General features: G+C 76.4%; 37 protein-coding genes (1 of these 37 running past the window's edge). 14 read left to right on the top strand and 23 right to left on the bottom strand.

What is annotated here, in order from left to right:
* Nucleotides 1-524: the 5' portion of a helix-turn-helix domain-containing protein gene (locus tag D7294_RS22840; RefSeq protein WP_120682743.1), read on the bottom strand. It extends 325 nt beyond the left edge of the window; the window shows 524 of its 849 coding nt (coding positions 1-524); the start codon lies at nt 522-524; its stop codon lies off the left edge, out of view.
* Between the two features lie 151 nt (nt 525-675).
* Between D7294_RS22840 and D7294_RS22845 the strand changes: the two genes are divergently transcribed.
* The 3 genes from D7294_RS22845 to D7294_RS22855 all read left to right on the top strand — a co-directional run bounded on the left by D7294_RS22845 (nt 676) and on the right by D7294_RS22855 (nt 2,823).
* Nucleotides 676-1,113: an ATP-binding protein gene (locus D7294_RS22845; RefSeq protein WP_120682745.1), complete on the top strand. Its 438-nt coding sequence runs from the start codon at nt 676-678 to the stop codon at nt 1,111-1,113.
* Nucleotides 1,114-1,247: 134 nt separating this feature from the next.
* On the top strand, nt 1,248-1,859 hold the full coding sequence (locus tag D7294_RS22850) for a TetR family transcriptional regulator (protein WP_120682747.1): 612 nt from the start codon (nt 1,248-1,250) through the stop codon (nt 1,857-1,859).
* Between the two features lies 1 nt (nt 1,860).
* Entirely contained in the window at nt 1,861-2,823 is a 963-nt protein-coding gene (locus D7294_RS22855) for a hypothetical protein (RefSeq protein WP_120682749.1), read from the top strand.
* 161 nt (nt 2,824-2,984) lie between these two features.
* Here the strand turns inward: D7294_RS22855 and D7294_RS22860 are convergent, their stop codons facing one another.
* The 8 genes from D7294_RS22860 to D7294_RS22895 form a co-directional block, all read right to left on the bottom strand.
* Entirely contained in the window at nt 2,985-3,527 is a 543-nt protein-coding gene (locus D7294_RS22860; protein ID WP_120682751.1) for a GNAT family N-acetyltransferase, read from the bottom strand.
* 185 nt (nt 3,528-3,712) lie between these two features.
* Nucleotides 3,713-6,655 (bottom strand): hypothetical protein, encoded by a 2,943-nt coding sequence (locus D7294_RS22865; protein ID WP_147450898.1) that lies wholly within the window; start codon nt 6,653-6,655, stop codon nt 3,713-3,715.
* Complete coding sequence (locus D7294_RS22870; protein ID WP_120682755.1) at nt 6,652-8,550, bottom strand: HSP90 family protein; 1,899 nt, start codon at nt 8,548-8,550, stop codon at nt 6,652-6,654. The genes D7294_RS22865 and D7294_RS22870 overlap by 4 nt, the downstream gene beginning before the upstream one ends.
* Nucleotides 8,551-8,581: 31 nt before the next feature.
* Nucleotides 8,582-9,514 carry a hypothetical protein gene (locus tag D7294_RS22875; protein WP_241562562.1) on the bottom strand — a complete coding sequence of 311 codons (933 nt, stop codon included), beginning with the start codon at nt 9,512-9,514 and terminating at the stop codon, nt 8,582-8,584.
* A gap of 95 nt (nt 9,515-9,609) precedes the next feature.
* The gene (locus D7294_RS22880) at nt 9,610-11,730 is read right to left on the bottom strand and encodes a GMC family oxidoreductase (RefSeq protein WP_206619548.1); all 2,121 of its coding nucleotides are present in this window, start codon (nt 11,728-11,730) and stop codon (nt 9,610-9,612) included.
* A 291-nt stretch (nt 11,731-12,021) separates the two neighbouring features.
* Nucleotides 12,022-13,353, bottom strand: a complete 1,332-nt coding sequence (locus D7294_RS22885) for an SGNH/GDSL hydrolase family protein (RefSeq protein WP_241562563.1) — start codon at nt 13,351-13,353, stop codon at nt 12,022-12,024.
* A gap of 565 nt (nt 13,354-13,918) precedes the next feature.
* Nucleotides 13,919-15,055, bottom strand: coding sequence for a PucR family transcriptional regulator (locus D7294_RS22890; RefSeq protein WP_120682759.1), 1,137 nt, complete (start codon nt 15,053-15,055; stop codon nt 13,919-13,921).
* 76 nt (nt 15,056-15,131) lie between these two features.
* On the bottom strand, nt 15,132-16,427 hold the full coding sequence (locus tag D7294_RS22895; protein ID WP_120682761.1) for an amidohydrolase: 1,296 nt from the start codon (nt 16,425-16,427) through the stop codon (nt 15,132-15,134).
* Between the two features lie 341 nt (nt 16,428-16,768).
* Here D7294_RS22895 and D7294_RS22900 point away from each other — a divergent pair, with 341 nt between their 5' ends.
* Complete coding sequence (locus D7294_RS22900) at nt 16,769-18,061, top strand: right-handed parallel beta-helix repeat-containing protein (protein WP_120682762.1); 1,293 nt, start codon at nt 16,769-16,771, stop codon at nt 18,059-18,061.
* 99 nt (nt 18,062-18,160) lie between these two features.
* Nucleotides 18,161-19,051, top strand: a complete 891-nt coding sequence (locus D7294_RS22905) for a hypothetical protein (protein ID WP_241562564.1) — start codon at nt 18,161-18,163, stop codon at nt 19,049-19,051.
* Nucleotides 19,052-19,119: 68 nt separating this feature from the next.
* Here the strand turns inward: D7294_RS22905 and D7294_RS22910 are convergent, their stop codons facing one another.
* Together D7294_RS22910 and D7294_RS22915 are read right to left on the bottom strand one after the other, a co-directional pair.
* Nucleotides 19,120-20,397, bottom strand: coding sequence for an acyltransferase family protein (locus tag D7294_RS22910; protein ID WP_120682764.1), 1,278 nt, complete (start codon nt 20,395-20,397; stop codon nt 19,120-19,122).
* Nucleotides 20,398-20,437: 40 nt separating this feature from the next.
* Nucleotides 20,438-21,121: a TetR/AcrR family transcriptional regulator gene (locus tag D7294_RS22915; RefSeq protein ID WP_120682766.1), complete on the bottom strand. Its 684-nt coding sequence runs from the start codon at nt 21,119-21,121 to the stop codon at nt 20,438-20,440.
* Nucleotides 21,122-21,367: 246 nt separating this feature from the next.
* Here D7294_RS22915 and D7294_RS22920 point away from each other — a divergent pair, with 246 nt between their 5' ends.
* Entirely contained in the window at nt 21,368-22,195 is an 828-nt protein-coding gene (locus tag D7294_RS22920) for an SDR family oxidoreductase (RefSeq protein ID WP_241562565.1), read from the top strand.
* Nucleotides 22,196-22,216: 21 nt separating this feature from the next.
* Here the strand turns inward: D7294_RS22920 and D7294_RS22925 are convergent, their stop codons facing one another.
* The 3 genes from D7294_RS22925 to D7294_RS22940 form a co-directional block, all read right to left on the bottom strand.
* Nucleotides 22,217-24,892 carry a polysaccharide lyase family 8 super-sandwich domain-containing protein gene (locus tag D7294_RS22925; protein ID WP_120682768.1) on the bottom strand — a complete coding sequence of 892 codons (2,676 nt, stop codon included), beginning with the start codon at nt 24,890-24,892 and terminating at the stop codon, nt 22,217-22,219.
* A gap of 148 nt (nt 24,893-25,040) precedes the next feature.
* Entirely contained in the window at nt 25,041-26,549 is a 1,509-nt protein-coding gene (locus tag D7294_RS22930; protein WP_120682769.1) for a SulP family inorganic anion transporter, read from the bottom strand.
* Between the two features lie 703 nt (nt 26,550-27,252).
* Complete coding sequence (locus D7294_RS22940; RefSeq protein WP_120682773.1) at nt 27,253-27,609, bottom strand: hypothetical protein; 357 nt, start codon at nt 27,607-27,609, stop codon at nt 27,253-27,255.
* A gap of 397 nt (nt 27,610-28,006) precedes the next feature.
* Here D7294_RS22940 and D7294_RS22945 point away from each other — a divergent pair, with 397 nt between their 5' ends.
* Complete coding sequence (locus D7294_RS22945) at nt 28,007-28,186, top strand: ribbon-helix-helix domain-containing protein (RefSeq protein WP_120682775.1); 180 nt, start codon at nt 28,007-28,009, stop codon at nt 28,184-28,186.
* 1 nt (nt 28,187) lies between these two features.
* Nucleotides 28,188-28,559, top strand: a complete 372-nt coding sequence (locus D7294_RS22950) for a VOC family protein (protein WP_120682777.1) — start codon at nt 28,188-28,190, stop codon at nt 28,557-28,559.
* Between the two features lie 225 nt (nt 28,560-28,784).
* On the opposite strand, the gene D7294_RS22955 is transcribed toward D7294_RS22950, so the two are convergent.
* Nucleotides 28,785-29,240, bottom strand: coding sequence for a hypothetical protein (locus tag D7294_RS22955; protein WP_120682779.1), 456 nt, complete (start codon nt 29,238-29,240; stop codon nt 28,785-28,787).
* 501 nt (nt 29,241-29,741) lie between these two features.
* Between D7294_RS22955 and D7294_RS22960 the strand changes: the two genes are divergently transcribed.
* The 5 genes from D7294_RS22960 to D7294_RS22980 all read left to right on the top strand — a co-directional run bounded on the left by D7294_RS22960 (nt 29,742) and on the right by D7294_RS22980 (nt 33,820).
* On the top strand, nt 29,742-30,176 hold the full coding sequence (locus D7294_RS22960; protein ID WP_120682781.1) for a hypothetical protein: 435 nt from the start codon (nt 29,742-29,744) through the stop codon (nt 30,174-30,176).
* Nucleotides 30,173-30,925 carry a cysteine hydrolase family protein gene (locus D7294_RS22965; RefSeq protein ID WP_206619549.1) on the top strand — a complete coding sequence of 251 codons (753 nt, stop codon included), beginning with the start codon at nt 30,173-30,175 and terminating at the stop codon, nt 30,923-30,925. Before D7294_RS22960 ends, D7294_RS22965 begins: the two co-directional genes overlap by 4 nt.
* A 104-nt stretch (nt 30,926-31,029) precedes the next feature.
* Nucleotides 31,030-31,812 carry a GntR family transcriptional regulator gene (locus tag D7294_RS22970; protein ID WP_206619550.1) on the top strand — a complete coding sequence of 261 codons (783 nt, stop codon included), beginning with the start codon at nt 31,030-31,032 and terminating at the stop codon, nt 31,810-31,812.
* Between the two features lie 243 nt (nt 31,813-32,055).
* The gene (locus D7294_RS22975; protein ID WP_120682785.1) at nt 32,056-33,513 is read left to right on the top strand and encodes an amidase; all 1,458 of its coding nucleotides are present in this window, start codon (nt 32,056-32,058) and stop codon (nt 33,511-33,513) included.
* A gap of 76 nt (nt 33,514-33,589) precedes the next feature.
* Entirely contained in the window at nt 33,590-33,820 is a 231-nt protein-coding gene (locus D7294_RS22980) for a hypothetical protein (protein WP_120682787.1), read from the top strand.
* A gap of 89 nt (nt 33,821-33,909) precedes the next feature.
* On the opposite strand, the gene D7294_RS22985 is transcribed toward D7294_RS22980, so the two are convergent.
* The gene (locus tag D7294_RS22985) at nt 33,910-35,370 is read right to left on the bottom strand and encodes a DHA2 family efflux MFS transporter permease subunit (RefSeq protein ID WP_120682789.1); all 1,461 of its coding nucleotides are present in this window, start codon (nt 35,368-35,370) and stop codon (nt 33,910-33,912) included.
* Nucleotides 35,371-35,475: 105 nt separating this feature from the next.
* Here D7294_RS22985 and D7294_RS22990 point away from each other — a divergent pair, with 105 nt between their 5' ends.
* Nucleotides 35,476-36,210 (top strand): TetR/AcrR family transcriptional regulator, encoded by a 735-nt coding sequence (locus D7294_RS22990; protein ID WP_241562566.1) that lies wholly within the window; start codon nt 35,476-35,478, stop codon nt 36,208-36,210.
* Between the two features lie 94 nt (nt 36,211-36,304).
* On the opposite strand, the gene D7294_RS22995 is transcribed toward D7294_RS22990, so the two are convergent.
* The 7 genes from D7294_RS22995 to D7294_RS23025 all read right to left on the bottom strand — a co-directional run bounded on the left by D7294_RS22995 (nt 36,305) and on the right by D7294_RS23025 (nt 43,595).
* Complete coding sequence (locus D7294_RS22995; RefSeq protein WP_120682793.1) at nt 36,305-37,153, bottom strand: siderophore-interacting protein; 849 nt, start codon at nt 37,151-37,153, stop codon at nt 36,305-36,307.
* A gap of 111 nt (nt 37,154-37,264) precedes the next feature.
* Nucleotides 37,265-38,095 (bottom strand): cysteine hydrolase family protein, encoded by an 831-nt coding sequence (locus D7294_RS23000; RefSeq protein ID WP_241562567.1) that lies wholly within the window; start codon nt 38,093-38,095, stop codon nt 37,265-37,267.
* A complete protein-coding gene (locus D7294_RS23005) occupies nt 38,092-39,711 on the bottom strand; it encodes an amidase (protein ID WP_120682795.1) in 1,620 nt (539 codons plus the stop codon). Before D7294_RS23005 ends, D7294_RS23000 begins: the two co-directional genes overlap by 4 nt.
* Nucleotides 39,712-39,720: 9 nt before the next feature.
* Nucleotides 39,721-40,149, bottom strand: coding sequence for a cupin domain-containing protein (locus tag D7294_RS23010; protein WP_120682797.1), 429 nt, complete (start codon nt 40,147-40,149; stop codon nt 39,721-39,723).
* Entirely contained in the window at nt 40,146-40,949 is an 804-nt protein-coding gene (locus tag D7294_RS23015) for a creatininase family protein (protein WP_206619551.1), read from the bottom strand. Before D7294_RS23015 ends, D7294_RS23010 begins: the two co-directional genes overlap by 4 nt.
* A gap of 62 nt (nt 40,950-41,011) precedes the next feature.
* The gene (locus tag D7294_RS23020) at nt 41,012-42,412 is read right to left on the bottom strand and encodes an FAD-binding oxidoreductase (RefSeq protein ID WP_206619552.1); all 1,401 of its coding nucleotides are present in this window, start codon (nt 42,410-42,412) and stop codon (nt 41,012-41,014) included.
* Between the two features lie 7 nt (nt 42,413-42,419).
* Entirely contained in the window at nt 42,420-43,595 is a 1,176-nt protein-coding gene (locus D7294_RS23025) for an ABC transporter substrate-binding protein (RefSeq protein ID WP_120682799.1), read from the bottom strand.
* Between the last annotated feature and the right edge of the window lie 55 nt (nt 43,596-43,650).

Consider the following 43,650-nt stretch of genomic DNA (forward strand, 5'->3'; position numbering starts at 1 on the left):
GACTCCTCGACGATGAAGCTGAACGGAACGTCCGGCCGGTCGTGCAGCATCCCCTGTCGGCGCACTCGCGCGGCGATCTGTGCCTCCGACTGCTCTTCCGTCAGCAACGGAATGCCGTTGTCGAACACCGCCCGCGCGTATGCCTCGGACTGCAACAGGCCGGGGACCAGGCGGCATTCGTACGTGCACAGGCTGACCGCCAGCCGTTCGAGGCGGGCCCAGCGCCGGAACCAGGCGGCCAGCCCCGGCTCCCCGCGCGTCAGGTGGCAGGCGGCCTTGCGCAGGGCGCCGGTGTTGCCGAGGGCCTCTTCGGCGAGTTCCACGAAGGAGTCGTCGGGCATGCGGCGCCCCAACTCGACCGATTCGACGGTGTGTTTGGAGAACCTGACGAGTTCGCCGAACTCCGCGCGGCTGAGCCCGGCGTGTTCGCGCAGGGCCTGGACGACGGCCCCGAACGTCCGCAGACTGCCGGAGGGGCCCGGTTCCCGTTCCGCCGTGCCGCCGCACTGCTCGGCCGTCGTCATGGCCCTCCCGCCCTCCGCCGTCCCGGCTGAACCCGACGGGGCCAGCCTGGCGGACGGGGCGACGTACCGTCCACTCGGCGTGCGCGTACGCTGACGCAGCGTACGGGGCCGAACGCTGGCCGCGGCAACGGGGGATCGTCACCGTGGTCGCATGGACTCGGCCACCTTCCCGCACCCCACCGCCGTCCGGACGTTCGCGCAGCTGCTGTCGTCCACACGGCAGGGCGCCCGTCTCGCCCGCCTGCTGACCGCCTGCCAGCTGCATTCCTGGGGCGTGCCTCCCGCCGTCGTCGCCCGCGCCGAGCAGCTGGTCGGCGAGCTGGCGGCCAACGCGGTGCTGCACGGCTGCCCGGAGGGGCGGGACTTCCGGCTCGCCCTGCGGCTGGATGCCGCGCGGGGCGTCCTGCGCCTGGATGTCACCGACACCCGCGGCGCGTCGGTGCCCAGGGACCCGCAGGCGCCGGGGCCCGAGCGCGAGTGCGGGCGTGGCCTCCTGATCGTCGCGGCCCTCGCGGACCGCTGGGGCGTCGACCCGATCGCCGCCTCCCGCAAGACGGTGTGGGCCGAACTCGGCCTCGGGGGCCGCTGAGCCGCGCCCCGGCCCGGCCGGCCTCGCGCCGCCTGCCATGTCCCGCCGCGCTTCACCCCCACCTCACCCCGCACCCCCACCAAAGAAAAACAGACCAGGTTCACTTTCGGACCGAGTATGGTTATTGTGGCCGTGTGGCAGGGCTTCGTGAGCGCAAGAAGGAACAGACCAGGCAGCGGATCGCCGCGGTGGCGTTGCGGTTGTTCGCCGAGCGCGGCTTCGACGCGGTGACGGTCAACGAGATCGCCGAAGCCGCCGAGGTGGCCAAGGCGACGCTCTTCGCGTACTTCCCGACCAAGGAATCACTCGCCCTCCACGGAGTGGGCGACGACGATCCGGCGGGGATCGTGGCCCGGCGGCCGGCCGGACAGACGTTCCTGGAGGCGCTGCGAGCGCACTACCGCGCGTTCGCCGCCGGACTCCCGCCGGCGGCGGAGGACCTTGACGTGCTGCTCGCCCGGCTGCGGGTGATCCAGGGCAGCCCGGCGCTGCAGAACGCGGCGAACGGCCTGCTCTACCGGCAGCGCCAGGAGTTGACGCGGGTGCTGACCGACGAGTACGGCCCCACCACGGCCGCGCTCATGGCGGCCCAGACCGCCGCCTCGCTGCTCGCCCTCCAGGAGACGTACTTCCAGCGCCTGCTGGGCGGTGCCGGCGCCGAGGAGACAGGGCGCGCCCTGGCCGAGGACGTCGAGCTGGCCTTCGACCTGCTGGAGCACGGACTCCACCACGCGGAAGGGTGCTGAGATGCGCGCACGGGGCATCACCTACGACACCGGGACCTTCCCCGGCCACCTCCTCACCCGCCGGGCCTTCGACCCCGAGCAGGTTCGGCGCGACATGACGGTGATCGCCGACGACCTGCACTGCGACGCGGTGCGCATCTCGGGCCGCGACGCCGAGCGGTTGAGCATCGCCGCCCGGCACGCGGCCGACGCCGGCCTGGAAGTGTGGTTCTCCCCGTTCCCCGCCGACCTTCCCCCGGCCCGGATTCTGCGGTTCTTCGCCGACTGCGCGCGGCGCGCCGAGGCCCTGCGGCAGGGCGGCGCGCGGGTGGTCCTCGTCACCGGCTGCGAGCTCAGCGCCTTCGCCCACGGTTTCCTTCCCGGCGGCACCTACCTGCAACGCCTCCACGCCATGGCCACCGCCGACATGCAGTGGTGGGCCTCCCTCGGGCCGGTCCCCGAGCGGCTCAACGCCTTCCTCGCCCGGGCCGCCGCGACGGTGCGCGCCGACTTCGGCGGGAGGATCACCTACGCCTCCGGCCCCTGGGAGCCCGTCGACTGGGGCCCGTTCGACCTGGTGGGCACCGACGCCTACCGCACCGCGGAGAACGCCGGCACCTTCCGCGCCCACCTGCGCGAACTCTTCTCCCACGGCAAGCCTGTCGCCGTCACCGAGTACGGCACCTGCGCCTACCGCGGCGCGGGCGAGCGCGGCGGCATGGCCTGGCAGCCGCCGGCCGGGGCAGTCCCGGACGAGGACGAGCAGGTGCGCTACTTCGACGAGCTGCTCGACGTCTTCGAGGAGGAGGGCGTGGACACGGCGCTGTGGTTCTCCTTCGCCAACTACGACAAGCCCCGCGACCGCGACATCGCCTCCTACGGGGTGGTGCGCATGCTCGACGAGACCCGCTGGGAACCGAAGAAGGTCTTCCACGCCATGGGTGCCAGGCTGCAACGCCCGCACGGATGCCGCGCCCGGCGGTGACGTGCCGGAGCACCGGGGCGCGCTCTCACCGGTCGGACGAGCCGCGCGGCCCGGCTGTCGCGAGGCAGGGGCTTCCCGGCGCGGCCCCGCGACGATGCGAGCGACGCGGCTGGTCGTGTCGTGTGGATCTTCGTGACCGGCGAAGATCCGGACGGCGCGGACTAGCTCCTCGCGGCCGGCTTCCAGTCCTCGGCGAGCAGGCCGAGCAGCACCTCGTCCAGGAACTCGCCCAGCACCCAGGAGGAGGAACGCAGCACGCCCTCGCGCACGAAGCCGTTGCGCTCGGCGGAGCGCAGCATCGCGGCGTTGTCCGCCAGCGTCTCGATCTGCAGCCGGTGCAGGCCGCGCACCACGAAGCCGTAGTGGCACAGCACGGCGACCACGTCGGTGCCGTAGCCCTTGCCGCGCGCGGAGGGCAGGAGCCCGAGGCCGATGTGCGCGGACCGGTTGTGGGTGTCGATGCCCCACAGCGTCGCGGTGCCCACGAGCGTGCCGCCGTCCAGCTCCACCACGGAGAACGAGGCGATCCCCTGGTCCGTGTCGTTCACCATGACCGGCGAGTGCTTCGAGCCGGGGGTGAACGGCCGCCACGGCGAGCCCTGGGCCCGCGAGTGCGTGACCGCGTCGTCGTAGAGCTCCGCCTGCAGGATCGGGATGTCGTCCTCGTGCCGGGCCCTGAGCCCGACCTTCGTGCCTTTGAGCATGAAAAGCTTCCTATCCGACGGGGGTGGCCGGAGGCAAATGCAGACGCCGGGCACCCAGGTCATCGGCCGATGTCCCACGAGGGTCGGCCGGGGGCGGCGGCCGGGGGCGGCGGCCGGGGGCGGCGGCCGGGGGCGGCCGCCCACGGGCCCGCGGAAGCGTCGCCGGCGGGCCCGTGGGCGCCGCCTCAGCCCTCGGCGCGCGCGGCGATCCGTGCGCTCAGGCGCTCCAGCACCTCCACCGCCTGCCGCTCCCCGGCCGCCCGGCAGCGGGCGGTGGTGTCGGCCAGCCGGTGCAGCGCGTCCTGCGGCCGGTCCAGGTGGTCCGCCTCGATGAGCGCGGCGACCCGGCCGGCCTCCGCCCGCCCGGTCTCCCCGGCGGCGCCGCCCTCCGCGAAGGCGGCGACGGCCGACTCGGCGGCGGCGAGCGCCTCCTCGGCCCGGCCCGTTCCGAGCAGCACCCAGGCGCGCAGCCGCCGGTTGACGCCCGTCTCGTACCACAGGCGCTCCGGCGGCATCGCGGGCAGCAGCTCGTCGGCGATCGCCAGGTAGCCCAGGGCCTCCTCCCCGGCGGCGCGGTCGGCGAATTCGCGCGCCGCGCCGAGCAGCGCGCCCACGTGCGGCGCGGACCGGTGCAGCTCGCGCGCCCGCGTGAACGCGGCCTCGGCGGCGTCGCCGCTGCCCGCCCGCAGGAGCGCGGTGGCCGCCTCGCAGGCGACCATGGTGTGCAGGTGCGCCTCCTGCTCCTCCCAGGTCGCGACGGTCTCGGCCAGGGCGAGGAACTCCTCGGCGGCCGGCCGGTGTTCTCCGGCCTCGGTCAGGTTGCGCGCGAGCGTCAGACGCAGCTGGGCGGCCAGCCGCTCGTCGAGTTCCCCGGCGTCGCCGCCGAGCGCGGACTCCAGCACGGCAACGGCCTCGGGGTGCCGTCCGTGCCGGGCCAGGGCCACGGCGAGCTGGTGCCGTACGTCGGCCGCGGAGTTCCGCTCGCCCTGCTGCTCGAATCGGTCGGCCGCCCCGGAGAGGTACCGCACGGCGCCCCCCACGTCTCCCGAGTCGGCGCACAGCGCACCGAGCAGGGCGTGCGCCGGGGCGGCCGGGAAGTCGGGGTCGCCGTACCTGGCGGCGCCGGCCAGGGCCTTGTGCAGCAGTTCCGTGGCCTCCTCGCGCCGGTCGAGGTCCCGCAGCAGCCGGGCGAGCAGGAACTGGGCAAGCGGGGTGTGCCACGGCCGGCCCGCTGCCTCCAGGCCGTCGTGCCAGGCCCTCAGTTCCGCCAGGGCGTCCTCCGGGCGCCCCTCAAGGGAGGCGAGGTCGGCGGCGTAGCGGTGGGCGGCCGCCGCCTGGTGGGGCACCGCGAGGCGGGTCGCCTCGGCCAGCAGCTCCTCCTTGGCGCCCAGGAACCGCTCGCGCGCCTTGGCGGTCGGCTCGGGCAGGGAGCCGGCCACCGCCTTGAGCCCGAGCAGGGCCCGGCTGTTGAGCAGGGCGAGGCGGTCCCTGGCCGCGTCCGAGCCCGGCCCGGGATCGGCGCCGTCCGCCGCGTCGGCGGCGCGCAGCGCCTCCAGCTCGGCCAGGGCGGCTTCGATCCCGGCGGGGTCCTCGGCGAGGCTCAGCGCCCAGGCCCGGACGGCACGGGACCGTCCCGGCAGGCCGGCCGCGGCATAGCGCTCGGCGGCCTCCGCCAGGTCGGCCGGGACCGCGTCCTGGTCCCCGGCGCGGAGCCGGCGCTGGGCGCGGTGCAGGGCGAGTTCGGCGCACAGCCGGTCGTCGGGCGCCTCGGCCTCGGCTGCGCTGCCGCCCTGCCCGCGGGCCGCGTCTTCGCCGCCGGGCGCGGCGTGGTGGCCGACCCGCGCGGCGACCCGGTCCCAGGCGGCGAGGCTTTCGGGATGCCCCTGGTCGGTGAGGTGCCTGGCTCGGGTCACGAGCGCCGCGAGGTCCGCCGGGTCCTCGGGGTCCCCGGGGTCCCCGGGGTCCCCGGGGTCCCCCTGCGGCTGTGCCGGTGGCGCGGCGGGGGCCGGCGGCAGCGGGAGGCCGGGGCGCAGGCCGAGCGGGACGGGCGCGTCGACGATCGGCTCCCGCGCGAGGCGGGCGCGGCGGCGGTCGCCGACGCGGCCGGTGCCGTTGCGCGCGTCGAATGCCGCCGCCAGCCGTTCGGCCTCCGCCGCGGCGTGGGCGAGCAGTTCGGCCGCGGTCCAGTCCGTGCCCACCGGGCCCGGCACGGCGAGCCCGCCGTGGCCCAGGGCCACGAGCCGGCGCAGCAGGACCTCGGCGCCGGTGAGGAAGCCGAGCCGGCTCAGCGGGGCGCCGGTGGCGGCGAAGAGGGGCCGGCTGCCGGCCAGGATCTCCAGGCCGCGGGACTCGTTGCGGCTCAGGGCGCAGAACTCCAGGTGCAGCCCGATCTCTTCGAGCGCGGCGGGGGACTCGCGCAGGGCGCGGTAGGAGGTGAGGTGGTGCGACCTGGCCTCGTCGGATCGGCCCTGGCGCAGCAGCGGCAGCAGGGCGTGGGCGGCGCTGGTCTGCGGTTCCTCGGAACAGTCGGGGTCGCCGGTGAGGACCGGTTCCCAGACGGCGAGGGCGAGTTCGTCGTCGCCCGCCTCCAGGTGGTGCTGCGCCAGCCTGCGGGTCTCGCAGGCCGAGCAGTCGCTGAGCCGTTCGCGGGGGCGGGTGATCCACAGCTCGAAGGCGTCCTGGAGGCCGCTTCCGGTGTGGGCGGCCAGGTGGTGCCGCATGGCCGCGACCGGCTGCCTCCCCTGGCCGGCGGCCCGGTATCGCTCCCCCATCCGGTCGATGAGCCGCTCGATGGTGGCGAGCGGGACCTCGGGCACCTCGATGAGGGAGTTGACCACCCACTTGAACCGCCACAGGGTGGCGAGGACGTGCTCCTCCTCCAGGGCGCCGGGTGCGGAGTCGAGGAGTTCGAGCAGCCGGGCGAACGCCACCGGTGCCTTGCGGTGCTCGCCGCCGTACGCGTAGGCGGTGGTCAGTTCGAGCAGCGCCTCGGTGGAGAGCCGGGGGTCCTCGAACCGCTGGGCGGCCTCGGCGATGGTCTCCGCCAGGGTGGTCCGCGGCAGGCCGTAGGGGCGGTCGCGGTTCCCGTCCAGTGCCCGGCGCAGTTCCTCGGGGGTCTCCATCGTCATTCTCCCCTACCGTCCTGGCCCGGCCGCGGGGCGGCCCCTTCGGCGAACATGGCGTGGTCGAGCAGGCTCAGGAAGGCGCGGTTGAGGAGGGCGCTCTCCCGGGAGGTCAGCGGGCGGCGGGCCAGCAGCAGCGCCTGCCCGTAGAGCGCCTCCGCGGTGGTCCTGGCCAGCTCGGGCGCCGTGATGCCGGTGGCGCGGCCGACCAGCGGATTGAGGTGGTTGAGCACCAGCTGGGCACGGGGGGTCTCGGCGCGCAACGCCCCCAGGATGTCGCTCCACACCCCGTCGGTGACGCGTCCCGCGAGGTCGGCGCGGGTGCGTTCGTGCCTGGCCTCGCGGTTGTCGAGCAGCAGCGCGGGGGCGGTCGCCGGCTGGAAGCTGCGCAGCACCACGTCGCAGCCGTGGGCGCCGACCACGTCCCTGGCCACGGCGAGGAAGGGGGCGGCGGCGAGTTCGGCGGCCGGGTCGGCGAAGTCCAGGTGGGCGGTGACGGTGGCGGGGTCGAGCTCGGTGACCTGGCTTCCCGGGCGGATCTCGGGCAGCCTGTGCACGAGGTCGAAGTCGTAGGTGTAGCCGCCGTTGACGACGCCGAGACCGGTGGCGCCGGCGACGGGCGCCACCTGGCGGAACTCCTCCACGGTCCTGGTGACCGCGATCACCGGGTGGTTCCTGGCGAACTCCTCCAGGGTGACCTGGCCGTCCGTCGTCTCGAACGGCAGCCAGGGCAGCAGCAGCCGCAGCAGGTCGTCGTCGAAGCGGGCCAGCGCCTTGGCCGCCAGGTGGTGCGCCGCGAGGAAGCGGTGCAGCAGGTCGGGGTCGGCGGCGGCCAGGCCGGCCAGCCAGTCCCGGATGCGGTCGCCGAGGGCGTCGCGCACGGCGGCGAGCGTGGCGTCCTCGTACAGGGCCTCCCGGGAGGCGGTGGGGCGCAGCGCGGTGGTGTCCACCACGCAGCGGACGAAGAAGGCCCAGTCGGGCAGCAGCCCTTCGGCGCGTTCCGACAGGAGCATGCCCTTGAGGTGGACCCGGTGCTCGGCCCGCTGGGCGGGGCTGACCGGGGTGGGCAGCACGTGGGCCACGCCGCGCAGGCCGACGGCGGGCAGGTCGAGCTCGATGGTGTCGAGCGGGGTGAAGCCGAAGACCTCGCGGCAGTGCTCGGCCAGCGCCTCGCGGCGGGCGTGCGGCGAGGCGGCGGGGCGGTCCCAGGGGGCAGGCCGGTTGATCCGGGTGGCGGTGCCGTTCTGCTCGACGACCGTGACCTCGTGCCGCAGCAGGCTTCCGTAGTGGCGGGCCAGGGACAGTACCTGGTCGCCGCCGGTCCATTCGGCGGCGTCGGCGCGGGGCGTGAGCCGGACGGTGGTGCCCGGCTCGCGCACCGCGCCCGGCGGAAGGGTGCGCAGGGTGTAGCTGCCGTCGGAGCGGCCGCGCCACTCGACGGGGGGCGCGTCCGGCTCGGCGGCGGATCTGCTGACGACCGTGATCTCGTCGGCGACGACGAAGCAGGCCAGCAGCCCGATGCCGAACTGCCCGATGAGGTCCTCCCGGTCGGCCGCCAGCCCGGCGGCGTCCAGGGTGCCGCCCGCGGCCCGCTTGGAGCTGCGGCCGATGGTGGCGAGGAAGGTGTGCACGTCCCGCTCGGTCAGGCCGATGCCGGTGTCGGTGATGCCGAGTTCCGGGCCGGTGCGGATGGTGATCCTGGCGGGGCTGCCCGGCTCGGCGGCCGTCCGCGCGGTGACCGCGTCCACGGCGTTCTGCAGCAGCTCCCGCAGGTAGACCCGCGGGCTTGAGTACAGGTGATGCGAGAGCAGGTCCACCAGGCCACGCAGGTCGACCTGGAAGGTCCGCGCTTCAGTCATGTCGGTTCCGTTTTCCCGCCGGCTCCCGGCCGGCGTGTTCATGCGGCGCTTGGCCCGTTCGGGGTGGGTGCGGTCACAGCCAGGCGCCGCCGCTCAGGCGGCGCCAGCGCCGGTAGGCCCGGACCGCGTCCCCGCCCAGGTAGTGCCAGGGCGACGGGCTGACCCGGCCGCCGAGCACGCGGAACATGCGGCGCGCGGCCCGCACTTCGCCCGCGAGCGCGAAGGCCATCGCGAAGACGTTGTGCTGCCAGACCCAGTCGGCGCCCTTGCGGTAGTGCGGGTGGCGCACGGAGCGGTCCGCGGCCTCGTGCAGGTCCTTCCGCACGGCGGCGCTCCGCAGGTAGCGGAACCTGGCGTCGTTGCGTTCGAGCCAGGACTCCAGGTGGGCCATGGGAACCAGCGCGCCCAGCTGAGTGCCGGGACCGGCCTCGGCGACCGCGGTGTGGGCGAACCGGTGCATCTCCTCGTCGGAGCCGCCCCACTTGGCGGCCACCTGCTGCAGGTACTGCGCATGCGCGCCCAGGTGCTCGGGAACGCGCCGCACGGCCGCCTCGAACCGCGCGTAGGCGGCGGTGGGCCCGACCTGAAGCCCGCGCCCCGACTGGCACAGCAGGTGCCACGGCTCCGCCCAGCCGGGCTCCCGCTCGGCGGCCTCGTACAGCTGCTCCTCGGCGATCCGCAGCCGCTCGTGGAACAGCCGGAACTGCTCCGCGCCGACGTCCCGCGCGCGGGCCCCGGTCCTCGCCTCCCAGGCCCACCAGACGTGGTACGAGCCGGAGGCGAGCAGGGCGAGCGCCCGGTCCTCCCCGGCCTCGCTCACCTCGGCCAGCCAGGGGCGCACCCCCTCCACGCCCTCCAGGCCGCGCAGGAGTTGCGCGCGGTGTCCCTCCGGCGCCGCGAGCAACTGCCCGCGCACCGCGGGCCAGTCCCGTCGCTGCGCGGCCTCCCGCACCTCTTCCCCGTCCCGCACGACGCGCGGCCGCAGCCGCAGCATCACATCCCCCACCGACTCAGCTCCCCACGGTCACCGGACTGTGCAGGCCACGTGGATATCACACATCCGTACGGCAGTTGGTTCGCGCCCCGGCATGCGGGACCGGCTCAGCCGCCCGCGGTCATGTGGGCGGCGATCCGCAGCGCATTGGCGTAGATGGTCAGCACCGGGTTCACCCCGCCGTTGGTGACGTGGAGCGCGCCGCCGGCCACCCGCAGGTTGCCGTGCCCCCACACCCGGCCCCAGGGGTCGGTGACCGAACGCGCCGGGTCGGTGCCCATGCGGCAGGTGCCCGCCTGGTGCTGGCCCCCGCTCGGCCCCGCGTCGCCGCGGGCCGGGCCCGCGGGCACGACCCGGCGGGCGCCGGCGGCGGCGAGCCATGCGGCGCACCGCTCGGCGAGGAACGCCTGGGCCCTGAGGTCCTCGGGGTGCGGGCCGCCGCTGAGCACCGCGACGGGGATGCCGAGCCGGTCGCGCGTGCCCGGGTCCACCCGTACCCGGGCCGTGGAGGTGGTGACCTCCTGGATGGGGCCGGCGACGCGCAGCATGCGCAGGGCGAGTTCCCGCATTCCGCGCTTGCCCTCGGGGCCGTGCGGCGGGATCAGCCCGGCCCCGGTCAGGTACTGGTGGATGCTCGCCGGCCAGGGCACGAACTCCCGCACGAGGATGCCGCCCCCGACGATGGAGGGGTTGTCCTGCCTGAAGTCGCCTATCGCCACGGAGGGTCCCGGGCCCAGCAGGTCCTCGGTCTCCTCGTCGAACACGCCGGTCGCCGAGGCGTACAGGTGGCCCTGGAGGTGGCGCCCCACCTGCCCGGTGTTGTTGCCGACGCCCTCGGGCTCGCCCTCGTGGGCGGAGTTGAGCAGCAGCCTGGCGGTCTCCACGGCGCCCGCGGCCAGCACCACCTCGGCGGCCGCGATCCGCGCCCGCCAGATGCCGCCCTCGCGCAGCCCGGCCACGGACACCCCTCTCACGCGGCCACCCTCGCCGATCAGCAGCCGGTCCGCGGTGGCCTCCAGGAGCACCCGGCAGCGGCCGGTGGCCAGGGCGCGCGCGAGCAGCGTGTTGTGGCTGCCGTTCTTCGCGTCGACCGGGCAGGCGAAGCCCACGCAGGTGGCGCACCTGGCGCAGGCGGGCCGCCCGAGGTAGGGGGTGGAGTTGACCAGCAGCGGCACGTCCAGCGGCGCGAGGCCGAGCCGGAGGGCGCCGGCGCGCAGCACCTCGTGCGCGCGCCCGGTGGGCAGGGGCGGCATCGGCAGCGCCCTGGAGCGCGGGCCGGCGTGCGGGCCGTCGTCCTGGCCGCCGCTCACGCCGATCTCCCACTCGGCCTGCGCGTAGTACGGTTCGAGTTCCTCGTAGCCGAAGGGCCAGTCGGCCAGGGCGCTGCCCTCGGGAACGCCGTAGTGGGAGGCCATCCGGAAGTCGGCGGGGCCGAAGCGCCAGGCCTGCGCCCCGTAGACGCGGGTGCCGCCGCCGTAGGTCATCGCGTTGTTGCTCCACCCGGGCTCCGAGGGGCGCAGCGTCAGCCGGCGCCGCCCGTCGTCGAGGAGGCGCGGGTTGCCGGTGTCGGGCGGCCCGCTCGGGCTCTCCAGGCCGCCGAAGCCGCGGGGGTTGTGCAGGTGGTCTGCGGCCAGTTCGCCGGTGTCCGGCCAGGAGCCGGACTCGACGACCAGCACGGTGCGTCCCGACTCGGCCAGGCGGCAGGCGACGGCTCCGCCGCCCGCGCCCGAGCCGACGACGATCGCGTCGTACCGCCCGGCGAGCCGCTCGGGGCCGATCACCGCCTGCCTGGTCTCCCCGGCCTCGCTCGCCGGCGGCCAGCCGGGCGGTCCAGGACGCCAGCCGAGCATGTCCCAGGAGGCGGCGCCCCGGTTGCCGCCGTTGCCCTCGTCCGCGTAGTAGCCGCCGTTGACCAGCGCCGCGAACCAGCGGTAGTCGCCGTCGCCGAGGAGCGCGTCGAGGACGGACAGCCGCTGCGGGGGCGGCAGTTCGGCGAAGGCGCGGCCGTGCAGGGCGCGGGCGCGGGCCGCGACCGCGTCGAGGACGCGCTGGGTGCGGCCGGTCCAGTCGGGGCGTTCCGCGAGTATCCGGGCGAGGAAGGCCAGGCCGCCGGCCTCCGTGCCGGAGGGGTGGCCGTCCGGCGGCAGGATGGTGTCGAGGAGCACCCGCAGCTCCCCGGCTCTCGACTCGACGTAGCTGCTGGGGGTGCTGGGCGTGCTGGGCGGCAAGGGTGGCTCCGGACGGGCGAAGGACGTGCGGGGATCGCGGGGGTGGGACACGGCCGGCGGGCGCGGGCGGCCGGCGCGCCCGGGCACACAGGGGGCCGGCACACAGAGGGGCGGGAAGGGGCGAACGGGACGGGACGGGCGGGGCGGGTGTCAGGGTACCCGGCGGCCCGTGCGGGCCGGGGCGGCCCCCCGGCGCCCGGCCGCGCATACGGCGAACCCGCCGGGGGTGCCGGCGGGTTCGCGGTCGGCGGCCGGGCATGGCCGCGGTCCTGGTGCCGCGGGTGCGGGCCGTCAGCCGCGGAAGAGCGAGGTGGGGACCGCCCCGGCGAGCAGGCCGTAGCCCTCGGGCGTCAGGTGCAGCCAGTCGCCGTCGTGGATGCCGGGCAGCAGTTGGTCGGGGTGGGCGGGGTCGCGGACCGCGCGGTCGAAGTCGAGCACGGCGTCGAAGGTGCCGCTGTTCCTGATCCACGCGTTGACGGTCTGCCGCGCCGACTCGCGCAGCCCCTCCGGGTCGTCGTAGCCGGTGTTGTTGCCGAAGGGCAGCAGCGTCGCGCCGTAGACCTCGATGTCGTGGGCGTGTGCCTGGGTGACGATCTGCGCGAAGGCGGTGATCAGGTCGGCGGCCACGGCGTCCTGGGCCTGTGGGGTGGCCGCGGCGGTGCCGATGTCGTTGACGCCCTCGAAGACGAGGAGGCGGGTGACGCCGCTGTGGGCGAACACGTCGCGGTTCAGCCGGGAGATGGCGCTGGGGCCGAGGCCGTCGTTGAGGACCCGGTTGCCGCCCGCGGCCTGGTTGAGCACCGCCACGTCGTCGGTGGCGCGCTGGGACTGGAGCCGGTCGAAGAGCTGGTCGGGCCAGCGGTTGTTGCCGTTGGTCGTGGAGCCGCGGCCGTCGGTCAGCGAGTCGCCCAGGATGGCGGTCGCGGTGGTGCCGCGGCCCGACCAGGCCTCGACGGCGCTGAGGAAGTACCAGTGGTCCACCGGCGTGGCGCCCGGCAGGTCCCCGGCCTGCGCCTGGTCCCCGGCGATCAGGTAGGAGGTGGTGCGGGAGCCGGGGTGGGAGGTGATCGACTGGGAGGCCTGGCCCTGCGCCAGGTAGGCGGTGACCGTCAGGTTGGTGCCGGGCGCGACGGGCAGGTCGATCGGGTCGGAGACGTACTGCGCCCCGACGGGGACGGTCACCGAGGCGCGGCCCCCGAAGGTGACGGGGAGCGAGCTGCCCGGCTCGATGGCGCTCACCCCGGCCCGCCCGTCGCGGGGCAGGGCGACGAAGACCTCGGTGAGGGGCAGGGGGGCGCCGCCGAACTCGTTGGAGAAGTGCAGGCGTATCCGCGAGCCGCCGGTCGTCACGTGCAGGGTCTGCCGCAGCGTGCTGTCGGCGAGGACGGCGTCCTCCTGGGTGAAGGGGGCGGGCGGCATGTTCCCCGGCTCGGTGAGCTGGGGCATCGCCGTCCAGGTGTCGACCCAGTCCGCGCCGCCTCCGGCCGGACGGTCTCGGTGGGCGGCCGCGGCGGCCCCCGCGGGGCTCGCGGCGGCGGCCTGCGCCGCCGAGGAGGTCGCGACCAGGGCGGCGGCGAGGGCCGCGGCGGCGATCAGGCGCACGGGCGCGGTCAGTCTCTTCACGGGTGGGCGGGCTCCTTCGCGACTCGCGTGGGCGTCAGGGCGCTCGGGGCGGCGCGTGGCCAGGAGGCGGGGGCGGGGCGGGCCGCCGGGCACGCGGCCGGCGAACTCGCCTGCGGTTCCCTCGACTTCGCGCGGCCTGCGCGGCGCCGGTCGGATTGCGTTCGACACCGGTCGGCGCCGTTCGGCCCGGGCGGCGCGCCGGTCCCTTCGGCGGCCCCGGCCGGGCGCGGCGACCCTAGAGAGCGGCGTGCACGCCGTCAAGAGGCCCGGCAACCACGGCGCTTGGCCCGCCGGACGCGCCGGGGGCGTGCCCGGCGGGCGGTGGGGCGGCGCCGCGGCCTCACCAGGGGCCGGGGGCGGGGCCCCGGCGGGGCGGGGGCGCGGCCGGGGGCCGCGAGGACTTCGCGCGGCTGTCGGGCGGGGCGGCGCCGCGCCCCGCCACTCGTCTGCCGGCGCCCGTGCGGCCGAGGGGGCGCGCCGCCGGCCGCACCGCCGTAGCCGGGGGAACCGCGGCCGTCCCGCGCCCGCCGTACCGGGGGAACCGCGGCCGTCCCGGCGCTCCCGTTCACTCGGGGCTCGTGGACAACCGCCAGGCGTGCAGGGCGAGTTGGGCCCTGAGGCGGTCCTCGGGTTCGCGTAGCCGCCAGCCGAGGGCGGTCTCGGCCCCCGCCAGCCTGGCCGCGACGGAGCTGTGGTGCAGGTGCAGGGCGACGGCGGCCTGGCGCAGGGAGCCGGTCCGGCAGAACGCGGCGAGGGCGGCGATGCTCAGGTCCCCGCCGTCCTGGGTGGCCAGTTCCGCGAGGGCGCGGACGCCGGGCTCGGCGCGCAGCCGGGCCGCGGGCACCTCGGCGAGCAGGGCGAGCGGCCCCAGCGTCTCGTAGTCGACGACCTCCTCCTCGAAGCCGCCGCCCGCGGCGAAGCGCAGCGCGGTCTTCGCCTGCGCCCAGGAGGCCGCCGCCTGGGCCGCCGCCACGGCCCCGCCGATGCCGAACCTGACGCTCCTGGCGCGCGGGTGGCCGGGGAGGCGTTCGCGCCGCCACTCGGTGACCACCTGCCGCAGCTCCGCGGCCAGCCCCGCCGTGCCCTCCTGCGCCTGGACCAGGGCCGCGGCCAGCGGGCCCACGGTCGCCACCCGCACCGCGGCGCTGGTCCCGCCGCGGGCCAGCAGGGTCACCGCCCGCCCCCCGGCCTCCGCCCCCGAGTCGCCCGAGACGGCGACGACGCGCAGCGGCAGCGCCGGGGTCAGCCCGAGCAGCCGCAGGGCGCGGGTGCGGTCCTCGATGGCCTCGCGCTCGGAGAGCACGAGCTCGACCAGCGCCGGGTCGGCGGCCTGGGGCGAGGGGGCGGCGCGGCTGGGGCCGACCCCGGCGGCGATGGCCATCCACTCCAGGACCAGGGCGTCGAAGGGGCCGGGCTCGCCGCCGCGCTCCAGCCAGACGCGGCCGGCCGGGCGCAGCGGCACGCTGCCCGAGATCCGGCCTGGCACGCCGGGCAGGGCGGCGCCGTCGGGGGCGAACCGCACCCTGCGGCCGTCGGCGAGTTCGAGACCCGCGGGGCAGCCCGCCAGGCCGGCGGTGGAGCGCACCAGCAGCACGGGGTCGACCGCGCCGTCGGTCAGCAGTGCCTGGAAGTGGGCTATCACCCGGAACGCGGCGGCGGCGTCCGCGTCGAGGGAGGACAGCCTCAGGAGCAGACCCCTCACGTGCGCAGTGTAGAAAGGCCCGCGGTGGTCCACCAGAGTCACGGCATTGCCCGGCCGGCCAGGGCCCGGCGGCCGGTCACCCCAGGGCGCCGCGGACGGCCGCCTCCAGCAGGTCCACGCCGAGCGGCAGGGCGGCCTCGTCGAAGTCGAAGCGCGGGGTGTGGTGCGGGGCGGCCAGCTCCGCGCCGAGGCCCGCGTAGCTCGCCACGCCGCCGCGCTCCTGGACGCGGCGCATGAACGCGGTGGCGTCGTCGCTCGCCACGCCGAGTTCCGCGGCCGGGGTCACCAGCCGCAGCCCGGCGGCAGCGGCGGCGGCCTCGACCAGTTCGACGGCGGGCCGGTCGGCGCGGGCCGTGGTGACCCCGCCGATCAGCTCCACGTCCACGGTCAGCCCGTAGGTCTGCGCGGCGCCGAGCAGTGCGGCCCTGGCCCTGGCCTCCAGGTCCTCGTTGACCGCGCCCTCGTCCGCCCGGGTCTCCAGCAGCACCTCGGCGCGGTCGGGCACGATGTTGCTCGACGTGCCGCCGCTGACGCGGCCGACCGCGACCCGGGTCTCGTGCCCCGGTATCCGCGGCAGGGCGTGCACGGCGAGGGTGGCGGCCGCGGCGCCGAGCAGCGCGTTGCGGCCCTCGTGCGGGGCCATCGCGGCGTGCGCGGAGACGCCGTGGAAGGTGGCCCGCAGCTTGGAGTTGGCCAGCAGGCCGTCCAGCGAGGAGGCCAGGGTGCCGGTGGGCAGGCCGAGCCCGAGGTGGACGGCGAGGAAGGTGTCGACGGCGTCGGCCACGCCCGCGGGCACCATGGCGCGCGCTCCCCGCCCGCCCTCCTCGGCCGGCTGGAAGAGCAGCGTGACCGAGCCCGCCGCCGGCGGCCTGGCGGACAGGCGCTCGGCCAGTTCGACGGCCATGCCGACGTGCCCGTCGTGGCCGCAGGCGTGCATCACGCCGTCGTGGACGGAGCGGAAGCCCTCTCGTGCGGGCAGGTGCGCCGGGTCGGCTGACTCGTGGATCGGCAGCGCGTCCATGTCGGCGCGCAGCCCCACCACCGGCCCGGGGCGCGCCCCGCGGAGGGTGGCGACGACGGCGGTGTTGCCGCCGCGCAGCGCCGGCAGCCAGTGCGGGTCGGCGCCCGAGTCGGCGGCGCGGGAGTAGGCGGCGGCGAGTTCCGGCTCGGGCGGCACGTTGAGCCGATGTGCCGGCGAGATCGCCTCGGCCCCGGCGCGGACCTCCCAGCCGAGGCCGGCGAGGTGGGCGGCGACGCGGCTGGCCGTGCGGAACTCGGTGAAGCCGACCTCGGGGTGCCGGTGCAGATCCCTGCGCCACCTGATCGCCGTCGGCTCCGCGCCGCCCCCGCCGTTGGCCTGCCGTCCGCTCATCGTGTACCTCCGCTCGCGCCTGTCCTCTCCGCCGCGGGCGCGCCGCAGCCGCCGTGCGCCGGCGTGGGCACCGGCGCCCGGGGCCGCGCGCCCCGGAACTCCGCCGGGGGGCGGCGGGTGCGGCCGCGTTCGCCCGCGTGAAGACCCCGTCGAGGGTAGTGCGGGGCGGCGGGCGGCGGCGGCGCGCTCCGCCATGTGGGACGCGCGCCGGGGGCGCGGACCGCCCCGGGGACGGCGGCGGCTCCCGGCCGCCGCCGGGCAACCTTCCTGCGCCCGGCGGCGACGGAAGGGGGGACGGGCCGTGCACGAGGCGGCCGGAAGGACGGGAGGACGGAGCCGGCATGCCGGACATCGCAGGGTGCCAAGCGGCGGGAACAGCAGGGGCGGAGGCGGTGCCACGCCGGGGCGCCGGAGGGGCCGGGGCGCGCGGGGCGCGGGCCCGGCTCGCGGCGGCGGTGGCGCTGCTCGGCGCCACGGCGGCGTTCGCGGCGGGGCTCGCGGGGGCGCCGCAGGCGGCGGCCGCCGGAGCGCTGATCGTCGTGGCCACGGACGGCAGCGACGCGGGAGCGGGAACGGTGGACGATCCCCTGGCCACCGTCCAGGAGGCCGTCGACCGGGCCGGCCCAGGCGACACGATCGCGGTGCGCGGCGGCACGTACGCCCTGACCGACAACATCACCATCACCACCTCGGGCGAGCCGGGCAACCCGATCACCCTGGGGCCCTACGGGGACGAGCACGTCGTGATCGACGGCGAGCAACTGCCCGCGAGCCACACGCCGGTCGGGGGCAGCATCCCGAGCCAGGAGCGCGGCGCGATCCACCAGGAGGCGTCGCACTGGCGGATCGAGGGACTGGAGATCATCCGCGGCCCGTACGGCGTCTACTGCGACGACTGCGACGACAACGCGTTCTCCGGGCTGACGACGCGCGACAACTACGAGACCGGGTTCCAGTTGCAGGGCGACTCAGGCGGCAACCTGATCTCGGGGCTCGACTCCTACGGCAACCACGATCCGCGCAAGAACGGCGAGAGCGCCGACGGCCTCGGCGTCAAGGAGGGCTCGGGCGAGGGCAACCGGGTGGTGGGCGCGCGGCTGTGGAACAACGCCGACGACGGCTTCGACGCCTGGGAGTTCCTCTCGGCGATCACCGTCGAGGACTCCGTGGCCTTTGGCAACGGCGTCAACCGCTGGGACTTCCCCGACTTCACCGGCGACGGCAACGGCTTCAAGATGGGCGGCGGCGGCGAGGACCTGCCCGCGGACCACGTGCTGCGCAACGTCCTCGCCTTCGGGAACGCGGTGGACGGGGTGACCGACAACGGGAACCCGGGCACGCTCGCCGTCTCCCGCTGCACGACCTACCGCAACGGCGGCACCGGCTTCGACGTCGACGCCTCCGCCTCGGAGCTGACCGCGAACCTCTCGGTGCTGGACGCCGAGGCGCCGGTCAGCCTGGGCGGCTCGCATTCCGTGGGCAACTCCTGGGACCTGGGCGGCGACTGGGACGAGGACTCCGTGCTGAGCACCGATCCGGCCACCCTCACCGGGCCCAGGGCCGCCGACGGCTCGATCCCCTCCTCCGACTTCCTCGTCCCCCGCGACGGGAGTGCCATCGGCGCCCGCTTCTGAGGCCGGCACCCCCGGACAGCCCCGCACGCCCCGCGTACGCCCCCGCGCACCCCCACGCGGGTACTCCCCCGCGCACCCCCACGACGAAGGAGCGTCACCATGGCCACCGTTCCCCGCAGCGGGGCGAGACAGGGCCTCCCCAAGGGCCTGCGGGCCGCCCTGCTCGCCGTCCTCCTGGCCGTCTGCACCGCGCTCGCCGCCCCGGCGGTGGCCCAGCCGGTGAGCCCGGACGCCGACGACTGGAACCCGCCGGCCGAGCTCGTGCAGCCGCTGAACGAGGTGTGGCAGCACGTGGAGAGCACCTACCCGGACCTCTACGGCTTCCGCAACTACGGCTGGGACCAGGTCGTGGCCAACGGCGGCCACCTCAACTACTGCGTCAGGTGGGACTCCTCCGCGCCGGTGACCGCCCAGCTCCGCGACCGGATCGAGTCCGCCCTGCAACGGCAGTTCGGCAGGTGGATGGACGTGATGCTCGACGAGGGCGAGGGCACGAACGGCTGGCCCTACCGTGAGGTGCCGGTGAACGTCACCGGCTGGGCGGTCCGCGACCGCTCCACCCTGCAGTGGAGCGACGACTCGGTGGACGTCTACGCCGGCGTCCTCGACGGCGAGGGCGCCCCGCAGTGCGCGCCGGACTGCGGCCGCTTCTTCCACCAGGACGGGAACTACTCCCGGTGCCCGGGCGGCGAGGCCAGGCACTACGACATGTCCCTGTGGCTCACCGCCGGCTTCCAGGGCGGGGCGGGCGGCGACTGGGGCCAGCGCGTGGGCAGCGAGTACGTCGTCGGCGCCCTGGATCAGGACGACATCCACATCGTCCTGCACGAGATGGGCCACAGCTTCGGGCTCGACGACTTCTACGACTGGACGCCCACCGGCGTCGGCGGCTTCCTGATGCAGGCCGGCACCGCCACCCGGATCACCGACTTCGACGCGTGGATGTTCCGGGACTTCTGGCGGCACATGAAGAGCCGCTACGGCTACTGAGCCGCGGCGCCCGCGCCGGCGCACCCGCGGCGCGCCCCTCTCCCCCGGGGCGCGCCGCGCGGTCCGCCTCACAGCACGCGCCGCAGCCCGGGCAGGCGGCGCAGCGCCGCCGCGGCGGCGAAGGCGGCGGGCAGGGCGAGCAGGGCGGTGAGGGCCCAGGCGGCGACCGGCTGGGCGACGTGCCCCGCCAGGGCGTACTGCGCGGCGACGACCAGCGGCACGTGCAGCAGGTAGACCGCGTAGGAGGAGGCCGCGCCCTCGGCGCGCAGCCGGCCGCCGCCGGTGACCGCCTCCCGGAACAGGACCAGCAGGCCGGCACTCAGCGAGACGCACAGGGCCGAGTCGTACAGCGCCCACAGGGCCGAGGGGGCGTTCGCGCCCCCGGGGCCGAAGCAGGGCGCGTGCGCGCCGACGGCGAAGAGCAGGGCCGTGCCGGCGAGTCCGCCGGCCAGCCACAGCAGGCCGGTGCGGGCGTCGAGGCGGCGCAGCCAGTCCTGCCGCCCGGCGAGCAGGCCGAGGGCGAAGAAGGTCGCGTACTGCGGCAGCCTGGCCGGCTCGACCTGGAGGAAGCCGAGGGCCGCAACCCAGGTGTCCAGCGGGTAGCGCAGCCGGACGGCGAAGGTGACGGCGGCCAGGGCCGGGATCAGGCAGGCGAGGTGCCGGTGGCCGGGGGCGGGCCACCGCCGCGGCGGCACCCGGCGGGCCCGCCCGCGGCGGGCCAGGCGAGCCAGGCGGGCGGCCTGGCGGCAGAGGACGTACAGCAGGCTGTAGGCCAGCAGGTTCTGGATGAACCACAGGTGGCCGAACTGGAGGTCGGGCCAAAAGGGCCCGGTCCAGTCCGCGGGCCGCTCGCCGAGGCCGAGGTAGACGTCCGCGTAGTAGCGGGGGAAGGACAGCGGCGGGTAGTCGCGGTAGTGGACGTAGTAGGCGTACATCAGGCCGGGCACCAGCGTCAGCGCGCCCACCAGGGTGGGCACCCCGAGCCTGAGGAGCCGGGCCCCGAGGAAGCGCCCTGCCCCGCGCCTGTCCACCGAGTCCGGCATCAGGTGGGCCGAGACGAAGAAGAACAGCGCCATGAAGAACGTCCCGTCCCACGCGGAGAGGGTCGCCAGCGCGCCGTTGCGCCGCCCGCCCTCCACGTACCACCAGTCGGCGGGCCCGTAGGGCTGCAGGGCATGGTGCAGGACGACGAGGACGGTCAGCGCCAGCCGGAGGTTGTCCAGCCAGCGCAGCCGTCCGGCGGGGGCGGCCCGTGGGGCGACCGTGCCGGAAGGGGCGGGAGGGGTGGAAGGGGCCGAGGGGGTGGGCGTTGCCGGGACCGCGGGTGCGCGAGGCGAAGTGTCCATGCGTTGAGTTTGGTGTACACGTGCACACTCCGCACGGGGGCTAACCCCCGTTTCCGCCGTTCCGCTCCCCGGCCCGTTCTCCCGGTCGTTCCTCCGGCCGCTCCTCCGGCTGTGCCCCCGATCGCTCTTCCAGCCGGCCGTACCAGCCCCGCAGCAGCAGGCGCTGGTTGGCGGCGCTGCGCTCGGCCAGGGCCTCGGGGCCGAACATCGGGGCGGCCAGGTGCGGCTGGGCGACACGCTCCAGCAGCAGCGGCCCGAGGACGACGCTGAGCAGCTGGAACGGGGCCCATGCGGCGTCCGCGGCGCCGCCGCCGTGCGCCGCGTCCAGGCGGGAGAGTTCGGCCTTCGCCCCCGCGAGCAGCCTCCCGAACAGCGCCTCCCCCGCCCGGCCGCCCTCGATCAGCGAGTGCCGCAGGTAGCCGCGCAGCACCGGATCGGCGCCGAACAGGCGCGCCGACACCTCGCCCAGCGACTCCATGAGCCGCTCCCCCGGCCTGACGGCGGCGAGCGCGCGCCCGAAGAGCGCCAGCACGTGCTCGTCCACGGCCGCCCGCAGCCCCTCCTTCGAGCCGAAGTGCCGCGTCACCAGGGCCGGCGAGAGCCCGGCCGCCGCCGCCACGGCCCGGGTCGAGGTGGCCTCGAACCCCCGCTCCGCGAACAGTTCCAGGGCCGCGTCCCGCAGCCGTGCCCGCCCGGTCAGATCGCCCCGCTCCACATTGCGCATCCCCGCAGCGTACGAGGCCCCGCACGCGCCGCCGGCCACGCCCGGGGCGCCGTCCGGCCGCGGTCGGCCCAGGTCCCCGACCGCCTCCCCTCGCCGGTTTCCCCGCCAGGCCCCGGGCGCGGGGGAACACCTGTTCCGCGGCGCGCGGTAGCGTTTCGCGGGCCCGCGCGCGGTACAGGGACAAGTGCCGGGTTCCGGGGGACGCGGGCCCGGTTCCCGAGGGGACGCAGGAAGGAGTGAGGGCGCGTGAGTGACGAGAGCGACGAGAGCGGCGCCGGCGGGTCGGGACCCCCCGTGGTCGTGGTGACCGGAGCCGACTCGGGCATCGGCCGGGCCACCGCCACGCTGCTCGCCCGGCGCGGCGCCGACGTGGGCATCACCTGGTACGGCGACGAGGAGGGCGCGGAGCGTACGGCGGCCGAGATCCGCGCCGCCGGGCGGCGGGCGGAGACCGAGCCGATGGACCTGACCCGGCTGCCCGGGGCCGCCGACGCGGTGGACCGGCTCGCCGACCGGCTCGGCCGCATCGACGTGCTGGTGAACAACGCGGGCACCGGCGCCCCGGTGCCCTTCCTCGACCTGGACCTGGACACGGTCAGGCGGATCACGGACGTGAACCTGATCGGCCCGCTGGTGTGCGCCCAGCGCGCGGCCCGCCGCATGATCCGGCAGGGCGGGGGCGGCCGGATCGTCAACATCACCAGCGTGCACGAGCACCAGCCGCGCGTGGGCGCCGCGCCCTACTGCGCCGCCAAGGGCGGACTCGGGCTCCTCACCCAGGTGATGGCCCTGGAGCTGGCCGAGCACGGGATTCTCGTCAACGCGGTGGCGCCGGGCGAGATCGCCACCCCGATGACCGGGTTGACGGACGAGGACGTGGCGCGGGCGCGGCGGCCCGGGGTGCCGCTGGGCAGGCCGGGCTACGCCCACGAGGTCGCGGAGGTCGTCGCCTTCCTCGCCGGCCCGGGCGCCGGCTACGTCACCGGCGCCTCCTATGCGGTGGACGGCGGGATGCTGCGGATGGGGCCGATGGGCGGCTCCCACCTGCGCGAGGACGACTGGCGCCGCGGCTGAGCCGGCCGGCGCGGCCGGCGGTCAGCCCAGCCGGGCGGTGAGGCTGCGGCCGTAGGCGTGCCGCGTGGGGAAGGTGACCCGGGTGCCGCCTGGCACCCGTGCCACGCGCACCCCCTCGTCGGCGGCCCGGGCGCGCAGCCGCCGCCCGCGCACGGTGACGCTGACGGTGTCGCGTGCGGTGGTCGGGTCGCAGGCCGCGAGTTCCAGGGTGCCGTCCGGCCGCTCCCGGCAGAGCACCGAGGCCGGCCCCGCCACGGTGAGGGGCCCGGCGCGGTGCGTGCCGGGCGTGAAGGCGTTGCAGGCCAGCAGGCCGAGCCCGGCGTGCCTGATCGCCTGGCAGCGCACGGAGTTGGCGAGCACGCCGAGCGGGCCGCGGGCGTAGCCGGCGAGCCGCCGCTCCGTGGCGTGGGGCACCAGCGCCCAGGCCAGGGCGGCGGGGGGCGCGCCGGGCGGCTGTTCGACGCCGACGGTGAACACCTGCTTGGTGACCGCGGTGTCGGGGTTGGCCGACCGTACGAGGCGGCGGCTGGCGGTGACCGTGCCGAGCGAGGCGACCGGCAGGAGCCCGGCCCGGCGCGCCGCCCCGGCCCCCTCGGCGCCCGCCGCTCCGCGGTCCGCCCCCTCGGCGTCCGTCCCTTCGGCGTCCGTCCCTTCGGCGTCCGCCGTCTCGGGGTCCCGGCCGGCGAATCCGTCGAGGAAGACATAGCCGACGGCGGTGCCCTCGGTGGCGTTGGCGTAGCGCAGCCAGGCCAGCGGGGCGGCGCCAGGGCCGGTGTGGGCGCGGCCGTCGCGCAGCCGGCCGGTGAGGGTGAGCGCGTCGCCGGGGCCGGCGATCCGGCTGTCGAAGGTGCTGGTGACGGCGCGGCCCGCGCCGTCCCCCACTCCGGCGGCCAGCACGACGATCTCCTCGTCCAGCATGAACCAGGACTTGGTGGCCGTCGCGTTGCGGTAGGCGACGAAGTCCTCCGGGAGCAGCCCCTGCCGCTTGGCGGCGAAGGCGGCGTCCTCCGACTGCACCAGGCCCGCCGCCCCGAAGGCGCCGAGGGCGGCGCCGCCCGACCAGTCCTGCGTGCCGCGGGGGAAGTAGACGTAGGTGTTCTGGCTCTCCGAGGAGGAGGTGAAGCCGCGCTCCGGGTTGTCGTACCAGGCGGTGCCGTAGAGCTCGGGGACCGAGCGGCGCTCCTCGGCGGGCGCGGTGACGCCGGCCAGGCGGTGGGGCGGGACGGTGGTGTAGTAGTCGACGCCGAAGACCCGGGACTGGTCCTGCCCGGAGAGGTACAGCTGGTGGGCGCCCTCGCCCTGGAACCAGGGCCGCAGGTTCTCCCCGCTCATGTACTCGTACGTGCTGATGCGCGAGGAGTTGCGGGCCAGCGCGAAGGCGTACCCGGGGCGCCGGTGGACGGTCCGGTCCATGGCGGGGAACGCGGCGTGCTGGGCCGCCGGGTTGAGGTCGCGGGCCTTGAGGTCCGGGTCGGCGAGCAGATCGGCGTAGCGGGCGACGGTCACCGGGGAGGCGAACGCGGCGGGGTCGGGCGGCGTCCGCGCCGTCTGCCGCAGGAAGGCCAGGTAGCCGGCGAGGGCGGCGGCCTCCTCGCCGCCCAGGTACGCCGTCAGATCGGTGACCGCCTCCACGACCGCGGCGCAGGCCGCATACCCGCCGCTCGTCCTGGCGACGGACCGGCCCCTGACCATGTCCATCATCCAGCCCTCGAAGATCAGCGGGGCAAAGCCGCGGAGCACCCAGCCGTGGACGGTGGCGGGCAGCTCCGCCCGCGCGTGAGCCGTGCCGTCGAGGTACCTGATCGTCTGGACGACGCGGGTGAGCAGGCCGGTGCCGTACGAGCCGGTGTAGGCGACGGAGGCGTGCTGGAGGAAGGAGCCGTCCGCGTAGAAGCCGTCGGTGACGCCGTGGTTGAGCCGGTAGGGGTCGACGGTGGCGAAGACGGTCAGCTGGTCGGCGACGGCCTTGGCGATCCTGGCCTCGTCCCCGAGGGCGGCGCCCTGGAGGATGCGGTTGGTGGTGATGTCGGCCAGGTTGGCGCCGGTGTGGAAGCGGGAGTCGAGGTCGACGTCGCCGTCCCTGCCGTTGCGCAGATAGCCGTCCATGGCGGCGAGCAGCGCGGCGGGCAGTTCCCCGTCCTCCTCGGCCAGGAGGTCCCCGAGCAGCACGAGCAGCCTGCTGACGTGGGTGGAGATCCCGATCTCCCAGGTGAACCAGTTGCCGTAGTAGCCGGCCTCCTGGTCGCCGTAGTACTCCTCGTACAGGCGGCGCAGCCCGGCCAGCACGCGGCGCTGCGCGGCGAGGTCCCCCGCGAGGCCGGCGGAGGTGCCGGGGAGGCGGGTGGCCAGGGCGATCTCGTACAGGTACTGGAAGGACGTGGCGAGGTTCGCCTCGCTGGTGCCGAGCGGCAGGCCGCCGAACAACTCCCCGGGCCCGGCCCGGTCGAGCGCGGCCAGGCGGGCGCGCGCCGTGGCGTCGACGGCGGCGAGCTTGTCCGACACCTCGGGCCTGGCGTTGGACTCGGGGGTGCCGGCGAGGACGGCGAGGGCGTTGGCCAGGAGCCGGGCGCGGTCCGCCTCGGGGCCGGCCGGCGCCGCGAACGCGGAACGCGGGGCCGCCGCCGCGTGCGGCGGGCCGACCGCGGGCAGCCAGGCGGCGGGCAGGGCGGACAGCAGGGCACGACGCGACATCCGCAAGGCGACGCTCCAGGTTCCGGCGGGACCCCCTCGCCCCAGTGAACCAACCGGCCCCTGCCCTGTCACCACCGGTGCGCGGGCCGCCGCCCCGCGGGCGAACGGGGCGGCGGCCCGCGGGCGTTGCGGCCCGGCTCGGCGCCCGGCCGGCTCAGCCTCCGGCCGGCTCGGGCTCGGGGCCCCGCGCCGCGGCCTCGGCGCGCCGGACGCGGACCGGCTCGGTGCCCTCGGCGTTGTGCCGCTGGGCCCAGGCGAGCAGGGCCACCCCCGCGGCGTGGTCCAGGTGCCGCACCCGGCGCAGGTCGAGGTCCAGGGGCCGGTCCCGCGGCAGGGCCTCCAGCTGGTCGAGCAGCCTGGGCAGCCGCAGGAAGGTGGCGTTGCCGAGGACCCGGACCGTGATCCGCCCGCCGCCCGGGTCCTCGACCTCCAGGTGGACGTGCGAGGTCTCCCAGGCGCTCTTGACCACGGCGAGCAGCAGGCCCACGAGGACGCCCTCGAACATGTTGGTGGTCACGATGGCCAGCGCCGTGACCGCGAGGACGACGGCCTCTCCCCGGTGCTCGCGCCACAGCGGCAGGAAGGCCCTGACCTGCACCAGCTTCGAGCCCGCCTGCACCAGGACGGCGGCGAGCGCCGCGACGGGGATGACGCCGAGGGCGCCGGGGATCAGGGCGGCGAACAGCAGCAGCCACAGGCCGTGCAGCACCCGGGAGGCCCGGGTGCGGGCGCCCGCCTGGACGTTGGCGGCGCTGCGCACGATGACGGCCGTCATCGGCAGGGCGCCGAGCAGGCCGCAGACGGTGTTGCCGACGCCCTGGGCCATCAGTTCGGTGTCGTAGCGGGTGCGCGGCCCGTCGTGCAGCCGGTCCACCGCGGCGGCGCTGAACAGGCTCTCCGCCGAGGCGATGAGGGCGAAGGCCAGGACGGTGCCGAGCGCCCCGGCGCCGAGCAGGTCGGCGAACTCCCCACCGCCCGGCGGCTGTACGGCGTCGAGCAGGCCGCTGACCTCGACCCGGGCGACGGACAGGCCGAGGCCCTCGGCCGCGCAGGTCGCGAGCGCCACGGCCGCCAGCGGCCCGGGCACCAGCCGCGCGGCACGCGGAATCCGCGGCCACAGGACGAGCACGGCCAGGGTGCCGAGCCCGAGGGCGAGCGCGGTGCGGCCGGTGGCCGAGCCCGCGGTGTCGGCGGCGAGCGAGGGCAGGCCGCGCAGCGCGTCGAGGCCGCCGCCCGGGGAGGGCGCGTCGGCAAGGGCGTAGAGCTGACCTGAGATCAGGACGAGGCCGATGCCGGCGAGCATGCCCTGCACGACGGCCACGGAGATCGCCCGGAACCACCGGCCGAGCCCGAGGAGCCCCATGGCCACCTGGAGGACTCCCGCGCTGAGCACGAGGGCGCCGAGGGTGGGCAGCCCGAACTCCTCCACGGCCTCGAAGACCAGCACGGTGAGCCCGGCCGCCGGGCCGCTGACCTGGAGGCTGCTGCCCGGCAGCGCGCCGGTGACGAGGCCGCCGACGATCCCGGTGACCAGGCCGAGTTCGGCCGGCACGCCGGAGGCGACGGCCACGCCGATGCACAGCGGGAGGGCGACGAGGAAGACGACGAGCGAGGCGGTGAGGTCCGCGCGCAGGTGGCGCGCGGCGGCGGGTCGTTCGCGCATCGCCCTCACCCGGCCGGGAGCGCGTGGGCGGGCGGGTGGCCGGCGGTCCCGACCCGGCGGGCGGGGCGTTCCCCTGCCGCGGGGGCCGAGGCGTCGTGGCGCGTTCCCGGGGCGGTCGCGGCGGTGCCGAGCGCCCGGGGAAGTGGGTGGGGGCCTGCCTCCCGGAGGAGGGTGTGGCGGGTTGTGGTCTGCATGAGGGCGTCCTCCGTCAGGGCCCCGGCCCGGTGCGGGCGGGGCGCGGAATGTTGGGGGTGGCGCGGGATGTCGGGGGGTGGCGCGGGATGTCGGGGGCGGCGCGGATCGTCCGGGGTGCGGCCGAACGGGGCGGCCGGGGGCGGCAGGGCGGCACTCACCATCGGCACGCGCCCCCCGCCACCGCGGGTACCGCAGGTGCCGCGGACACGGCGGGTACAGCGGACACGGCGGGTGCCGCGGGTGCCGGGGGACGGGGACCGCCGCCTGGCCGCCGGCGGCGCCTGCCCCGTGGGCTACCGGGCGCCGGAGGCGCCAAGGAGTCCGGAGGGGATGGCGGCGCCGCGGATGCCGGGCGGCCTCCCTGCCGCCCGGGGGCGTGCGGGGTGCCCGGGGCGCCCGGAATGCGCGGGAGCGCCGTGCGTGGCGGGCCGGTGGTGGCCGGTGGCGGGCGGCGCCGCGGGTCCGCGCCGGGCGAGCGGGGCGCGGCGGGCCGCCGAGGGGCACACCCTCAGCAGCGGAACACCTGGAGCGCGACGGTCAGCCGCCCCGGTCTGCTCCGTGGTCCCGGGCCCGTCGCCGGGGCGGGAGGCACGGCGCGGTGCCGCCGCGCGGCCGGGGCGCCGTGGCGCTCGGGGCGGGTGGCCGGCGGGCGTGCGGTGGGGATTCGCGGGGCGGCGCTGCGGTGGCCGGCCTGCTGCCGCTCGGCGGCCAGGTCCTCCACCGGCACGGACTGCTCGACGCGGGCCTGCGCGGGCCGCTCCGCCACGAGGGCCGCCCCGGCGCCCCCGGCGGCGAGCAGCAGCGACAGCAGCGCGGCGACGGCCGCCACGGCGGCGCGCCCGGCTGCCGCGAACCCGTACCCCACCCCGTCACCCCCGGCTTCCCTCGCGTGACCCTCCGTCAACTTTACCCTGAGAAATGCCGGGCTTTGCAATCTCTTTGAGCGAAGATCGGCCAACTCGCCGCCACTCCGCAGGATTTCGAAGGGGCTCGCTCTCCGAAGAGAAGAAACACGCCACATCCGATGCCGGAACGAAAGGCTGCCCGCGACGGGCCGCCCCCGCACACCCCCGGGCACGCCCCGGTTCACGCCCCCCGCGCGAGCCGCGGAGGCCCGCCCTCCGCGGCCCCTCGGCCGGACACGGCACCCTCGGCGGCCCCTCGGCGGCCCGCCGCCCCCCCTCACCTGCCAAGCCACGCCCCTCCCGGCGGGTCCGGCTCGCACCCGACGCGCTAGTGAGCTAATTTGCTAGCATGTCGGTGTGGGCGACGAGGATGTGAAGCAGTTCAACGTGTACCTGCCGATCGGCCTGATCAAGCGGGTGAAGCACCGTGCCATCGAGTCGGAGCTGTCGCTGTCGGCGCTGGTCGCCGAGGCGCTGCGCGCCTACCTCGACGACACCGAGGAACCACGAGAGCAAGCAGAGAAGGAGGGAGCCTGAGATGACGACCGAGGGCATCGAGGCCGTGTTCATGGAGACCCACAACTGGGGCAAGGCGGCGAAGTTCTTCCAGGAGCTCGGCTACGAGCTGGAGTTCGAGACCGGACACGGGTCGGGGCAGCTGCGCAACGGCGACAGCCCCTTCGTCTTCATCGCCGAGGTGCCGGCCGACCGGCAGCCCACGATGCAGCTGGTGCTGCGGGTGCCGGACGCCGACGCCTTCCGCCCCGGGGACGGCGTCGAGGTGGTCAGCCCCTTCGAGGACACCCACTTCGGGACCCGGATGATGACGGTGCGCGACCCGGACGGGCGCCAGTGGAGCCTCCAGGCTCCCCAGGGCGGGCCGGCCGAAGACCAGCCGCGCGAGGGCTGAGCCGCCGCACCTGCGGGAAGGCGCGGGGCGACGGCGCCACCACGGCCGCCGCGTCCCCGCCCTTCCCGCCCCGGCCCCGGCCCCTCCCCCAGGTCCCGCGGCCACCCCGCCGCCGCGCCGCCGGCCGCTTTCCACCGGCTTCCCCTGGCTTTCCACCGGCTCTCCCCGGGCGCACCCCCGGCACCCCCCTTCCCCCCTCGGCCTCCCTCGCCCGGGTCCGCCGGGTCAGCGCGGGGCGAGGGGCGCGGCGGGGGCCAATTCGGCGAGAAAGCGGTGGAGTTCGGGCCGCCAGTAGTGCACGACCTCGCAGTCGAGCGTCGCCTCCTCGCCCGGCAGCGCGAGCCACAGCCGGTCGTAGAGGCCGCCCTCCCGCACCCGGCGCACCAGCCCGCCCTGCTCCCCGCGCGGCAGGTCCCGGTAGCGCTCGACGATGCGGGTGCGGAAGGCCCCGCCCAGCCGGTGCACGGCCACGCGCCGCCCCGTCAGCGAGACGAAGTAGTTCCTGCCGAACCTGCGGGCGACCAGCCGCCAGGCCCGCGCCAGGAAGCGCGGGCCGCGCATCCTCCCCTCCCGGTTGGCGGTGGCGTGGAAGGTCACGATCGGCTGCTCCCCGGGAGCGGTCCGCGCGATCTCCGCGGCGGCCTGGGAACGGACCTTCTCCTTGTCCCAGCGAATGGCCATGGCGCTCTCCTGTCTGCTCCTGTCTGCTCGGCTTCTCTCGCCCGGCCGGGTGCCACGAGGCGGCGAGGCCAATCCGAACCGCCGGCGGCTGCGCCATGATTGACCGAAAATCGCCTGGTTTCACGCCCGCTTTCCGTGCCTTCCGGCCGTCGTGGCCTGCGCGGGCAGTTCCCCGGGGGTGAACTCCTCCGCCGACAGGACGGGCCCGTGCCTCGTCACCGTGCACGCCTCTCCGCTCCCGTGCCTCACCGTGCGCCCAGGCCCGTGCCGGCGCCGCGGGGACCGGGCCCGCGGGCGGAGGGGGCCGGGCCCCCGATCCCCGGCCGAACCGGGTGGGCGGGCGGCGCATCGGGCGGGGCGGGGGGCGTTTGCGCAGGTCGGCGGCTCGGCAGGGGGCGGCGGTGCGGCGTAACCGGGCGCAGGAAGTCGGGACACCCGGCGGAAACAACCCCTTCCTACGGTCTGCGGCACTCGACGCCTCAGCACGAAAGGGAGCCGGGTATGGATCTCGCCGGCAATCCCCAGATGGGGGACTACTCGCTGCGGTACCCGTTCTTCGCCCTCGTCCTCGCGCTCCTGCTTCCGCCGCTCACCGCCGCCGCCACCCGCGGGCGCTGGTACCTTGCGCGGACCAGCGAACTGCCCACGGACGCCGACGAGTTGCCCTGCGTGGTCTGCGGCGGCAGGTACCACCTCGCGGACATGGCCACCGGCCCGTTCCACGAGGGCCGCATCTGCTCGCTGCGCTGCTCCGCCGAGGGCGCCTGCCGCGACGCGTGCGAGCCCAGCCCCTGGCGGCCCCCGCGTGGCCCGGTCCCGCTCGGCATGCCGGGCGCCGCGCCGCCCGTCCCCGTCCCGACCCCCGCCGCCACGGGCGGCACCCCCCGGCCGGCCGCGCGTGCCGCCGGCCACGAGGCCCCGCAGGAGGCACGGTGAACACCAGCCAGGAGAGCACCATGGAACACCCCGCAGGAAACGCCGCGGGACGGCCGAGGCGGGCGCTGCTCGTCGTCGACATGCAGAACGGCTTCTGCCACCCGGAGGGCTCCCTGCCCGCCCTCGGCCTGGCCCTGGCCGGGGCCGAGGCGGCGGTGGAACGCGCCTCGGCCGCGGTGGCCACCGCCAGGGCCGCGGGCCTGCCGGTGATCTTCACCCGCCACGTCTACCGGCCGGGACGCGCCGACGAGGGGCGCAACCTGGGCGGTTCGCACCCCGCGCTCGCGGAGGTCTCCTCGCTCGCCGCGGGCAGCTGGGACGCGGACGTCGTCGACGAGCTGGGCTGCGGCCCCGGCGACCTGATCGTGGACAAGGTCAGGTTCGACGCCTTCCTGTGGACCTCGCTCGACCCGCTGCTCCAGGGCCTTGGGGCCGAGGAGCTGGTGGTGTGCGGGGTGGTGACCAACATCTGCGTGGAGTCCACGGTCCGGGCCGCCTACATGCGGGACTACCGGGTGACCCTGCTCGGCGACGCCTGCGCGGCGCTGAGCCCGCGGCTGCACGAGATCGGCCTTGAGGTGATGGGCGCGTGCGGCTTCGCGACGGTGACCACGGTCGCGGAGGTCTTCGGCGCCGGGCATCCCGCGTCCGGCGGCGAGGCGGCAGCCGCGGCCGGCGCACCGGCGGGCGAGGCGCCGGACGCGCCCTCGGGTGCGCCGCTCGGCGCGGAACCGGCCGAATCCGCATGACCGGGGCGGCACCCGCACCGGCCCCGGAGGCCGCCGCACCGGCTCACGCGCCGGTGACACCGTGGACACCTGTCCGAAACCAGCCGTCCGTAGCCTTCGGTTCGGTGAGCCAGAGAACGCCCGGGCACGGGGCGGCGGCCGGGACGGGCCGCCGCGCCTCCGGCCGGGAGCACGACGTCCGCCGCCTGCGCGACCTCCTGCGCGCCGGCGTGCTGGGGGGCGCGTTCGCGGGCGGCCACCTGCCGAGCGAGGCGGAGCTGATGGCCGGGCACGGGGTCACCCGGGCGACGGTCCGCGAGGCCCTCGCCCTGCTGCGGCGCGACGGCCTCATCGAACGGGTCCAGGGCCTCGGCACCCACGCGCTCTTCACCCCGGTGACGACCCCGCTGGCCGAGGCACACGGCGCGGAACTTCCGTTGCGGGACGGCGTGTTCGCCAGGGGCCTGCGGCCCAGGGTGCTCGACGAGTCGGTGATCCCGGCCCCGGCCCTGGTGGCCGACCGGCTGGGCGTCGCGCCGGGCACGCCCGTGCTCCGGCTGGACTACGTCTCCCTGATGGGCGACGAGCCGCACTGCCTGGCCACGAACTACGTGCTGTTCCCCGAGGCGGCGCGGCTGGCGCAGGCCGCCTTCACCCAGCACTGGTACGCCTATCTCGCCGACGCCGGGGTGGTGCTCGGCGAGTCGGAGTTCGTCTTCGACGGCGCCCTCGCCGACCCGGTCACCGCGCGGACCCTGGACGTCCTCCCCGGCACCCCGCTGATCAGCATGGAACAGGCCATCTACGACCCGGAGGGCCGCGTGTTCAACGTCGCCTTCCTGCACCTGCGCGCCGACCGCTTCCGCTTCGCCTCCCGGGCCACCGCGCGGAGCACCCGCCGGCGCTAGGCCGGGCCGCCACCGGCCGCGGGCGAAGCGAAGCCCCGGTCCTGCGCCCCCGCAACCCGTGGGCTTCTCCCCCTCCGTCACCGCTGTGCCCGTGCTGGTCACCCTTACCCGGTCATCTTCCGTTTTCCATCGATTCCTTCGCCTTCGTCCCCCTTCCCCTCTCCTTCCCCTTCCCTTCCCCTCTCCTTCCCCTCTCCTTCGCCCCTCCCTTCCCTTCACCTTCCCCTTCCTTGAGGAGTCTCCATGACGCAGGCCCCCGAGGCCGCCCCGGCCTCCGCCGGGGCGGCCGGCGCCGCCCTTCCCCGCACCCTCACCGAGGCCGCCGCCGCGCTGCGCGCGGGCCGGGTCACCAGCCGCGGGCTCACCGAGGCAGCGATCGCCGTCGCGGACCGGCTCGACCCGGCCCTCGGCACCTACCTGGCCCGCCTGGACGAGCAGGCGCTCGCGGCGGCCGACGCGGCCGACCGCGACTTCGCGGCGGGCGTGGACCGCGGCCCGCTCCAGGGCATCCCCTTCGGCGTGAAGGACATCCTGGCCACGGCCGACGCCCCGACCACGGCGCAGAGCCTCGTGCTCGACCCCGCCTGGGCCGCGGGCCGGGACGCGCCCGTCGTGGCCAGGCTGCGGGCCGCGGGCGCGGTGATCACCGGCAAGGTGAGCACGATGGAGTTCGCCGTCGGCATGCCCGACCCGGAGAAGCCCTTCCCCATCCCCCGCAATCCGTGGGACCCCGAGACCTGGCCGGGTGGTTCGAGCTCGGGCACCGGGAGCGGGGTGGCCTCCGGCATGTTCCTCGCGGGGCTCGGCACGGACACCGGGGGCAGCATCCGCATCCCCGCGGCCTTCTGCGGGGTCACCGGGCTGATGCCGACCTTCGGCCGGGTGCCGAAGTCGGGGTGCGCGCCGCTCGGTTACAGCCTGGACCACATCGGGCCGCTGGCCAGGAGCGCCCGCGACTGCGCCGCCGTCCTGGAGGTGATCGCCGGGCCGCACCCCAGCGACCCGGACTGCGTCGACGCCCCCTTCCGCTCCGGCGAGTGGTCCGGCGACCTGACCGGGCTGCGGGTGGGCGTGGTGCGGGAGCACCACTTCCCCGCCGAGGCCGACCCGGCGCTCGAACCCGCCGTGGACGCCGCCGTGGACGCGCTGCGGGGCCTGGGCGCCGAGACCGCCGAGGTGACGCTGCCGTACTGGGACGAGATGTGCACCGCCGACATCGTCACCATGGCCTGCGAGGCCCTCGCCTACCACCAGCCCGACGCCACCTCCCGCTGGGGGGACTACTTCGCCTCCACCCGCGCGATCCTGGCCATCGGGGCCCTGATGTCGGGCGCGGACTACGTGCAGGCGCAGCGGATGCGGCGGGTGGCGCAGGACGCGATCGCCCGGCTCTTCGACCGGGTGGACGTGGTGGTCTGCCCGACGGTCTCCCGGCCGGCGCCCAGGCTGGAGCCCTACCTGCGGGAGGGCGCCGAGGTGATGGAGCTGTTCTCCTTCATCCACACCGGCTACTGGGACTGCCTGGGCAATCCGGTGCTGGCCGCGCCCATCGGCTTCACCGCCGAGGGGCTGCCGCTCTCCCTGCAGTTCGCCGGGCGGGCCTTCGAGGAGATGACGCTGCTGCGGGCGGCGGACGCGTTCCAGCAGGCCACGGACTGGCACCTGCGCGTCCCGCCCCTGGCCGCCGGGGCCGCGGCCTGAGCGGGCGCCGCCGCCTGAGCCGGGGCCGTGGCGTGAACGAGCAGCAGAACCCGAACGAGCAAAGGAGAAGCGGACGATGAGTGAGCAGAAGACCGAGACGGCGGGCGCCGGGGAGACCGGGGAGCGCGTCCGCGCGCTGCTCGCCGCGGCGGGACTGCCCGCGAGCGAGGCGGAGATCCGGCGCTTCGCCGCCGCCTACCCCGGCTACCGGGCGGCGGCCGACGCCCTGTACGCGGTTCCCGAGGCCCGGTACGCCGACCCCGCCCTCCGCTTCCGGGCGGAGGCCCGCATCACCGACTGGGCCTGACCGGGCGGCCCCGCCCGGCTCCCGCGGCCGGTCCCCCGCGGCCGGCCGCCCCGGTGGGTGCCGGGGTGCCCGCCGCGGGCGCGCCCGCCTCACCCGACGGGGGCCCGGCCGGGCGCCGGGACCACGCGCGGCTCGGCGGCGGGCATGGCCGGGCGTGCGCGGCCGGGGAGCAGCAGGGCCGGGACGGCGGCGAGGGCCAGCAGCACCACGGCCCAGGCGTAGGCGTGGCGGAAGGCACCGGCCGAGGCGCCATTCGCCTGGGAGGCGAGCACGACCGACAGGAGGGCGGTGCCCACGGAGGCGCCGGCCTGGGAGACGATGGCGAGCAGGGTGCTGCCGTAGGGGACGTCGGCCGGGGCGAGCCCGCGGGTGGCGGTGGTGTTGGCGGGCATCATCACCATGCCCACCCCGACGCCCGTCACCAGCAGGGCCGCGCACAGCCGCCAGTAGGGCGTGTGCGCGGTCAACTGCGCCGCGAAGAGGGAGAGTCCGAGCGCGGCCAGCGCCGCGCCGCAGGACACGAGCAGCCGTGGGGAGACCCGGTCGACGCGCCGGGTGGCGACCTGCATCGACAGGCCCACGGCCACGGCGAGCGGGGCGCCGAGCAGCCCGGCCTCGGTCGCGCCAAGGCCGCGGACCGTCTGGAAGTACATCGGCGAGAGCATCATCGAGCCGAAGTAACCGCAGGGGAACAGCAGCATCGTGGCCAGGCCGGCGGCCAGGCGGCGGTCGGCCAGCAGGCGCAGCCGCAGCAGCGGTTCGCGGGCGGTCAGCGAGCGGAGGACGAAGCCGGTGACGAGCAGCAGCCCGGCCACGGTGGGCAGCAGCGCCCCCGGCTCGGTGACGTCGCCGTCGTTGCCGCCGGTGGTCAGGCCGTAGATCAGCAGCGCGAGTCCCGGCGAGAGCGTCAGCAGCCCGGGCAGGTCCAGGCGCCGCTTGACCGTGGGGGCGTCGGGCCGCAGCAGGCGGGCGGCCAGGAACAGCGCCACCGCCCCGATCGGCAGGTTGACGAGAAAGATCCAGCGCCAGGAGGCGGCGTCGATCAGCCAGCCGCCGAGCACGGGCCCGCTGACCGGGCCCACCAGGACGGGTATGCCGAGCACGGCCATCGCCCCGCCCGTCCGCCGCCGGTCGGCCGCGCCGATGACCATGGCCATGCCGACCGGCATCAGCAGCCCGCCGCCCAGCCCCTGCAGGACGCGGAAGAACACCAGCGCCGGGATGTTCCAGGCCAGGGCCGCGAGGCCGGAGCCCAGGGTGAACAGCGCGATGGCCGCGAGGTAGACGCGTTTGGCCCCGGCCCTGCCCATGGCCCAGGCGGCGAGCGGGATGACGGCGGACAGGGCGAGCGTGTAGCCGGTGGCCACCCACTGCACGGTGGCGACCTCGGCGTCGAAGGCGAGGGCGAGCGGGTGGAGGGCGACGTTGACGATCGTCACGTCGAGCACGGACATCACCGAGCCGACGACGACCACCACGAGCACCCGGGCCAGGTTGCCGCCGTCCGCCGGGGCGGCGGGGGAGCCCGGGGCGGGCCGGATTGCGGTCATGGCATACCTCCATGCGTGCCGCGGGCCCGCGCCTGCGGGCCGCCCGCCCAAAGTACAACCATCGTTGCACTGTTTACAACCAACGTTGTAGTTAAGGTGGTGTGCGTGAGCAGGGCAGCGACGGGCGACATGGACAGGGCGGCACGGCCGGGCGGTTCGGGCCGGCGGGCACGGACGGGGGGACGCGGCGACAAGCCGGCGGCCATCGAGCGGGCCGCCTGCGAGGTCTTCGCGCGGGACGGCTACACTCGCGCGGGCATCGACGCCATCGCCGCGGCCGCCGGAGCCTCGACCCGCACCCTGTACAACCACTTCCCCGGCGGCAAGGAGGAGCTCTTCCGCACCGTCGTGCAGTGGAGCGCGGGCCGGGTGCGGGAGGCCCAACTGGCCCTGCTCGCCCGGTACCTCGACCCGGAGCGGCCGCCGCGCGCCGCGGACCTGGAACGCGATCTGCTGGCGCTCGCCCGGGCCTGCGCCGGGCTGATGGCAGAAAGCCGTGACCACTTCGCGCTGGTCGGCCACATCCACGCCGAGGCGGGGCACCTGCCGGACGAGGTGTTCGAGGCCTGGCAGGAGGCGGGCCCGCGGGCGGTGGCGCGCGGTTACGCGGCGGCCATGGCGGCCCTGGAGGAGGCGGGGCTGCTCGACACCCACGGCGATCCGGCGCGCGCCGCCGCGCACTTCGCGGCCCTCACCTCGACCGACCTCGCCCAGCGCACCTCCTGGGGCGTGCGCCCCCTGCCCCAGGCGGAGACCGAGCGCCTCCTCGCCTCGGGCGTGGCCGCCTTCCTGCGCGCCTACGCGGCCGGCGGGCCGCGCCCGGAGTCCGCGCGCGGCTGAACGCCCCCGCCCGGCGCCGCGCCCCGGGACGCCGGGGACTGCGGCGGTTCCCGGCGAGCGGCCGGGGCGGCCCGGGCGGCCGGGTCCGGGGGACTCAGGGGCGCGGGGCCTCCTGCTCCTCCTCGATGCGGCGGTTCCATTCGGCCTTGCCCGCCTGCCAGCCGTCCTCGTCGGTGCCGAGCCGCCAGTATCCGGAGATCGAGAGCTGCTCGCGGGCGAGGCCGCGGTCGTGCCGCAGGTGGCGGCGCAGCTCCTTGACGAAGGTGGCCTCGCCGTGGACGAACGCCTGGATCGGGCCCTCGGCGAAGTCCGCGCCGGTCACCGCGGCGACCAGGGCGGCGCCGACGGGACCGGTGCCGCGGTGCAGCCAGACCAGGTCCACCTCGCCCGCCGTGTCGAACTTCTGCTCCTCCTCGGGACCCTCGACCTCGACGAACGCCCGGGCCCTGGCGCCGGCCGGGAGGCGTTCGAGCGCCGCGCCGATGGCGGGCAGCGCGCTCTCGTCGCCGGCGAGCAGGTGCCAGGCCGCGGCCGGGTCGGGCGCGTAGCCGCCGCCGGGACCGAGCAGGCGCAGCTCGTCGCCCGGCCTGGCGGCGGCGGCCCACGGCCCGGCCAGGCCGCTCTCCCCGTGGTGGACGAAGTCGATCGTCAGCTCGCGGGCGCCCTCGTCCCAGGCCCTGACGGTGTAGGTGCGGGTCCGCGGCCAGGACTCGCGCGGGAACCGCTCCCTGATGGCGCCGATGTCGAACGGCTCGGGGTAGGTCACCCCGGGGGCGGGGAACAGCAGCTTGACGTAGTGGTCGGTGTAGGCGCCCGCGCCGAAGGCGGACAGCCCCTCGCCGCCGAAGACCACCCGGATCATGTGCGGGCTGACGCGCTCGGTGCGCAGTACCCGGCCCACATGGACGGTCCTCGGCTTCCTGCGGGTCTCGCGCTCGCTCATCCGGGCTCCTTCCTCCGCGCCAGGGCCGTCGCCGGGCCGGAACCCGGCGGCCACCCCTTACTAAGGTAAGCCTTCCCTAAGGCCCCCTTCCGGTCAAATGCGCCCCGCGCCTCACCCCTCGCCCGGCGGCGCGGGGGCCGGGGCGGAGAGGGCCGCGGCCAGGGCGGTGGCGGTGAGGGTGAAGCCGAAGCACTGGCGGACGTTGTAGAGGGTGGCGTCGAGGCAGTACGCGGGCGAGGTGGTGGCGACCGCCTCCTCGACGAGGAGGACGTCGTAGCCCAGGTTCGCCGCGTCCATGAGGGTGGCCAGGACGCACTGGTCCGCGTTGACCCCGGCGAACAGCAGGCTGTCCACCCGGAGGTTGCGCAGCACGCTGTCCAGTTCGGTGTCCTGGAAGCCGCTCATCCGGTACTTCGCGACGTGCAGGTCGCCCTCTTCCGGGGCGAGCGGGGCGACGATGCCCGCCGAGGGGCTGCCGCGTTCCAGCACCCGGCCCGCCCCCGAGGGCAGCGGCGTGCCGATGCCGCCGCCGGTGGCCTCGGCGTCGTACACGTGCAGGACGCCGGGCGGCAGGTTCGCCAGGTCGGGGCGGTTGCCCCAGTTCAGCCAGACGACGGGCACCTCCGCCGCGCGCAGGGCGGGCAGCAGCCCGCCGAGCACCGGGATGGGCGCCCGGGCCGGGGAGACGTCCACGCCGATGCCCGCCAGCCAGCCGTCCCCGGCGCAGAAGTCGTTCTGCATGTCGACGATCACCAGGGCGGTGGCCGAGAGGTCGAGGGTCACCCGCTGCGGCAGGGCCTCGACGGTCAGGGGCCGCCGCGGCCTGACCGGCCGCAGCAGGCTCACCTCGCCGGCCTTGGCCCGCCAGGCGTTCCGCGCGTTGGGGCCGAGCAGGCCGCCGGTCATGGCCCTGGCGGGCGCGGGGGGCTGCGGGGCGGTCAACGGGGTCCTCCTCCGGGTGGGGTGGGGCGGGCGGCGCGGGCGGCGAGGCCGAGCAGGGGCAGGTCCGCGCCCGGGGGACCGGCCAGGCACAGGCCGGCCGGCAGGCCGCGGACCCGCAGCCAGGGGGCGGCGACCGCGGGCAGACCGGCCAGGGAGGCCAGGTGGGTGAGGCGCAGGGTGGCCGCACGCACCGCCTCCACCTCCTCGGGCGGGGCCGAGACCAGGGGCGCGGGGCCGCTCGTGGCGGGGAGCAGCAGCGCGCTCCCCGGCCCGAGCGCCGCCCGCAGCCGCGCCCCGGCCTGCGCCAACTCCTCCTCGCCGGCTGCCCGTTGCTCCTCGGTGACGGAGCGGCCCGCGGCGAAGCGGGCCGCGACGGCGGGGGCGAGGGCGCCCTCGTGCCGCTCGATCCAGGCGCCGTGCCGCGCCCAGGCCTGTGCGGCCTGGACCGTGCGGAAGGCGGCGAACCACGCGTCGAGGCGCTCGGCGCCCGGCACGGTCAGCCGGGTCAGCGGCAGCCCGGTGCGCAGGGCAAGGGCCCGGCAGGCGGCGGCGAAGGAGGCGCGTGTCTCGGGCTCGGCCAGGGCGGTGAGCCGCTCGTCCACGGCCAGGGAGGTGATCGGCGCCGCCTCGGCCCCGGCCGCGGGCCCCGGCGCGCCCTCCAGCAGGGCGAGGGCGCCGGCGCGCAGCAGCTCCGGGTCGGCGGCGAGCAGGCCGGCCGTGTCGAAGGCGGGGGCGAGCGGCACCAGCCCCTCGGTGGAGACCGCGCCGTGGGTGGGGCGCCAGCCGTAGAGGCCGCAGTAGGAGGCGGGGACCCGGATGGAGCCCGCGGTGTCGGTGGCCAGGCCGAGGTCGGCGAGCCCGGCGGCGACCGCGGCGGCCGGGCCGCTGCTCGACCCTCCGGGGAGCCGGCCGGGGGCCGCCGGATTGGCCGGGGTGCCGTAGTGCGCGTTGCCGCCCGCGAGGCCGAACGCCAGCTCGTCGGTCTGCGCGAGGCCGACGACGTCCGCCCCGGCCCGCAGCAGCGCCCCCACCGCGGCGGCGTGCCGGGAGGCGGCGGGCGAGGTGGCGAGCCAGGCCGGGTTGCCCGCCCCGGTCGCCTGCCCGGCCACGGCGAAGAGGTCCTTGACGGCGAGCCGCTTGCCGGCCAGGGGCCCGCCCGGCGTGCCCGCGGCCAGCGGCGAGCCGGTGACGCGCCACACCGCCGGGTCGGGCGCGGCGGCGGGGCCCCGCGGGGTGGCGGCGGGCGGGGTGGCGCTGACGTGGGCGGCGCGGATGCGCCAGCCTTCCGGGCCGCGCTGCCAGACCTGGGTCTGCAGGCCGTGCGAGCCGTCGGCGCGGCGCGTCTCCGCAGTCAGCACGGCCGCGTCGGCGCCGAGCGGCACCAGGTGGAGGCGTTCGACGGTGCGGGGCGGGGCGCCGCCGCGGCCCCGCCTGAAGTCGGCGATCGCCTCGTGGCCGGAGAGCACCACGGCGCCCTCGGCGCGCAGGGTGCCGGGTGCGGTCGAGAACCAGCGGCCGAGCGCGGCCACGTCGTCGGCGGCGAGCGCCTGTTCGTAGGCCCGGAAGGCGGCCAGCAACTCGCCGTGGGCAGCGGACCCTTGGGCGTCGGGATACACCGGCCGCCCCTACGCAGCGGCCCGCAGGACGGCCAGGTCCGCCTCGTCCAGCGGGGTGGCCGCGCCGCGCTCGATCAGCTCGGCGAAGCCCTCGTCGGGCGACATGACCGTGAGGGTGTAGAGGCGTTCCGCATCCGAGGTGTTGGTGATGCGGTGCCGGGAGCCGGCGGGCAGCACGAGGACGTCGCCCGGGGAGAGGTCGCGGGTGTGCTCGTCGCTTTCCGCGCGGCCGTGCCCGGCGAGGACGACGAAGGTCTCGACGGAGTCGGCGTGCCAGTTGAGCGGCTGGGCCCCGCCGGGCTCCCACACCTCGAACACGACCGTGGTGGGCGAGCCGTCGGCGGGCCCGGTGAGGACGGCGAGCTTGACGGTGTCGCCCGGGCTGATGTGGTGGGCGGTCAGCTCGCGCAGCGGCTTGTGCAGGGGCGGAGTGGTCACGGGGTCTCCTCGGAGTGCGGGGTGGCGGGGGGTCCTGGGTGGAAGCGGGCGCACTCGCGCAGGGCGGCGGCGGCGCGGGCGACGGCGCCGTCCACGAGCCTGCGGCCGAGTTCCGCGGTGGCCCCGGTGGGGTCGCCGATGACGCCGTTGCCGGTGCCGAAGTCGTCGCTGAGCCAGCCGAAGGCGACGGCCTTGCCGAAGCCGATGTGCTCGTAGCGGCCGAGGTGTTCCGGCACGCTGCGCGTGGCCAGCTCCATCCGGACCAGGTCGGGGCGCAGGTGGAGCAGGGCCGAGGTCTCGTGGAGTCCGCCGTGCACGCCCATGCCCTGCTCGGCCGCGGGCGAGGACCCGCCCTGGTCCGCGGGCAGGGAGGCGTGCAGCAGGAAGGTGAACAGGCCGTATTTGGCGCGCAGTTCACGAAGGGCGACGCCCAGCAGGGCGCTGTTGCCGCCGTGTGCGTTGAGGAAGGCGAGCCGCCGCACGCCGCCGGCGGACAGGGCGCGGCCGAGGTCGTCGAGGACGGCGAACAGCGTGTCCGCGCTCAGCCACAGGGTGCCGGGGGACCAGGCGTGCTCGTTGGACTTGGCGTAGGCCAGCCCCGGCAGCAGCGTGATGTCGCAGGAGCCGGCGGCGGCCAGGGCGGCGCGTTCCGCCACGGCCTCGGCCATCAGGTGGTCGGTGGCGACCGGCAGGTGGGGGCCGTGCTGCTCGATGGCGCCGATCGGCAGCAGGGCGAGGGTGCCGGCGGGCAGCCGCGCGACCTCGGGGGCGGTGAGTTCGGGAAAGCGGGTCAGGGCCATGGTGAGGCTCCGTCCGTGGTCGGCCGGCGGCGGCGCTTGGCCGCCGCCGGGCGGGCGGTGGATCAGCCGGCCCGCAGGTGGCCGGGGTTGAGCAGGCCGCGGGGGTCGGTGCGGGCCGCGGCCTCGCGCACCAGCTCCACGCGCCTGTCGACGTACCACTGGTGCACGTCGTGCACGCGCACGCCCAGCTCCTCCAGGGCCTCGATGCCGCGGCGGACGGTGGGCTCGTCCCGGTAGCGGGCCATGAGCATGCCGACGGTGCCCGAGCGCATGCCCTCCAGGTGCAGCACCGTGCCCGGGTAGACGGCCTTGACGGCCGAGGTGTCGCCGAGCAGGACGTCGCCCGCCACCTCCAGGTGGAACCAGCCCTCCTCGGCCTTCATCAGGTGGTAGGTGGGGTGGTTGAAGGAGAGGGAGCTGATCAGCGCGGGGCCCTCGGGCGCCGGGCGGGTGTCGAGGACGCGCCCGCCGTGGCGTTCCACCAGGGCGCGGGCGGCGGGGGCGGCCTCCTCCTCCACGATGGCCCGCAGGCTGTGTGCGTCGCGGTCCAGGGCGGGGTCGGCGCCGAAGGTGCGCACCAGGGCGGGCTCGTCGAGGGAGACCAGGCGCGGCGCGGGCTCCAGGCGCACCAGCTCGGCGAGGGCGGCGGTGGCCGGTGCCCAGGCGCCGAAGGCCGCGAACAGGCCGGTCCACAGCCGGGCGGGCGCCAGGCGTACGGTCGCGGTGGCGATGACGCCGCTGGTGCCGTAGGCGTGGATGTAGGGCAGGGCGCCGGCGCCGGTGACGGTGAACGGGGCGGCCTCCCGGGTGCAGGGCACGATGCGCAGCTCGCGCACGAAGCCGTCGCCGTTGGTGCCGTGCCGCAGGGAGCCGGTGCCGCCGCTGCCACCGGCGAGGAAGCCGCCGAGGGAGGTGCCGAAGGTGGAGGGGAACATCCACAGTTCCTGTCCCGCGGCGCGGGCCCTGGCCTCCAGGTCGGACATCTTGGCCCCGGCCTCGGCCCTGATCCAGCCCTCGCCCACCTCGGCCACCCGGTTGCAGCCGGTGAGGTCGAGGACGGCGCCGCCCCGCAGCGGGATGGCCTGCCCGTAGTTGCCGGTGCCCTTGCCGCGGGGGGTGATCGGGACGCGGTGGCGGTAGGCCAGGGAGAGCAGGGCGGGGAGCCGGTCGTGGCCCGTGGGCCGCAGCACCACTTCGGCCCGCCCGGCGGGCAGCCTGGCGGCCAGGATCGGGGACATGTGCGCCCAGTCGCGCGAGCACCTGTCGAGCACCGCCTCCTCGCGCAGCACGCCCTCGGGCCCGAGCAGGGCCTCGGCCTCGCGGCAGAACTCCTCGATGCCGGGGGTGGCGGCGCCCGGCGTTCCGGCCGCGGCGGCGCCGGCGGGCGTGTCGCCCGGGACGAGTTCGGTGAGCCTGCGCAGTTCGGGCTCGGGCAGCATGGCGGTCTTGGGGTCGAGGGTCATCGCGCGGTCACCCGATTCCGATCGAGGGGTCGACGAAGCGGTCGGTGGCGAGGTCTTCCGCGGTGAGGCCGGGCGGGACGTCGGCGCCGCTCTCGGTGATCAGGGGGGTGAACACCTGGCGCGTCTGTTCCACGCGGTCCATGTCGAAGCCGCCCACCGTGCCGTCCGCTTCGTTGGCGAGGATGCCGAGGTCCACCATCTGCCGGGCGGCGAAGGTCCCGGTCTCCGCGGAGTAGACCCAGCCGGTGTTGTACTGCGTCACCAGGTCGGCGACGAGGTCGACCACGGGCCCGGGGTCGGCGGCGAAGTCGGCGGCCGACTGCTGCATGAGGGGGACCAGCTTCTCCAGGCAGGGGGCGAGGTCCTCCAGGTCGCCGCTGCGCACGGACAGGGCCTCGGGGTAGACGCTGTAGCCGACGTCGGCGAGCAGCTGGTAGCGCACCGGCTTGCCCCAGGCGCCGACCTCGTGCTCGTAGATGTAGGGCTCCGCGGTGGCGAAGCCCTGCTGGGCGATGCTCGGGTCGGCGACGAAGCGGGAGGGGGAGCCGTCGTAGCTGGCGTCCAGCTGGCTCTCCTGGACCAGCCCTTCGGAGACCAGCAGGGAGGCGTAGGTGCTGCCCGCCACGTAGACGACCTTCGCGTCGGTGCCGCCGATGTCGGCGATGGTCTCCCAGTCGGGGTGGGTCTCCGGGTCCCACATCAGCATCTGGGGGCTCTTGTTCATCAGCGCCATGACGGCGGTCACCGGCTGGTCGGCCGCCGCGGCGATGGCGCCGTCGGTGGTGACCATGCCCAGGGTGATGCTGTCGTCGACGTACATCTGCGAGGAGATGCTCTGGTAGCCGATGGCGGCGCCGCCGGCGCGCACCTCGATGTCCACCCCGGTGTCGCGGCCGTCCACGACGAGGGGGCCGGTGACCCGCTTCTGATCGGCGTCGACCCGGTAGCCGGGGCCGACCAGGTTGTAGATCGGCCCGTGTTCCGCCTCGGGCTCCCAGTCGGCCTGGACGACGACGGTGGCGGGGCAGACCTCGTCGAGGCGCTGCGCGGCGGGGGCGGACTCCAGGTCGGCGGCTCCGCCGGCGCCCTGGGCGCCGTCGCCGCAGGCGGAGGTGGTCAGCAGGAGGAGACCTGCGAGCGCGCAGGCCGCGGTGGCGGCGCGGGCGCGTCTGCGGTGGGGCATGGGAACTCCCGGAAGGCGGTGCGTGGTTCGGGCGATACGTGGGCGGGGGGGTGGG

It is taken from the genome of Streptomyces hoynatensis, assembly GCF_003626535.1.
In the GTDB taxonomy this organism is placed as follows: domain Bacteria; phylum Actinomycetota; class Actinomycetes; order Streptomycetales; family Streptomycetaceae; genus Streptomyces; species Streptomyces hoynatensis.

What these genes read in the sequence shown, in the direction of transcription:
- D7294_RS22975 (WP_120682785.1), top strand. Translation starts at nt 32,056, where the DNA reads ATGACGCAGGCCCCCGAGGCCGCCCCGGCCTCCGCCGGGGCGGCCGGC.
- D7294_RS22960 (WP_120682781.1), top strand. Translation starts at nt 29,742, where the DNA reads ATGGATCTCGCCGGCAATCCCCAGATGGGGGACTACTCGCTGCGGTAC.
- D7294_RS22845 (WP_120682745.1), top strand. Translation starts at nt 676, where the DNA reads ATGGACTCGGCCACCTTCCCGCACCCCACCGCCGTCCGGACGTTCGCG.
- D7294_RS23015 (WP_206619551.1), bottom strand. Translation starts at nt 40,949, where the DNA reads ATGGCCCTGACCCGCTTTCCCGAACTCACCGCCCCCGAGGTCGCGCGG.
- D7294_RS22955 (WP_120682779.1), bottom strand. Translation starts at nt 29,240, where the DNA reads ATGGCCATTCGCTGGGACAAGGAGAAGGTCCGTTCCCAGGCCGCCGCG.
- D7294_RS22980 (WP_120682787.1), top strand. Translation starts at nt 33,590, where the DNA reads ATGAGTGAGCAGAAGACCGAGACGGCGGGCGCCGGGGAGACCGGGGAG.
- D7294_RS22985 (WP_120682789.1), bottom strand. Translation starts at nt 35,370, where the DNA reads ATGACCGCAATCCGGCCCGCCCCGGGCTCCCCCGCCGCCCCGGCGGAC.
- D7294_RS22900 (WP_120682762.1), top strand. Translation starts at nt 16,769, where the DNA reads ATGCCGGACATCGCAGGGTGCCAAGCGGCGGGAACAGCAGGGGCGGAG.
- D7294_RS22905 (WP_241562564.1), top strand. Translation starts at nt 18,161, where the DNA reads ATGGCCACCGTTCCCCGCAGCGGGGCGAGACAGGGCCTCCCCAAGGGC.
- D7294_RS23020 (WP_206619552.1), bottom strand. Translation starts at nt 42,412, where the DNA reads ATGACCCTCGACCCCAAGACCGCCATGCTGCCCGAGCCCGAACTGCGC.
- D7294_RS22855 (WP_120682749.1), top strand. Translation starts at nt 1,861, where the DNA reads ATGCGCGCACGGGGCATCACCTACGACACCGGGACCTTCCCCGGCCAC.
- D7294_RS22865 (WP_147450898.1), bottom strand. Translation starts at nt 6,655, where the DNA reads ATGACGATGGAGACCCCCGAGGAACTGCGCCGGGCACTGGACGGGAAC.
- D7294_RS22995 (WP_120682793.1), bottom strand. Translation starts at nt 37,153, where the DNA reads ATGAGCGAGCGCGAGACCCGCAGGAAGCCGAGGACCGTCCATGTGGGC.
- D7294_RS22950 (WP_120682777.1), top strand. Translation starts at nt 28,188, where the DNA reads ATGACGACCGAGGGCATCGAGGCCGTGTTCATGGAGACCCACAACTGG.
- D7294_RS23025 (WP_120682799.1), bottom strand. Translation starts at nt 43,595, where the DNA reads ATGCCCCACCGCAGACGCGCCCGCGCCGCCACCGCGGCCTGCGCGCTC.
- D7294_RS22895 (WP_120682761.1), bottom strand. Translation starts at nt 16,427, where the DNA reads ATGAGCGGACGGCAGGCCAACGGCGGGGGCGGCGCGGAGCCGACGGCG.
- D7294_RS22930 (WP_120682769.1), bottom strand. Translation starts at nt 26,549, where the DNA reads ATGCGCGAACGACCCGCCGCCGCGCGCCACCTGCGCGCGGACCTCACC.
- D7294_RS22870 (WP_120682755.1), bottom strand. Translation starts at nt 8,550, where the DNA reads ATGAACACGCCGGCCGGGAGCCGGCGGGAAAACGGAACCGACATGACT.
- D7294_RS22910 (WP_120682764.1), bottom strand. Translation starts at nt 20,397, where the DNA reads ATGGACACTTCGCCTCGCGCACCCGCGGTCCCGGCAACGCCCACCCCC.
- D7294_RS22860 (WP_120682751.1), bottom strand. Translation starts at nt 3,527, where the DNA reads ATGCTCAAAGGCACGAAGGTCGGGCTCAGGGCCCGGCACGAGGACGAC.
- D7294_RS22915 (WP_120682766.1), bottom strand. Translation starts at nt 21,121, where the DNA reads ATGCGCAATGTGGAGCGGGGCGATCTGACCGGGCGGGCACGGCTGCGG.